This window comes from Alcaligenes sp. Lyrl_28, assembly GCF_051948705.1.
In the GTDB taxonomy this organism is placed as follows: domain Bacteria; phylum Pseudomonadota; class Gammaproteobacteria; order Burkholderiales; family Burkholderiaceae_B; genus Alcaligenes; species Alcaligenes ammonioxydans.
Window position 1 is genome coordinate 1 of record NZ_JAYJLG010000004.1, and the last position, 56,676, is coordinate 56,676.

57 protein-coding genes (1 of these 57 only partly in view) are annotated in these 56,676 nt (G+C 56.8%); 45 read left to right on the forward strand and 12 right to left on the reverse strand.

The annotated features are described in order from the left end of the window. The 26 genes from VF694_RS10615 to dsbD all read left to right on the forward strand — a co-directional run. On the forward strand, positions 1-2,529 hold a 2,529-nt coding region (locus VF694_RS10615), incomplete at its 5' end, for an Ig-like domain-containing protein (RefSeq protein WP_440164335.1). Positions 2,530-2,984: 455 nt separating this feature from the next. Then, positions 2,985-3,617, forward strand: a complete 633-nt coding sequence (locus VF694_RS10620; protein ID WP_003805378.1) for a transglutaminase-like cysteine peptidase — start codon at positions 2,985-2,987, stop codon at positions 3,615-3,617. 105 nt (positions 3,618-3,722) lie between these two features. Then, the gene (locus tag VF694_RS10625) at positions 3,723-5,663 is read left to right on the forward strand and encodes a bifunctional diguanylate cyclase/phosphodiesterase (RefSeq protein ID WP_131071089.1); all 1,941 of its coding nucleotides are present in this window, start codon (positions 3,723-3,725) and stop codon (positions 5,661-5,663) included. A gap of 279 nt (positions 5,664-5,942) precedes the next feature. Then, a complete protein-coding gene (rplN, locus tag VF694_RS10630) occupies positions 5,943-6,311 on the forward strand; it encodes a 50S ribosomal protein L14 (RefSeq protein ID WP_003805375.1) in 369 nt (122 codons plus the stop codon). A gap of 13 nt (positions 6,312-6,324) precedes the next feature. Beyond that, positions 6,325-6,645, forward strand: a complete 321-nt coding sequence (gene rplX / locus VF694_RS10635; protein WP_003805373.1) for a 50S ribosomal protein L24 — start codon at positions 6,325-6,327, stop codon at positions 6,643-6,645. 12 nt (positions 6,646-6,657) lie between these two features. Next, entirely contained in the window at positions 6,658-7,197 is a 540-nt protein-coding gene (rplE, locus tag VF694_RS10640; protein WP_003805372.1) for a 50S ribosomal protein L5, read from the forward strand. Between the two features lie 10 nt (positions 7,198-7,207). Further along, positions 7,208-7,513 (forward strand): 30S ribosomal protein S14, encoded by a 306-nt coding sequence (gene rpsN, locus VF694_RS10645; protein ID WP_003805371.1) that lies wholly within the window; start codon positions 7,208-7,210, stop codon positions 7,511-7,513. Positions 7,514-7,524: 11 nt separating this feature from the next. Further along, positions 7,525-7,920 carry a 30S ribosomal protein S8 gene (rpsH, locus tag VF694_RS10650; protein ID WP_003805370.1) on the forward strand — a complete coding sequence of 132 codons (396 nt, stop codon included), beginning with the start codon at positions 7,525-7,527 and terminating at the stop codon, positions 7,918-7,920. Between the two features lie 12 nt (positions 7,921-7,932). Further along, entirely contained in the window at positions 7,933-8,466 is a 534-nt protein-coding gene (gene rplF, locus VF694_RS10655) for a 50S ribosomal protein L6 (RefSeq protein ID WP_003805369.1), read from the forward strand. Between the two features lie 21 nt (positions 8,467-8,487). Further along, positions 8,488-8,841, forward strand: a complete 354-nt coding sequence (gene rplR, locus VF694_RS10660; protein ID WP_003805368.1) for a 50S ribosomal protein L18 — start codon at positions 8,488-8,490, stop codon at positions 8,839-8,841. Positions 8,842-8,853: 12 nt separating this feature from the next. Next, positions 8,854-9,375, forward strand: a complete 522-nt coding sequence (gene rpsE, locus VF694_RS10665; RefSeq protein ID WP_003805367.1) for a 30S ribosomal protein S5 — start codon at positions 8,854-8,856, stop codon at positions 9,373-9,375. A gap of 3 nt (positions 9,376-9,378) precedes the next feature. After that, a complete protein-coding gene (rpmD, locus tag VF694_RS10670) occupies positions 9,379-9,564 on the forward strand; it encodes a 50S ribosomal protein L30 (protein ID WP_003805366.1) in 186 nt (61 codons plus the stop codon). 11 nt (positions 9,565-9,575) lie between these two features. Further along, a complete protein-coding gene (gene rplO, locus VF694_RS10675; RefSeq protein WP_022983333.1) occupies positions 9,576-10,016 on the forward strand; it encodes a 50S ribosomal protein L15 in 441 nt (146 codons plus the stop codon). 12 nt (positions 10,017-10,028) lie between these two features. Continuing rightward, complete coding sequence (secY, locus tag VF694_RS10680) at positions 10,029-11,354, forward strand: preprotein translocase subunit SecY (RefSeq protein ID WP_003805363.1); 1,326 nt, start codon at positions 10,029-10,031, stop codon at positions 11,352-11,354. A 9-nt stretch (positions 11,355-11,363) separates the two neighbouring features. Continuing rightward, on the forward strand, positions 11,364-11,582 hold the full coding sequence (infA, locus tag VF694_RS10685) for a translation initiation factor IF-1 (RefSeq protein ID WP_003805361.1): 219 nt from the start codon (positions 11,364-11,366) through the stop codon (positions 11,580-11,582). A gap of 32 nt (positions 11,583-11,614) precedes the next feature. Continuing rightward, entirely contained in the window at positions 11,615-11,728 is a 114-nt protein-coding gene (rpmJ, locus tag VF694_RS10690; RefSeq protein ID WP_003805360.1) for a 50S ribosomal protein L36, read from the forward strand. Between the two features lie 36 nt (positions 11,729-11,764). Beyond that, positions 11,765-12,130, forward strand: a complete 366-nt coding sequence (gene rpsM / locus VF694_RS10695) for a 30S ribosomal protein S13 (protein WP_003805346.1) — start codon at positions 11,765-11,767, stop codon at positions 12,128-12,130. A 14-nt stretch (positions 12,131-12,144) separates the two neighbouring features. Beyond that, on the forward strand, positions 12,145-12,543 hold the full coding sequence (gene rpsK, locus VF694_RS10700) for a 30S ribosomal protein S11 (RefSeq protein ID WP_003805343.1): 399 nt from the start codon (positions 12,145-12,147) through the stop codon (positions 12,541-12,543). Between the two features lie 11 nt (positions 12,544-12,554). Continuing rightward, positions 12,555-13,178 (forward strand): 30S ribosomal protein S4, encoded by a 624-nt coding sequence (gene rpsD, locus VF694_RS10705; protein ID WP_003805341.1) that lies wholly within the window; start codon positions 12,555-12,557, stop codon positions 13,176-13,178. Between the two features lie 152 nt (positions 13,179-13,330). Continuing rightward, on the forward strand, positions 13,331-14,314 hold the full coding sequence (locus tag VF694_RS10710; RefSeq protein WP_003805337.1) for a DNA-directed RNA polymerase subunit alpha: 984 nt from the start codon (positions 13,331-13,333) through the stop codon (positions 14,312-14,314). Between the two features lie 204 nt (positions 14,315-14,518). Next, a complete protein-coding gene (gene rplQ / locus VF694_RS10715) occupies positions 14,519-14,905 on the forward strand; it encodes a 50S ribosomal protein L17 (protein WP_003805334.1) in 387 nt (128 codons plus the stop codon). A 508-nt stretch (positions 14,906-15,413) separates the two neighbouring features. Beyond that, a complete protein-coding gene (locus VF694_RS10720; RefSeq protein ID WP_003805331.1) occupies positions 15,414-16,499 on the forward strand; it encodes an LLM class flavin-dependent oxidoreductase in 1,086 nt (361 codons plus the stop codon). A gap of 121 nt (positions 16,500-16,620) precedes the next feature. After that, on the forward strand, positions 16,621-17,166 hold the full coding sequence (locus VF694_RS10725; RefSeq protein WP_003805328.1) for a flavin reductase family protein: 546 nt from the start codon (positions 16,621-16,623) through the stop codon (positions 17,164-17,166). A 123-nt stretch (positions 17,167-17,289) separates the two neighbouring features. Continuing rightward, positions 17,290-18,264, forward strand: a complete 975-nt coding sequence (locus tag VF694_RS10730) for an AraC family transcriptional regulator (RefSeq protein ID WP_003805326.1) — start codon at positions 17,290-17,292, stop codon at positions 18,262-18,264. Between the two features lie 47 nt (positions 18,265-18,311). Beyond that, entirely contained in the window at positions 18,312-18,698 is a 387-nt protein-coding gene (gene cutA / locus VF694_RS10735) for a divalent-cation tolerance protein CutA (protein WP_003805324.1), read from the forward strand. Positions 18,699-18,735: 37 nt separating this feature from the next. Next, positions 18,736-20,661, forward strand: coding sequence for a protein-disulfide reductase DsbD (gene dsbD / locus VF694_RS10740; RefSeq protein ID WP_440164337.1), 1,926 nt, complete (start codon positions 18,736-18,738; stop codon positions 20,659-20,661). A gap of 118 nt (positions 20,662-20,779) precedes the next feature. Here the strand turns inward: dsbD and hemB are convergent, their stop codons facing one another. Together hemB and yihA are read right to left on the reverse strand one after the other, a co-directional pair. Further along, the gene (gene hemB / locus VF694_RS10745) at positions 20,780-21,799 is read right to left on the reverse strand and encodes a porphobilinogen synthase (protein ID WP_003805319.1); all 1,020 of its coding nucleotides are present in this window, start codon (positions 21,797-21,799) and stop codon (positions 20,780-20,782) included. After that, entirely contained in the window at positions 21,796-22,419 is a 624-nt protein-coding gene (gene yihA / locus VF694_RS10750) for a ribosome biogenesis GTP-binding protein YihA/YsxC (RefSeq protein WP_003805318.1), read from the reverse strand. Before yihA ends, hemB begins: the two co-directional genes overlap by 4 nt. Before the next feature lie 157 nt (positions 22,420-22,576). Here yihA and VF694_RS10755 point away from each other — a divergent pair, with 157 nt between their 5' ends. The 3 genes from VF694_RS10755 (at position 22,577) to ccsB (ending at position 26,917) form a co-directional block, all read left to right on the forward strand. Beyond that, a complete protein-coding gene (locus VF694_RS10755) occupies positions 22,577-23,281 on the forward strand; it encodes a c-type cytochrome (RefSeq protein ID WP_051010476.1) in 705 nt (234 codons plus the stop codon). 222 nt (positions 23,282-23,503) lie between these two features. Next, entirely contained in the window at positions 23,504-25,546 is a 2,043-nt protein-coding gene (locus VF694_RS10760; protein WP_240209111.1) for a cytochrome c biogenesis protein ResB, read from the forward strand. 12 nt (positions 25,547-25,558) lie between these two features. Continuing rightward, the gene (gene ccsB / locus VF694_RS10765) at positions 25,559-26,917 is read left to right on the forward strand and encodes a c-type cytochrome biogenesis protein CcsB (RefSeq protein ID WP_039944080.1); all 1,359 of its coding nucleotides are present in this window, start codon (positions 25,559-25,561) and stop codon (positions 26,915-26,917) included. Between the two features lie 564 nt (positions 26,918-27,481). On the opposite strand, the gene VF694_RS10770 is transcribed toward ccsB, so the two are convergent. The 4 genes from VF694_RS10770 to VF694_RS10785 form a co-directional block, all read right to left on the reverse strand. Then, entirely contained in the window at positions 27,482-30,394 is a 2,913-nt protein-coding gene (locus VF694_RS10770; protein WP_003805310.1) for a putative bifunctional diguanylate cyclase/phosphodiesterase, read from the reverse strand. 194 nt (positions 30,395-30,588) lie between these two features. Next, positions 30,589-31,857, reverse strand: coding sequence for a diaminopimelate decarboxylase (gene lysA / locus VF694_RS10775; RefSeq protein WP_003805308.1), 1,269 nt, complete (start codon positions 31,855-31,857; stop codon positions 30,589-30,591). A gap of 41 nt (positions 31,858-31,898) precedes the next feature. Continuing rightward, positions 31,899-32,033, reverse strand: a complete 135-nt coding sequence (gene lptM, locus VF694_RS10780; RefSeq protein WP_003805306.1) for an LPS translocon maturation chaperone LptM — start codon at positions 32,031-32,033, stop codon at positions 31,899-31,901. A gap of 96 nt (positions 32,034-32,129) precedes the next feature. Then, positions 32,130-34,577: a penicillin-binding protein 1A gene (locus VF694_RS10785; protein ID WP_003805303.1), complete on the reverse strand. Its 2,448-nt coding sequence runs from the start codon at positions 34,575-34,577 to the stop codon at positions 32,130-32,132. A 119-nt stretch (positions 34,578-34,696) separates the two neighbouring features. Between VF694_RS10785 and VF694_RS10790 the strand changes: the two genes are divergently transcribed. The 3 genes from VF694_RS10790 to VF694_RS10800 are packed head-to-tail and all read left to right on the forward strand — an operon-like array spanning position 34,697 to position 37,521. Then, positions 34,697-35,302 carry a shikimate kinase gene (locus VF694_RS10790; protein ID WP_003805300.1) on the forward strand — a complete coding sequence of 202 codons (606 nt, stop codon included), beginning with the start codon at positions 34,697-34,699 and terminating at the stop codon, positions 35,300-35,302. After that, complete coding sequence (gene aroB, locus VF694_RS10795) at positions 35,303-36,391, forward strand: 3-dehydroquinate synthase (protein ID WP_440164340.1); 1,089 nt, start codon at positions 35,303-35,305, stop codon at positions 36,389-36,391. Between the two features lie 5 nt (positions 36,392-36,396). Further along, positions 36,397-37,521 carry a deoxyguanosinetriphosphate triphosphohydrolase gene (locus VF694_RS10800; protein WP_059318073.1) on the forward strand — a complete coding sequence of 375 codons (1,125 nt, stop codon included), beginning with the start codon at positions 36,397-36,399 and terminating at the stop codon, positions 37,519-37,521. Between the two features lie 122 nt (positions 37,522-37,643). Here VF694_RS10800 and uvrA read toward each other — a convergent pair whose 3' ends face one another. Next, a complete protein-coding gene (gene uvrA, locus VF694_RS10805) occupies positions 37,644-40,607 on the reverse strand; it encodes an excinuclease ABC subunit UvrA (RefSeq protein ID WP_003805294.1) in 2,964 nt (987 codons plus the stop codon). 111 nt (positions 40,608-40,718) lie between these two features. On the opposite strand from uvrA, the gene VF694_RS10810 reads away from it, so the two are divergent. Beyond that, entirely contained in the window at positions 40,719-41,930 is a 1,212-nt protein-coding gene (locus tag VF694_RS10810; protein ID WP_003805292.1) for an MFS transporter, read from the forward strand. 258 nt (positions 41,931-42,188) lie between these two features. Further along, positions 42,189-42,701, forward strand: a complete 513-nt coding sequence (gene ssb, locus VF694_RS10815; RefSeq protein ID WP_003805289.1) for a single-stranded DNA-binding protein — start codon at positions 42,189-42,191, stop codon at positions 42,699-42,701. Positions 42,702-42,951: 250 nt separating this feature from the next. On the opposite strand, the gene VF694_RS10820 is transcribed toward ssb, so the two are convergent. Both VF694_RS10820 and VF694_RS10825 read right to left on the reverse strand, forming a co-directional pair. Then, the gene (locus tag VF694_RS10820) at positions 42,952-44,175 is read right to left on the reverse strand and encodes an MFS transporter (protein WP_003805288.1); all 1,224 of its coding nucleotides are present in this window, start codon (positions 44,173-44,175) and stop codon (positions 42,952-42,954) included. Beyond that, positions 44,159-44,701 (reverse strand): Chromate resistance protein ChrB, encoded by a 543-nt coding sequence (locus tag VF694_RS10825; protein ID WP_440164342.1) that lies wholly within the window; start codon positions 44,699-44,701, stop codon positions 44,159-44,161. The genes VF694_RS10820 and VF694_RS10825 overlap by 17 nt, the downstream gene beginning before the upstream one ends. Positions 44,702-45,245: 544 nt before the next feature. On the opposite strand from VF694_RS10825, the gene VF694_RS10830 reads away from it, so the two are divergent. Then, the gene (locus tag VF694_RS10830; RefSeq protein ID WP_003805282.1) at positions 45,246-45,794 is read left to right on the forward strand and encodes a ferritin-like domain-containing protein; all 549 of its coding nucleotides are present in this window, start codon (positions 45,246-45,248) and stop codon (positions 45,792-45,794) included. Positions 45,795-46,114: 320 nt separating this feature from the next. Here the strand turns inward: VF694_RS10830 and VF694_RS10835 are convergent, their stop codons facing one another. After that, a complete protein-coding gene (locus VF694_RS10835; protein WP_440164343.1) occupies positions 46,115-46,822 on the reverse strand; it encodes a GntR family transcriptional regulator in 708 nt (235 codons plus the stop codon). Positions 46,823-46,917: 95 nt separating this feature from the next. Beyond that, positions 46,918-47,658, reverse strand: coding sequence for a TSUP family transporter (locus tag VF694_RS10840; RefSeq protein WP_059318078.1), 741 nt, complete (start codon positions 47,656-47,658; stop codon positions 46,918-46,920). 170 nt (positions 47,659-47,828) lie between these two features. On the opposite strand from VF694_RS10840, the gene VF694_RS10845 reads away from it, so the two are divergent. From VF694_RS10845 to VF694_RS10870, 6 genes are all read left to right on the forward strand, one after another. Continuing rightward, positions 47,829-49,346, forward strand: coding sequence for a hypothetical protein (locus VF694_RS10845; RefSeq protein ID WP_003805276.1), 1,518 nt, complete (start codon positions 47,829-47,831; stop codon positions 49,344-49,346). Continuing rightward, positions 49,343-50,824 (forward strand): gamma-glutamyltransferase family protein, encoded by a 1,482-nt coding sequence (locus VF694_RS10850; RefSeq protein WP_440164345.1) that lies wholly within the window; start codon positions 49,343-49,345, stop codon positions 50,822-50,824. The genes VF694_RS10845 and VF694_RS10850 overlap by 4 nt, the downstream gene beginning before the upstream one ends. 124 nt (positions 50,825-50,948) lie before the next feature. Continuing rightward, positions 50,949-51,683 (forward strand): TenA family transcriptional regulator, encoded by a 735-nt coding sequence (locus VF694_RS10855; RefSeq protein WP_003805271.1) that lies wholly within the window; start codon positions 50,949-50,951, stop codon positions 51,681-51,683. 60 nt (positions 51,684-51,743) lie between these two features. Next, entirely contained in the window at positions 51,744-53,204 is a 1,461-nt protein-coding gene (locus VF694_RS10860) for an aldehyde dehydrogenase family protein (protein ID WP_131071082.1), read from the forward strand. Between the two features lie 31 nt (positions 53,205-53,235). Continuing rightward, complete coding sequence (locus VF694_RS10865) at positions 53,236-53,715, forward strand: GlcG/HbpS family heme-binding protein (RefSeq protein ID WP_003805267.1); 480 nt, start codon at positions 53,236-53,238, stop codon at positions 53,713-53,715. 20 nt (positions 53,716-53,735) lie between these two features. Further along, complete coding sequence (locus VF694_RS10870) at positions 53,736-54,770, forward strand: 2Fe-2S iron-sulfur cluster-binding protein (protein ID WP_003805265.1); 1,035 nt, start codon at positions 53,736-53,738, stop codon at positions 54,768-54,770. On the opposite strand, the gene VF694_RS10875 is transcribed toward VF694_RS10870, so the two are convergent. Further along, positions 54,767-54,958 (reverse strand): hypothetical protein, encoded by a 192-nt coding sequence (locus VF694_RS10875; RefSeq protein ID WP_131071081.1) that lies wholly within the window; start codon positions 54,956-54,958, stop codon positions 54,767-54,769. The two genes, VF694_RS10870 and VF694_RS10875, sit on opposite strands and share 4 nt — an antisense overlap. A 200-nt stretch (positions 54,959-55,158) precedes the next feature. Between VF694_RS10875 and VF694_RS10880 the strand changes: the two genes are divergently transcribed. The 4 genes in view from VF694_RS10880 to VF694_RS10895 are tightly spaced (at most 12 nt apart) and all read left to right on the forward strand, a layout consistent with a single transcriptional unit that may run on beyond the window. Then, entirely contained in the window at positions 55,159-55,467 is a 309-nt protein-coding gene (locus tag VF694_RS10880) for a 2Fe-2S iron-sulfur cluster-binding protein (RefSeq protein WP_003805261.1), read from the forward strand. After that, on the forward strand, positions 55,467-55,811 hold the full coding sequence (locus tag VF694_RS10885; protein ID WP_059318082.1) for a hypothetical protein: 345 nt from the start codon (positions 55,467-55,469) through the stop codon (positions 55,809-55,811). The genes VF694_RS10880 and VF694_RS10885 overlap by 1 nt, the downstream gene beginning before the upstream one ends. Before the next feature lie 11 nt (positions 55,812-55,822). After that, complete coding sequence (locus VF694_RS10890) at positions 55,823-56,101, forward strand: 2Fe-2S iron-sulfur cluster-binding protein (RefSeq protein WP_003805258.1); 279 nt, start codon at positions 55,823-55,825, stop codon at positions 56,099-56,101. A gap of 12 nt (positions 56,102-56,113) precedes the next feature. Then, positions 56,114-56,676: the 5' portion of an ornithine cyclodeaminase family protein gene (locus VF694_RS10895; RefSeq protein ID WP_440164348.1), read on the forward strand. The gene runs 382 nt beyond the window's last position; the window shows 563 of its 945 coding nt (coding positions 1-563); the start codon lies at positions 56,114-56,116; the stop codon falls past the right edge of the window.

The following is a 56,676-nucleotide window of genomic DNA, read 5'->3' on the forward strand; positions in this document are numbered from 1 at the left end:
GACGTGACCATTACCGGTACCGTGGGTAAAGACGTCAAGGCTGGTGATACCGTCACGGTGACCGTGAACGGTAAGGACTACACGACCACGGTTAACGCCGATGGCAAGACCTGGAACGTGGATGTTCCTGGCTCCGAGCTGGCTCTGGATGACACCGTCCACGCTAAGGTCGAGACCAAGGACGACGCCGGTAACAGCGCTAGTGCTGAAACTGACCGCGACTACGGTGTGCAGACCACATTGCCTGAAGCCGAGATTACGTTGGATCCGATCGCCGGTGACGGCGTGCTGGATCACAATGAAGCTGGTGACGGCAAGGGTACGATTGATGTGACCGGTACGGTTGGCAAGGATGTACAGCCTGGCGATACCGTGACGCTGACTATCGGTGGCAAGGAATACACCGGTACGGTTGGCAATGATCTGACCTTCAAGATCCCAGTACCTGTACAGGATCTGCTGAAGAACGATACGGTTGATGCCAAGGTAACGACGACAGACTCGGCTGGTAACAGTGCTTCTGCCAACGACTCCGGCCCATACACGCTGGATGTGGATCAGCTGATTGTTGATGGTAACGGTGGTGGCAATCCGAATGGTGGCGTGGGCGACGACGTCATTATTGGCGACCGCGGCGGTGTGCAAGAGAACATCGTTCACGGCCAGAGCTACAACATTGCCATCCTGGTTGACCGTTCCAACAGCATGAAGGAAGCCTCTGGTACGGATAATATGAACCGTATGCAGTTGCTCAAGGCTGCGCTGACGACCTTGGCTGAAAGCTTGGCCAATCATGAAGGCGGCACGGTGAACCTGAGTATTATTGGCTTTGGTACACGGGCTGATACGCCTATGGTCTTCAAGGACCTGACTCATGCCGATTTGATCAATCTGCTCAATTCGATTGATACCTTGAACGGCTACAACTCCGGTTGGAACTCCAATGTGGGTGGTACCAACTACGAAGCAGCCTTCAAGGCCGCTGAAGCATGGTTCAAGACTGGCGATGCACCTGCAGTCGACAAGTACGGCAACGCTTATGAAAACGTTACGTACTTCTTGACTGACGGTAATCCAACCCAGTACGGTACTGGCCAAGGTGCAGGTAGCGGTTACGACTCCACGGCTGATTCGCGTGGTAAGGCAGCCTACGACAGCCTGGTTACCTCTTCGGGTAGCAAGGTTTACGCCGTGGGTATCGGTAACGACGTCAGCGTGGATGTCCTGCGCAAATACGACAACACGGGTACTGAGGTTATTGACGTTGTCCGTGGCACCAAGGACGTGACTGACTTTGAAAACGGCCGTCATGACGGTTGGAACAAGGTCGGTGGTAACGGCACAGTCGGAGTCAAGAACCAGGGTAGCACTTGGTATCCTGATAACCGATTGGAAATTACGGATACCTACAGCCGTAATGGCGATACCGCGACTACCGTTCGTGGTCCAGGTATGAGCGTTGCTGCCGGCAGCTACGGCAAGTTGAGCTTCCACTATGCTGAAAGCGGCCGTAACAGTGCCGACGTCTTCAAGTGGCAACTGCAGAAGTACAACGAGAAGACAGGTAACTGGGAAGTTGTGCAGGAAGGCGGTCGTCCAGGTAGCTCCGGCACCATCACGACCAAGCCCGTGGGCGAAGGCCAATACCGCTTCGAGTTCCTGGTGGACGATCGTTCCAGCAGCAGTAACTACAAAGTCTATATTGATGACGTGACGCTATTGTCCTCCGGCAATCCTCAGGATTGGACAGAGGTTAACAAGGTCGACATCGTCAATACCAAGGAAGACCTGGATGCTGCCCTGAAGGGTGGTTCGGTAACGAACGATCCAGCACCAGTCGGCAATGACACCATTCTGGGCGGTGATGGTAATGACATCATCTTCGGTGACACGATTAACACCGATGGTTCCGTCTTGCCATGGGATGAAGTGGGTGGTCGTCCGGATAATCTGCCAGAAGGTTCCGGCCTGAAGGCACTGGAAGTGTTCCTGCAGATGAAAAACGGCGGTACACCCGCAACCGGCGTTGAGTTGTACGAGTACATCAAGCAGAATCACACCGCCTTTAATGTGGCAGGTGACCAGCGTGGCGGCGACGATACGCTGGATGGCGGTAAAGGCAATGACATCCTGTACGGCCAAGGTGGCACCGACACCCTGATCGGCGGTGCGGGTGACGACATCCTGTTCGGCGGCGAGGGCAATGACACCTTCGTGTGGAACATGGGGGATGAAGGCACTGTCAGCAAGCCGGCTGTGGATTACGTGATGGACTTCGGTGACTCCGGCACCGATACGCTGGATATCACCGATCTGTTGTCGGGCCATAACCTCAATAATGGTGATTTGAGCCAGTACTTGACGGTAGGCCGTTCGGATAGCGGCAAGATGGAGATCGGTATCAGCTCTCAAGGCAACGGTCAGATTGATCAGAAGATCATTCTGGACAATATCGCCTTTGACGCAGAGAAGGCAGCCCAAATTGCCAACTCGCTGAAAGACGGTACTTTGAAGTCATCCGATTTCTAAATCGTTAGCTGACACGGCGCTATCTCATCGATAGCGCTACGCCCCACAAATCCGCATGGGTTTGTGGGGTTTTTTGTCTGTGGCTTGTCGTCAGCGCCAATAGCAGATGTCTGACTTTTCTGCCTATGATCCTGGAGTATCGAGCGAATCAGCCAGTGAAATCAGACGGGATGAAGCCCCTGGTCGCTTCAGATCCTTTTGTATGCCTGTCTGTGCGTGGTCGTCCGACCGGTTTGCCGACTTGCTTCCTGATTCGATAGTATGACGGGGCAGGTAGACTGATTTTGCGTCCGAAATACGCTGCCGATGCGGTATTCAGGTGTTATGGCAATTGCCAGGCTCTCGCTAAATAGGCAAGCTGTAAGGCCGTTATAAGGGTTTGCTTATTTGGGACTGACGTGTTCTTGTCTTTTGCCTGGCTACGCCTTTTTCTTCGATCTAGGGTTGCGCTGCTTGTGCTGGTCACACTGCTGGTTGGAGTGTGGCTGCCTTTGTCAGTGCCAGCCTTGCAGTTCGAGGCCAGCAAGATTCGACAGACGGCGGTCGCCCGCTTTGGTGCCCGGGCCGGAACAGCGATTGACCGGTGGATGGCTAATCTGGAGTCTGCGCGGGGCTTAAGCGAGCGCCGCCAGCTCGATGTCGTCAATGATTTCTGGAACATGACGGCAATGGCAGGTGAGGACATCCATATTTGGGGACAACTCGATTATTGGGCAACCCCCGTCGAGACTCTGGGAAAAGGGGCCGCTGATTGTGAAGACTTTGTGATTGGCAAATATTTTTCCTTGTTGCATCTGGGTGTGCCCAATGAAAAACTCCGATTGATTTATGTCAGGGCGCAAGTGGGTGGCCAAAGCATTGCCCATATGGTGTTGGGCTATTACCCTACGCCGCAGTCCGAGCCTTTGCTGCTGGACAACTTAAGCGGCTCGATCCGTCCCGCCAGCCAGCGTCCCGATTTAACGCCTGTGTTCAGTTTTAACTCGCAAGGCGTGTATGTCGGTAATGCCCAAAAGGGCTCGGTAGACAGCATCAGTCGTTGGCGTGGCTTGCTGGACAAAATGCGTAAGGAAGGCTTTGTGCCATGATGATGAGCCCCAGGCTGTGCGGGTCGGGGCGCCGATCAGAAACAACGACCAGGGTGGCCTTTCAAGGCGGACTAGACAAGAATTTATGGAATATACGGAAGCGCTATGTCTTTACTTAAACAGCTACTGCTAAGTGTCTCGTGCGCGATTCTTGCTATTTTGGTCGGCACGCTGTGGTTTAGCGTCGATTCGGCACGTCAATACCTGAGCAGCCAGTTGCAGGCCCAGGCAGAGTCGGCGGCGACTTCGCTGGCCTTGACCTTGTCGCAGCCCAGCAACCAGGACCCGGTCACCCAAGAGCTGTTGATTGCTGCTTTGTACGACACCGGGCAGTTTGAGCGTATCCGCTTCTCTGATACCGCCAACGCCGTATTGGTTGAGCGCAGCACGCAGCAGGAAACGCAGGTCAGCACGTCCTCACCGGCATGGTTTGCCAACTCCTTGCCCATTGAGGTGCCTGTGGCGCTAGCGCATGTCAGTAATGGCTGGAACCAGATTGGTACGGTTGAGGTCAAGCCTGCCGATGAGTATGCCCGCGCCAGTTTATGGAAAAGCTTTGTGCGCGTGACCTTGCTGGTGCTGGGCGCCGGGATTGCGTGGGGCGTGTTTGTATTGATGGTCATGGCCTGGTTGCGTCGGGCCTTGCGTGACCATGTGCAGTTCGAATTGCAGCAGATGGATCAAAGTGACTCTGCGCCCGGTCGCAAGAAAGTACGCCTCATTCCTGAGTTGGAAGAGGTCGCCCATACTTTAAGTACCGTGCAAAAGCGGATACGGGTCAGCAGTCAGGAACAAAATGCCCGGATCGAACAGTTGCAGCTGGAGCTCAATTGCGACCCCGTCACTGGTCTGGCTAACCGTAAGTACTTTGTCAATCTGTTCCGGCAAGTGCTGCAGCAAGAGCAGGGTGGTCATGTCTTGCTGTTTCGACAGCGAGATTTGTTGCCATTGAATACCTCCTTGTCGCGCGATGCAGTGGATGCCTGGTTGAAATTGGTGACCCAGCGTTGCGCTGAGCTGTTGCGGGAAAATGGTATGGACGTGGGTGATCTGGCGCGCTTGAATGGCTCTGACTTTATTGTGCTGCTCAAGGGGCAGACGGGCCCTCAGGTGATGGGTTTTGCCCAGGAGCTACGCACGGCCTTGCAGGAATTGCGCCAACCCTTGCCGGACGGCAGCCTGTGTCGCTGGTCCATGGCGATGACGAACTATGAGGCTCACGATTCGCTCAGCGCTGTGATGACACGCCTGGATAATGCGCTGATGCGCGCTGAAGGGGCGGGGCACCAGGAGGTGGAGTACCGACCTTCGGAAGGGGGGCATCACGAGGCGGGTTCTTCAATCGGCGAGCAGGAGTGGCATTCACGCATTGAACGCGGCCTGGAGCAGGGGCGTATTGAGCTGAGCGTGAAACCGGGTGTCGAAGTCTGGGGTCAGGCAGGCCAGATTTACGATGCCACCCTGAACTTGCTGCCCGAGCAGCCAGGGCAGGCCAGTTTGCCCGCTTATCTCTTCATTCCCGTGGCGGTGCGCCTGGGTCTTTCGGCGCAATGTGATTTGCGCACCATGCAATTGGCCAGCGACTGGCTGGCCACGCATGAAGGCAGTCTGAGCGTGCGAGTGTCATGGGCCTCCGTGGTCAAGCCGGACTTTGCGCAGCAGGTGGCCGATGTGCTGTCCAAGACAGGTGACAAGGCCCAGCGTCTGATCATTGAACTGGATGCCTACTGTCTCAGCGAACACGATGCGGAAACGGTCGCGTTTGTGGATAAATTGCGTCCTTTGGGCGTGCAGTTTGGCTTGCGTCGCGTTCTGGAGCAGCCCGAATCCATTTTGTGGTTGCACATGATGGCCCTCAAGTACATCGTTCTGGATGACGAACGGGCGCAGACCTTGCAGGCTGAGGTCGGAGGACGTCATTTGCTGATGGCGTTTCTGCAAAGCTTGCAGGAACTGGGTATTGGCTTGCGTCGGGTTACACGTGCCAGCAATAGCGCCCAACTGGACGAGTTGTTGCGCGAAAACGCCGTGCTGCCAAGGCCTTAGCAAATAAATCCTTGTTTTTCTGGGGCTTATTTGCTAGTATATGTGGCTTACCTCTTTATTTTGACCGGAGAGGCTTTAGTCGCCTATCCGGATTGAAGTTGGTAATACAACGTTTTGTCTCTCGCAAGATTTCAACCTAGGGTTCGGCTTGCCGGACCAGATCGAGATCGGGTTTACGGTATCGAACTGGCTGGATCCGAATCTGACGGGACCAAAACTGGTTGTGTGACCCAGTCATTTTGGCTGGATCGTTGCAATTAAGTTGGAACAGGAAAAATCATGATTCAAATGCAGACCACGCTGGACGTGGCCGACAACACAGGTGCGCGTTCCGTAATGTGCATCAAGGTGCTGGGCGGCTCGAAGCGCCGTTATGCCGCAATTGGTGACATCATCAAAGTTACCGTTAAAGAAGCGGCCCCGCGCGGACGCGTCAAAAAAGGCGAAATCTACAACGCTGTAGTGGTTCGTACCGCTAAGGGCGTGCGCCGTAAAGACGGTTCGCTGATTCGTTTCGGTGGCAATGCTGCCGTATTGCTCAATGCCAAGCTGGAACCCATCGGCACCCGTATCTTCGGACCCGTTACGCGTGAACTGCGTACCGAGAAGTTCATGAAGATCGTGTCCTTGGCTCCCGAAGTGCTGTAAGGAGCGCGAAAAAATGCAAAAAATTCGTAAAGGCGACGAAGTTATTGTGCTGACCGGCCGTGATAAAAAACGCCGTGGCACAGTACTGCAACGCGTCGATGCAGACCACGTTATCGTGGAAGGCATCAACGTAGTCAAAAAACACGTTAAAGCCAATCCTATGGCTGGCACGCAGGGTGGTATCGTCGACAAGACCATGCCTATCCACATCTCGAACGTTGCACTGTTCAACCCAGAAACCGGCAAGGGCGACCGCGTTGGTATCCAGGTGATCGACGGTCAGAAAACGCGTGTTTATCGTTCCAGCGGCAAGGCCGTTGGCGCCAAGGCTTAAGGGGCGGATAACATGGCACGTTTACAAGATTTCTACCGCGAAAAAGTGGTTGCCGACCTGCAAAAGCAGTTCGAGTACAAGAGCATCATGGAAGTACCGCGCATCACCAAGATCACTCTGAACATGGGTGTCTCGGAAGCGGTTGCTGACAAGAAGATTATCGAGAACGCGGTATCGGACATGACCAAAATTGCTGGTCAAAAACCCGTTATCACGAAAACCCGCAAAGCTATTGCCGGTTTTAAGATTCGCGAAGATTACCCGATCGGTTGTATGGTGACCCTGCGCGGTCAACGCATGTACGAATTCCTGGATCGTCTGGTCGCTGTGGCTCTGCCACGCGTACGTGACTTCCGTGGTGTGTCGGGTCGTGCGTTTGACGGCCGTGGCAACTACAACATGGGGGTTAAAGAGCAAATCATTTTCCCCGAAATCGAGTACGACAAAATCGACGCAGTGCGTGGTCTGAACATCAGCATCACTACAACTGCCAAGACGGACGAAGAGGCCAAGGCGCTGCTTAGCGCGTTCAGCTTCCCGTTCCGCAACTAAGGGGCGCAACGTGGCTAAACTTTCCCTCATCAATCGCGACATCAAGCGCGCCAAGCTGGCTGAGAAATTCGCCGCCAAGCGTGCAGCACTGAAAGCGATCATTGACGACCAGTCCAAGTCTGACGAAGAGCGCTACGAGGCTCGTTTGCAGTTGCAACAATTGCCACGCAACGCGAACCCGACCCGTCAACGCAACCGTTGCGTTATCACCGGTCGCCCCCGTGGTGTTTTCAAGAAATTCGGTTTGACTCGCCATAAAGTGCGCGAAATGGCAATGCGCGGCGAGATCCCCGGTATGACCAAGGCCAGCTGGTAGGAGAAATACACATGAGCATGAGCGATCCAATCGCCGATATGTTGACCCGCGTGCGTAACGCGCAAATGGTCAACAAGACATCGGTTAGCATGCCCTCCTCGAAGCTGAAAGCAGCTATTGCTGCTGTGCTGAAAGACGAAGGCTACATCGAAGATTTCCGTATCGTTGGCGAAAAAGCCAAGCCAGAACTGGAAGTCACCCTGAAATACTATGCCGGCCAGCCAGTCATCGAGCGCATCGACCGCGTTTCGCGTCCTGGACTGCGCATCTACAAAAGCAGCACAAGCATCCCTCAAGTCATGAACGGCTTGGGTGTTGCCATCGTGTCCACGTCTCGCGGCGTGATGACCGATCGCAAAGCACGTGCAGCTGGCGTCGGTGGCGAAGTGCTGTGCTACGTGGCATAAGGAGAACATCATATGTCACGTATCGCTAAGTATCCCGTTTCCTTGCCCAAGGGCGTAGAAACGACTATTGCCGCTGATCAGATCACGGTCAAAGGCCCTCTGGGCACTTTGGTTCAATCTCTGACTGGCGACGTCACCATCGAACTTCAAGACGGTCAGCTGTCTTTTGCCGCTGCGAACGAAACTCGTCACGCAAACGCAATGTCCGGCACCGTGCGCCAACTGGTCAACAACATGGTTGTTGGCGTGAGCGCCGGTTTCGAACGCAAGCTGAGTCTGGTTGGCGTGGGTTTCCGTGCCTCCGTCCAGGGTAATGCCTTGAAGTTGCAACTGGGTTTCTCGCACGACATCGTGCACGACCTACCTGAAGGCATCAAAGCCGAGTGTCCTACTCCGACCGAAATCGTGATCAAGGGCTCGAACAAGCAGGTGGTTGGTCAGGTTGCCGCTGAAATTCGTGGCTATCGTCCACCAGAGCCTTACAAAGGCAAGGGTGTACGTTACGTCGGCGAACGCGTCATCCTCAAGGAAACCAAGAAGAAATAAGCCCGCAGGCAAGGACGAATCATGGACAAGAAACAATCCCGTATGCGTCGTGCAGTGGCTACTCGCCGCAAGATCGCCGAACTGCGCGTACACCGCCTGTCGGTGCATCGCACGAATACGCATATTTACGCGAGCATCATCTCGCCCGAAGGCGACCGCGTTCTGGTCAGTGCTTCCACTGTCGAGAGCGAAGTTCGCAAAGAATTGGCCGTTGGCAGCAACGTAGCGGCAGCCAGCCTGGTTGGCAAGCGCGTCGCCGAAAAGGCGAAGGCTGCGGGCATCGAGACGGTTGCTTTCGACCGCTCGGGCTTCCGTTACCATGGCCGCGTGAAAGCGCTGGCCGAGGCCGCGCGTGAAGCCGGCTTGAAATTCTAAAGGAATTATCAAATGGCTAAAGCACAAGGCAGACAGGCTCCAGAGCAAGAGCGCGATGATGGCCTGAAAGAAAAAATGATTGCGGTCAACCGCGTCAGCAAAGTGGTTAAGGGTGGTCGCACCATGAGCTTTGCTTCGCTGGCCGTGGTCGGTGACGGCGATGGTCGTATCGGCATGGGTAAGGGCAAAGCCCGCGAAGTACCCGTTGCTGTTCAGAAGGCAATGGAACAGGCCCGTCGCGGCCTGATCAAAGTGCCTCTGAAAAACGGCACCTTGCATCACACCGTAGTTGGTAAGCACGGTGCAGCCACCGTTCTGATCTCTCCCGCAGCTGAAGGTACTGGTGTTATCGCCGGTGGCCCAATGCGCGCTATCTTCGAAGTGATGGGCGTGCGCAACGTCGTAGCCAAGAGCCTGGGTTCCAGCAACCCATACAACATGGTTCGCGCTACATTGAACGGTTTGCGTGCTTGCTCGACACCTGCTGACATTGCTGCCAAGCGCGGCAAGACAGTTGAAGAAATTCTGGGGTAAGTCATGGCACAGAAACAAATCAAAGTTACGTTGGTGCGTTCGGTCATCGGCACAAAGCAAAGCCACCGCGACACCGTTCGCGGCCTGGGTCTGCGCCGAGTCAACACCAGCCGTGTATTGGTTGATACTCCTGAGGTTCGTGGGATGATCCGCAAGGTGGATTATCTGGTTACGGTCTCGGAAGCCTGAAAGGAATCGGGATGTCTGAATTGCAATTGAACAATCTCAAGCCCGCCGCTGGCGCCAAACACGCAGCACGCCGTGTTGGTCGCGGTGTCGGTTCCGGCTTGGGTAAAACCGGCGGACGTGGTCATAAAGGCCAGAAATCGCGCTCGGGTGGTTTTCATAAAGTCGGTTTCGAAGGCGGTCAAATGCCTTTGCAACGTCGTTTGCCCAAGCGTGGTTTCACCACCCTGGACGACCACCTGTACGCAGAAGTACGTCTGTCCGAACTGCAAAAAATGGATGCCGAAGTTATCGACGTCCAGGCACTGAAGCAGGCTGGCGTGGTTGGCCAAATGGTGCGTTACGCTAAAGTCATCAAGTCCGGTGAACTTTCCCGTAAAGTTGCGCTGAAAGGCATTAATGCAACGGCCGGCGCTCGCGCCGCGATCGAAGCAGCCGGCGGCTCGCTGGAATAAAAAGGGGTCACGGTGGCAAAAGCTCAGGCACAGAGTAAGTCGGGTCCGCGCTACGGCGATTTAAAACGTCGTCTCGTTTTCCTGTTGCTCGCCCTGATTGTCTACCGCTTGGGTACGCACATTCCGGTACCAGGCATCAATCCTGATGCCTTGTCCGAACTGTTTACTCAAAACCAGAGTGGTATTCTGGGTTTGTTTAATATGTTCTCCGGTGGTGCTTTAGAGCGATTCTCAGTGTTCGCACTGGGAATCATGCCCTACATCTCTGCGTCCATCATCATGCAATTGATGACCGCTGTGGTGCCCACGCTGGAAGCAATCAAGAAAGAGGGTGAGTCGGGTCGTCGCAAGATCACGCAATACACCCGTTACGGAACGGTCTTTTTGGCTTTGTTCCAGGGAGTTGGGATTTCCATCGCTCTAGAATCGCAGCCCGGTCTGGTTATCGACCCAGGGATGCTGTTTCGCTTCACGACAGTGGTAACACTGGTCACTGGCACCATGTTCGTCATGTGGCTCGGTGAGCAGATTACTGAACGTGGATTGGGCAATGGTATTTCCATACTGATCTTCGCCGGTATCGTAGCGGGTCTGCCTAATGCTTTGGGCGGTATGCTTGATCTGGTGCGTACGGATTCCATGTCGATTCTATCGGCACTGTTTATCCTCGTTTTAGTAGCCGCCGTCACGTACTTCGTCGTCTTTGTCGAGCGTGGTCAGCGTCGTATCACGGTGAACTACGCCAAACGGCAAGTAGGCAACCGTATCTATGGTGGTCAAAGCTCGCATTTGCCGCTGAAACTGAACATGGCTGGCGTGATCCCTCCGATCTTCGCTTCGTCCATCATTCTGTTGCCAGCGACAATTGCTAATTGGTTCTCCAGCACGCCCGGTTTGGGTTGGTTGCGTGAAATCGAGGCTGCTTTGTCGCCGCGTCAGCCGCTTTACATTACTTTGTTCTCCGCGCTGATCATCTTGTTCTGCTTTTTCTACACGGCCCTGGTGTTTAACAGCCGCGAAACTGCAGACAACCTGAAAAAGAGTGGAGCTTTCGTACCAGGTATTCGTCCCGGTGACCAAACAGCGCGTTATATCGACAAGATCTTGATGCGTTTGACCTTGGCCGGTGCGATCTACATTACCTTGGTGTGTCTGGTACCAGAGTTCTTGCAAATGCGCTGGAATGTACCGTTCTATTTTGGCGGCACATCCTTGCTGATTATTGTTGTAGTAACCATGGACTTCATGGCGCAGGCCCAGGCCTATGTCATGTCACAACAATACGACTCGCTGCTCAAGAAGGCTAACTTCAAAGGCTCGAGCTTGCCGATGCGGTAATTCACGAAAATGGCAAAGGACGACGTCATTCAAATGCAGGGACAGGTTCTTGAGAACCTTCCCAACGCAACTTTTCGCGTCAAGCTGGAAAATGGTCACGTAGTGCTCGGATACATTTCAGGCAAAATGCGTATGCACTATATCCGGATTCTGCCGGGCGATAAGGTCACTGTGGAGCTCACGCCCTATGATCTATCCCGAGCACGAATTGTGTTCCGCTCCAAATAAGCGGCCGGTTACAGGAAACTAGGAGTCAAACCATGAAGGTAATGGCATCAGTAAAGCGGATCTGCCGCAACTGCAAAATCATTAAACGTCATGGCGTGGTGCGTGTCATCTGCACCGATCCACGCCATAAGCAGCGTCAAGGCTAAGTTGCCGAAACGCAACCGATTTAACAAGGAATAACCATGGCCCGTATTGCCGGCATTAACATCCCGCCGCATCAACACGCCGAAATCGGTCTTACCGCGATTTTCGGCATCGGTCGCACCCGCGCTCGCAAGATTTGCGAAGCATCGGGTATTGAATACTCCAAGAAGGTCAAAGATCTGACCGACGCGGAACTCGAGCGCATTCGCGAACAGATCGGCTTGTTCACCGTTGAAGGTGACCTGCGTCGTGAAGTTCAGCTCTCGATCAAGCGTTTGGCTGACTTGGGAACTTACCGTGGCATGCGTCATCGTCGCGGTCTGCCAGTGCGCGGCCAACGTACACGCACTAACGCTCGCACCCGTAAAGGTCCGCGTCGCGCCGCCGCGTCCCTGAAGAAATAATCGAGGAATAGAAGATGGCCAAAGCTTCTAGCAGCGCTTCACGCGCACGCAAGAAAGTCAAAAAAAGCGTGTCGGACGGGATTGCTCACGTCCACGCTTCTTTTAACAACACGATCATCACCATTACTGACCGTCAGGGCAACGCATTGTCCTGGGCTACGTCGGGTGGCGCTGGCTTTAAAGGCTCGCGTAAATCCACGCCGTTTGCCGCGCAGGTTGCCGCTGAAACAGCCGGCCGTACTGCCATGGAATACGGTATTAAAAATCTTGAAGTTCGCATCAAGGGCCCCGGTCCAGGCCGTGAATCGTCTGTGCGTGCTCTGAATGCTCTGGGTATCAAGATCACCAGCATTGCAGACATCACACCGGTTCCGCATAACGGCTGCCGTCCGCCCAAGCGTCGTCGCATCTAAGGGGAAGCGAAGTGGCTCGTTATATTGGACCAAAATGCAAGCTCTCGCGTCGCGAGGGTACCGATCTGTTTTTGAAGAGCGCTCGTCGTTCGCTGGATTCCAAGTGCAAACTGGAATCGCGTCCTGGTCAGCACGGCCGCACCTCGGGTGCCCGTACGTCTGACTTCGGTCTGCAGCTGCGCGAAAAGCAAAAGCTCAAGCGCATGTACGGCGTGCTGGAAAAGCAATTCCGCAAATACTACGTTGAAGCTGACCGCCGCCGTGGCAACACCGGTGAAACGCTGATTCAATTGCTGGAATCGCGTCTGGACAACGTGGTGTACCGCATGGGTTTCGGCTCCACACGTGCCGAAGCTCGCCAGCTGGTTAACCACCGTGCTATCGAAGTCAACGGTCACACCGCTGACATCGCTTCCATGCTGATCAAAGCCGGTGACGTGGTTGCCGTGCGTGAGAAAGCCAAATCCCAAAGCCGTATCAAGGAATCCTTGGAACTGGCGACCGGTATTGGCCTGCCTCAGTGGGTGGAAGTGGACGCTGCCAAGCTGTCCGGCGTGTTCAAGCAAGTTCCTGACCGCGCTGACGTCGCTCAAGACGTTAACGAATCGCTGGTTGTTGAGTTGTACTCGCGTTAATTTTTTACGCGAAGACCACTTATACAATGCAGTAAAGCAGGCCCACTTCCCGTTTTTCGGCAAGTGGGCTTTGCGATACTTTCTGCTGGCTTAGGCCAGTTTCCGTCAGCCTTATCGGTGTAACGAGCCGAGGGTATTGAAAAGGAAATCGAATGTCTCAAGGTTTTTTGAAACCCCGTTCCATCGAAGTTGAACCGATCAGCAAAAATCACGCCAAGGTGATCATGGAGCCTTTCGAGCGCGGCTACGGCCACACTCTGGGCAACGCACTGCGTCGTATCTTGCTGTCCTCCATGACCGGCTATGCACCGACTGAAGTGCAGATTACCGGTGTGGTGCACGAGTACTCCACGCTGCCAGGCGTGGGCGAGGACGTGGTTGATATCTTGATGAACCTGAAGGGCGTGGTCTTCAAGCTGCACAGCCGTGAAGAAGTTACGCTGATCCTGCGCAAAGAAGGCGCGGGTCAAGTTCTGGCCAGCGACATTGAATTGCCGCACGACGTTGAAATCATCAACCCCAATCATGTGATTGCCACCTTGACCGACGACGGCAAGCTGGAAATGCAAATCAAGGTTGAGCAAGGCCGTGGCTACGTTCCTGGTAACGTGCGCGCCCTGGCCGATGATCGTACCCACACGATCGGTCGTATCGTGCTGGACGCATCTTACAGCCCGGTGCGTCGTGTGAGCTACGCGGTCGAAAACGCCCGTGTGGAACAGCGTACTGACCTGGACAAGCTGGTTCTGGACATCGAAACCAACGGCGTGATCTCGCCCGAGGAAGCCGTGCGCCAGTCTGCTCGTATCTTGATGGATCAGATCTCTGTGTTTGCTGCTCTGGAAGGTGTGGGCGATGCCTACGAAGCTCCAGTGCGTGGCGCTCCACAGATCGATCCCGTGTTGCTGCGTCCTGTCGACGATCTGGAACTGACGGTTCGTTCCGCCAACTGCCTGAAAGCCGAAAATATTTACTACATCGGCGATCTGATCCAGCGTACCGAAAACGAACTGTTGAAGACACCAAACCTGGGCCGCAAGTCCTTGAACGAAATCAAGGAAGTGTTGGCCGCACGTGGTCTGACTTTGGGCATGAAGCTCGAAAACTGGCCGCCACTGGGTCTTGAGCGTCCATAAGTAGTAAGCAAGACAGTCATTTCTTAGACGCTGCTTACACTTTTTCTGGTGTGGTACACCTGCAAAAAGTGTAGGTGGCGGCTAAAAATGTGCTATTGTTTTGCGCTGTCCATCTGGTCCGCAGCTTAGCTGATAGAAGAACCGGATTTACGCATGTCGCATACGCGGCGTGCCAACTAAGATTCATTATTTAGGAAAATCATCATGCGTCACCGTCACGGTCTACGTAAACTGAATCGTACCAGCAGCCACCGTTTGGCCATGTTCCGCAACATGTCCGTGTCCCTGCTGACCCACGAAGCCATCAAAACCACCCTGCCTAAAGCTAAAGAGCTGCGCCGCGTGGTTGAGCCCCTGATCACTTTGGCTAAAAACCCAACCTTGGCAAACCGTCGTCTGGCTTTCGCCCGTCTGCGCGACCGCGATGCAGTGACCAAGCTGTTTGAAGTTTTCGGCCCACGTTACCAAGAGCGTAACGGTGGCTACACCCGCATCCTGAAAATGGGTTTCCGTCAGGGTGACAACGCTCCTATGGCATTCATGGAGCTGGTGGATCGTCCAGAAGTTCAGGAAGAAGCCGCTGCTGAATAAGCATCGCTTGTTTCTCTCGTAGTATTGAAAACGGACTCTCAGGAGTCCGTTTTTTTATTCCCACGGTCTTTCTTGCACCCTGAGAAGAAGGCTCTGGATGTTCCAGACGCGGGCATGGGGTTCCGGCCTCACCCGTATTTGTTTTTAGTCTGCCCGCGCAGCAGCTCCCCTTTAGACCAGGAAGTTTGAGGCCCCGCCTGCCTTCGCATGCTTGCCGAGACTGTTTTCAAATTCCCGCACCCATTGATCCCACGTTCAGCGTAAAGGCCCGCTTACTGGTTTCGTGATCAGGAAAACGCTGCCTGTATTGACAGCAAGACGCTGTTATATAAGGGTTTTTACTGATATGGGTGCTGTGTATCGCTTTATGGTTCAAATAATTGCAGGCAATTGATAAAACCCGCAGTGATTCGATAGTAGGGCTGACGGCCGCTCCCTAAAATCTGCGCTATATCAGCTTTGCCATGGTGGCGGGCTGCAAAGAACGACGATTTTCAGGAGACTGGCGATGGCACAGAATACATTGCTGACACACGATAAGTTTCTGCTGGGTACGTTTGCCACCAATTGTGGCGGCGGCATGACGGTATCGACCTTGCCGGATCGCTGGCAGGCTACTTGGGAAAACAATCTGAAGCTGGGCAAGCTGCTGGATGAGGCTGGCATCGACTTCATGCTGCCCATTGCCCGTTGGATCGGTTACGGCGGCGAAACCGATTTTCATGGCTATGTGCTGGAAACCGTGACCTGGGCGACGGCCTTGCTGGCTAACACTCGCAATATCAGCGTGTTTGCCACTGTGCATACCGTTGCCAACCATCCCGTGGTGATTGCCAAGCAGATCGCCACCATGGCGCAGATGAGTGGCAATCGGGTTGGTCTAAATATTGTGGCGGGCTGGAACAAGCCTGAATACGACGCCTTGGGAGTCACGTTGCCGGACGATCATGAAACCCGGTATGGCTATGCTCAGGAATGGTTCGACCTGATCAAGAAGATCTGGCACCACGACGGCCGTTTCGATTGGGACGGCAAGTATTTCCAGGCCAAGGGAGTATATGGCAATCCTCGCCCTGAGTTTGATCCGCCTATCTTTAATGCTGCCGGTTCCGGTCAGGGGCGTGAGTTCGCCAGTCGTAATGCCAATTTCCTGTTCACCCCGGCCATGGAGCTGGACCGTTCCGCCAAGGAAGTGGCTGAACTGAAGGCGTTGGGCGAGTCGCAAGGTCGCAAGGTCGATGTGATGACCTTTTCGCATGTGGTGTGCCGTCCCACCGAAGCTGAAGCCAAGGCTGAGTGGGAGCGCATCATGGGCAACATCGACAATGGCGCGGTCGACAATCTGATGCGCCTGCAGTTTGCCCATGCGCACTCCTTCCCGCATGAACTGCTGGAACAGATTCGCGAACGTATGGCAGCCGGTCATGGCGGCTTCCCGCTGGTGGGTACGCCCGAGCAAGTGGCTGATGGTTTGTGTGCACTGCACGCGGCCGGTTTCCGGGGAACAACCTTGTCCTTTGTGGACTATGTTCAGGAATTCCCGTATTTCCGTGATACTGTGCTGCCTTTGTTGCAGCAGCGCGGCATTCGCTAAGAGCGATCGGCTGGCTATCGGGCAGGGGCTGACTTGCCGGGGGAATAGCCAGTACATGTGCGCCCTGCAGGCGGCGCTGTTCGGATGACAGCGCTGCCCCTACGATTAGAAAAGGTGAATCATGCCTGTGGAATTGGCTTTCTTACCGACAGAACAAGCGCTTGAGGCGCCGGGAGTTTCTGCCGATCAGTTCAAACGTGCTATGCGCCATCTGGGCGGCACAGCCAGTGTGATTACGGTTGAACATCAAGGTCAGCGCAGTGGTCTGACGGCGACCTCGGTGACCTCGGTAGCGGCGGATCCTGCAGAGGTGCTGGTTTGCGTCAATCAAAGCTCCTCGTCCTGGCCTTTGATGCGCGACAGCGGTTTGTTTGGTGTAAATATGCTGGGTGCCCAACAGGCTGACCTGGCTCTGCAGTTTGCCGGTTTCAAAGGCGAGCAAGGTGATGCACGTTATGCCGGGCACGATTGGCTGTGTACCGAGCATGGTATTTGGCTGGCTCGACAGGCCCCTGCCGCTTTGGCTTGCCAGATTGTGGAGGTCATCGAGCGTCACAGCCACGCCTTGGTGCTGGGCCGTGTGCTGCAGGTGCATCATGCCGAGCAAGAGCAGGATTCGCCCCTGCTGTATTGGCAGGGGCGGTTTGGACGGTTTCAGGGGCAGTAGCTCGTCGACGTAGCGACCTTTGGCCGGCCCTGTGAGCCCGGCCTAGGGATTGTCTCGATGTTGCAGTGCGGGAGGCTGTGTCACACTAGGGCACAGCTTTTTTTATCGCTTGTTGCGACGCTCATGACCACCATACTGAATCGCTATGCCCAGCTGCATTCGCAGGATGTGGACTGCGTTCAGCACTATATCTCCCAGGTTTTCTGTCCGCACAGCCTGACCCTGGCGGATACGCGTCAGCGCCTGAACGCCCGTCTGTATTTACGCCAAGGCCAGGATGTGGCCTATGGTCGTTTGCGCTATGGGGCGCAGGTGCAGATTGAGCCTCAGCCGCTGGATGACTTCTATCTCTTGCAGATTCCCCTGTCGGGGCAAGAGCAGATCCATACGGAACATGGACGCTTTGCCTCCACATCACGTCTGGCTTCCATCATCAGCCCGACGCAAGCTTTCAGCATGGAACACAGCCTGGAAGCCGACAAGTTGTTCGTCCGTATAGGTCGCCAAGGGCTGGAGCGTCATTATCAGGACTATTTTGCGCAGCCCGTGCGTGGCCCATTGGAGTTTCAGCCCTCCATTCCTTTTGATGCGCCCGGTGGTGCCAGCCTGCGTCGCCTGCTGGACTGGCAGTTTGCCGAAGTGTCCGATGGCACCTTGTTCGACCAGCCCCGTCAGGTGCGCCAGTTTGAGCAGACCCTGATTTATGCCTTGTTCGAACTGCATCAGCACAATCAGCCTGCGCACAAGACGCCGGCCGCTTTGCCCCATGTTTTGCGGCGTGCCCTGGACTTCATGGAAAGCCAGGCCGGTCAGCCTATCACCATTGGCGATATTGCCCAGGCGGCCGGTGTGAGCGTGCGCAGTCTGTACGCAGGGTTCCGGGAGCATCTGGGCGTAGCCCCCATGGCACGTTTGAAACAAATGCGTTTGGAGGCAGCCCGGCGTTACTTGCAACAAGGCGGGATGTCGGTCACCGAGGTTGCCTTGGCTTGCGGTTTTACGCATTTGGGGCAGTTTTCCGCGGATTACCGGCATAGCTTTGGCGAGCGCCCGTCTGAAACATTGAGCGGCTTGAGTCGTCCCCGGGCTGGCAGCTAAGCATTGCCATCCGGCGCTACACTAAGGGCTCTGACTAGGAGCCCCGCATGTCCGCTGATACTCCCCCTAATTCCAAAACGCCCTTAGCCTTGACCTTGCCCGATCTGGACGCGCAGCAGCTGGTGCTGGCGCAAACCACGGTGCCGGATATGATGCTGGCCAAATATCTGGCTCATCATCTGGTTGAGGACGGAATTGCCGCTTGTGCGAACCTTGCGCCCAGCAGCTTGTCCATGTACATGTGGCAAGGGGAGTTGCAAGGCGATGAGGAAATCACGCTGACTTTCAAAACCACAGTGGCCCGGCTACCGGAATTGGCAGATCGCTTGCGTGAGCAGCATCCTTACGAGCTGCCTGAATTGATTGTGCTTCCGGTTGTTGGTGGTTTCACCGCTTATCTGGATTGGGTTCGTACCCAGACACGCCCTGCGTGAGTGCAGATAGCCCAGCCTAATAAATCGGAATAGATTTGTGCCTTTGTCTTTAAAGCGTTCTCCATTTTCCGCCCACGGCCCTGGGGCCTGGTTTGCTGTTTTTTTTGCCCTGATGCTGGCCTGGCTGGCAACGCCCTTGGCGGCGCAGGCAGAAGAAGAGTTTCTGGACCCTGAGCAGGCGTTTGTGTTGACGGCGGCCATGAGTCAGCCCGATCAACTGGATATCCACTTTCAGATTGCGCCTGAATACTATATGTATCGCAAGCGTTTCGCCGTCTCGACCGAGAAGGCGGAGCAGGTAGGCAAGCTTCAACTGCCCGAAGGAGAGCGGGTTTACGATCCTACCTTTGACGAGGTCATGGAGGTCTACCGCCATTCGGTTACGTTGCGCGTACCGGTCCTGGCAGACAGCTCCATAGGACACGATCTGACGGTCGATGTGGTCAGTCAGGGTTGTGCCGACGCAGGTCTATGCTATTCCCCGTCGACTCAAACGCTGACCTTGATCCCCACCGGGCAGGGCTGGGAAGTGGCGGGGCCTTTTGGCGTGGTGTCGGTGCCGGCCCCAGGAGAGGGGGCAAGCCAGAATCCGGCCCAGGCGAACCCCGATTCCACGGTAGCCCCTTCCCGTAGTGCGGGGGTGGCCTCGGCATTGAGCCTGAGTGATGTGGGCCTGGCCGACTACCTCAAGCAGGCTGGGTGGGGTCAGATCGTGCTGCTGAGCTTTGTGTTTGGCTTGCTGCTGTCCTTTACGCCCTGCGTCCTGCCGATGGTGCCGATTTTGCTGTCCATCATTGCTGGACGGAATCAGCCTGCGCCATCGCGCTGGCACGGCCTGAAGATGGCGTTCGCCTTTGTGCTGGGTCTGTCCCTGGTCTACACCTTGCTGGGTGTGGCCGCCGGCTTGCTGGGAGCCGGTTTGGCGAGCTGGTTGCAGAACCCGTGGGTATTGGGTCTGTTCGCCTTGATCCTGGTGGTGCTGGCCTTGTCCATGCTGGATGTCTTCACGGTACAGGCTCCGGCGGCGCTGCAAAATCGTTTGAATAAAACCATGAACCGTTTGCCGGGCGGGCAGATGGGTGGCGTGTTCCTGATGGGCATGCTGTCTGCGCTGATTGTCGGTCCTTGCGTGGCAGCGCCTCTGGCGGGCGTGCTGCTGTTTATCTCGCAGACGGGGGATGTGGTCCTGGGGGGGTTGGCCCTGTTTGCCTTGGCCTGGGGTTCAGGCGTCTTGCTGCTGATTGTGGGTGCGGGTTCGGGCAGTGTCTTGCCCAAGGCCGGCGCCTGGATGGAAAGCGTCAAGACCGCTTTTGGAGTCTTGTTGCTGGCTACCGCCTGGTGGATGGTCTCGCCCCTGATGTCTGGCACGATGGCTGTCTTTGGCTGGGTTGTCCTGGCTTTGTGGGCGGCTGCCTTGCTGGGCGCGTTTGGGCGCGGCACGGCTGCACGTACGCCGTGGTCGGGCTTGCGACAGGGTGTGGGCATGATGCTGGCGGTCTGGGCCATCATGATGATGATCAGCATTGCCCTGGGTCGCCCCAGCGTGATTCGTCCTTTGGAAGGGCTGAAATCCTCGGGTACGGTGACGGCAGCCCAAAGCCAGGTTGAGTTCCAGCGCGTACTGACCCTGCAGGAGCTGGAAGGGCGTCTGGCCAAGACCATTCGCCCCGTAATGCTGGATTTCTACGCAGACTGGTGTGTGTCCTGCATTGAAATGGAGAATTTCACGTTTAGCGATCCCGCCGTTGCGCAACGCATGGCGCAGTTTGAGTTGCTGCAGGTGGATGTGACGGCCAACACCCCTGAGGATCGGGCATTGCTGAAACATTTCCGCTTGTTTGGACCTCCCGGCATCCTGTTTTTTGATTCCAAAGGGAAACAGCTGGAGCAATTGCGCGTGATTGGTTTTCAGGATGCCAGCCGCTTTTCCAAAGTGTTGGATGAGGCTCTGGCCGGTGCTTGAAGACGTTGATTTTTTCGAAACCGGGCTTATCGGTGCCTAACAGTCGGTAGATCGTCGCGTACAAGCAACAAAAAACGCAGCTCATGGGCTGCGTTTTTTGCGTTCTGATTGATGTGAATCAGCAGTTCTGTTCGCGCATCAGCTTGGCCGCTTCGATGGCGAAATAGGTCAGAATGCCATCCCCACCGGCACGCTTGAATGCCAGCAGCGATTCCATCATGACCTTGTCGTGATCCAGCCAGCCGTTCTGGGCAGCGGCCTTGATCATCGCGTATTCGCCACTGACTTGGTAAGCGTAGGTCGGCATGCCAAACGCGTCTTTGACGTCGCGCAGAATGTCCAGATAAGGCAGGCCGGGCTTGACCATGACCATATCGGCACCTTCGCGGATGTCGGCCGCCACTTCGCGCAGCGCTTCATTACGGTTGGCCGGGTCCATCTGGTAGGTGTTCTTGTTGGAGCGGCCCAGATTGGCCGCTGAACCCACCGCCTCGCGGAACGGGCCGTAGAAGGCACTGGCGTACTTGGCCGAGTAGGCCATGATGCGGGTGTGGATGAACTGGTCCTTGTCCAAGGCGGCGCGGATGGAGCCGATACGGCCATCCATCATGTCGCTGGGAGCCACAATGTCTACGCCTGCCTGAGCCTGCGTGTGAGCCTGACGGATCAGCATGGCCACCGTCTCGTCATTCAGGATGTGGCCAGCATCGTCCAAAATGCCGTCCTGGCCGTGGCTGGTATAGGGGTCCAGAGCGACATCAGTCAGCACGCCCAGCTCGGGAAACTGCTGCTTGAGCATGCCCACCACCCGGGGGATCAGGCCATTCGGGTTGGCGGCCTCGCTGCCATCGGGCGTTTTCAGCGACGGGTCGATGGAAGGGAACAGGGACAGCACGGGGATGCCCAGTTCCAGACACTGTTCGGCCACGCGCATCAGTTCGTCAGGCGAGTAGCGCATGACGCCCGGCATGGAGCCGACCTGCTCCTGCACTTTCTCGCCTTCACGCACAAAGACCGGATAGATCAGGTCGTCAGTGGACAGGCGGTTTTCGCGCACCAGACGGCGGGAAAACTCGTCGCGGCGGTTACGGCGCAGGCGAGTATTAGGAAAGTCGGCAGGAGGAATAAAACGAGTCATGGAACAACCTTCGGAGAAATCCAGTTTTCGATGCATTCGGTCGCTTCGGGCAAGCCGATACGATCAGTGGAGGAGAAGGGCAGCGCGTGAAGGGCGCCAATTTCCCGGAGCTGGCGACGTACTTCGGCTACCGCCTTGATACGTTGACCATAAGGCAGTTTGTCGGCCTTGGTCAAAAGCACCAGTACGGGCTTGCCAGTCGGTGCAATCCAATCGACCAGGCGCAAGTCCAGGTCGGTCACGCCGCGCCGGATGTCGATCAGCAACACAATGCCGGCAATCGAGGGACGGGTGGCCAGGTAGTCGCCCAGAATCTCGGCCCAGTCCTGCTTTTCGTGGCGGGCCACGGCGGCGTAGCCATAGCCGGGCAAGTCCACCAGGTGGCCCAGATAGTCGCCCGGCGAGAGCGGATCGGGGATGCCGAACATGTTGATCAGACGTGTTCGCCCTGGCGTTTTACTGGAAAAAGCCAGTTTTCGTTGGTTGGCCAACACATTGATGGCGGAGGATTTGCCCGCATTGGAGCGCCCCACAAAACAGACCTCTGGCGGTCCGGGAGGAGGCAGCTGATCGATCTGAGCAGCTGAAATCGTGAAGTGAGCGCGGTGCAGTATCGACATGGTTGCAGCGTAATTCCATATTGGTTCAGCGCCTATTGTATAATCTCTCGATTTGAAACAGTAATGTCGTAGTCCACTGGGTACTGACCAGCGGCTTACGGTGGCTTTTGCGGGGCGCATGCGGCACCCCGATTGATTCGCGATTATCGAGGTCCAAATGAAGCGTGCGCTTTCCCGAGTCGTTATCGCAAGCAGCCTGACGATGGCTTGCTCTGTGGTTTTTACCGCTAACGTGGCCAATGCAGCTGGTCTGCCCGAGCCAGATGCCGCCAAAGGCGAGCAGCTCTACCTGCAAGGTGAGATGTCGCGTGGCGTGCTGGCCTGTGTGACCTGTCACGGGGATGGCGGCAACAGTATTATTCCGGTCAACCCGTCGCTGGCTCACCAGCCGTACGAGTACCTGGTCAAGCAGCTGCACGACTTCCGTGCCAAGGACGAGAAGTCCGTTCCTGCCCGCCGTGGTCCTGATGGCGCGAACAGCCTGATGACTGCCATTGCTGCCGGTATGACTGAAGACGATATCAAGAACGTGGCGTTTTACCTGTCTCAGCAAGCGGTGAACTGGGACCAGGCCGCTAACGCGACCAAGGAAGACACCATGGTACGTGGCCAGAAGATCTGGCGGGGTGGTTTGCCCGAGCGCGGTGTTCCTGCCTGTGCGGCTTGCCATTCGCCCGATGGCGCCGGCATGCCCGGCCAGTACCCCCGTCTGGCCGGTCAGCACCCCGCCTATATTGCGGATCAGCTCAAGTTGTTCCGTAGTGGCGACCGTGCCAACAGCCCGATGATGTATGACATCGCAGACCGTTTGTCGGATGCCGACATTGCGGCCGTATCCGATTTCGCAGCTGGCCTGCGTTAATCCGTCAAAGGGGGCCAATGGCCCCCTGACTGTCTGAAACCTGTATTCGCTGCGGCTTCGAGTCCTGACGGCCGCAGTTTTCGGGTGCCGTAACAACGGGCAGTGCCGCTTCAGGCCAGGTCTCGTGTTGGTGTTTTGTCCAGTAATCGAACTTTGGGCGTGTTCTGCGTTCCAAGTCTGGATGTTTCCGGTGAACCCCCCACACCTCCTAAGCTAGCCCTTGTGAAAAAAGTATCTCCCGTGCGTCGCTTTGCGGCCGATTTCCTGGAATTGCTCGGTTCGATGCGCTTTGCCATCAGCTTGCTGATGTTCATTTGCGTAGCCAGTCTGATCGGCACCGTTCTGGCACAAAATCAGCCTGCCAATACCTATATTGATCAATTTGGACCTTACTGGTTTGAGTTGTTCGATCATTTCTCGATCTGGTCTGTCTACAACAGTGGATGGTTCATGGTCATTATGGCGTTTCTGGTGGTATCGACCACGCTGTGCGTCATCCGCAATGCGCCCAAGATGATCCGTGAAATGCGCACGTTCAAGGAGCACGTGCGCGGTGGCAGCCTGAAAGCCTTCCCTCACCGCGTCGAGCTGGAGAGCGCAGGTGGCCCTGAGCATAATCGTGAACAGGTTCAGGGCTGGCTGCAGTCGCAAGGCTATGCGGTGCGTGTGCGTCATGATAATGACGGCAGCATGATGATGGCGGCCAAAAAAGGGAGCGCCAACAAGCTGGGATACATTTTTGCGCACCTGGCCATCGTGGTGATTTGTGTCGGCGGTTTGCTTGACAGCGAATTGCCCGTGCGTTTGCAGGTGTGGTTGGGTGGCAAACAACCGATTACCGAAAATATGCTGATTTCCCAGGTGCCCGAGTCGGGACGACTGGGTCTGGGCAATCCCAGTTTCCGTGCCAACATGCTGGTGCCAGAAGGGGCGCGCACGGCGACAGCAGTAGTCAATTCCGGTGAAGGGGTGCTGATTCAGCCGTTGCCGTTCGCCTTGGAGTTGAAGCGTTTTCTGGTGGAGTACTACTCCACGGGGATGCCCAGCAGTTTCAAGAGCGAAGTGGAAGTAACCGATCCCGTGACGGGCGATACCTTCGAGCGCACGATCGAGGTCAACGAACCGTTGCGCTACAAGGGTGTGACGGTTTACCAGTCCGGTTTTGACGATGGCGGCAGTATGTTGAGTCTGAAGGGCTATCCGCTGGTGGGTCCGAGTGCCGCACCCTTTGAGTTGAATGGGAAAGTGGGTGAGAGCATGGGCATTACTGCCCAGCAAAGTCCCAGCGAGCATGCTCTGACTGTTCAGTTGACTGAACTGCGTCCCATTAATGTGGAAAACCTGTCCGAGGGCGACCCCCAGCCCAAGGCCATGATTGAGCACGTGGCGGCGGTCACCGGTAGCGCTGCCAACAAGAAAGACCAGAATTTGAAGAACGTCGGCCCCAGTGTGAACTATCGTTTGATTGACGACCAGGGGCAGTCTCGCGAGTTTGTGAATTACATGCTGCCGGTGGAACTGGATGACACCCTGGTGTTTCTGGCCGGGATGCGTTTTTCGCCCGCCGAGCCGTTTCGTTATGTGCGTCTGCCGGCTGACGACAAGGGTTCTTTAAAAGAATTCATGGATTTGCGGGCGGCTACGCAGAATGAAGCCTTGGTCAGCCAGGCGGCTGAACGCTTTGCCGAGCGCAACTCCTCGTCACCCGAGCAAAAAGAGTTGATGTTGTCGGCGTCCAAAACGGCATTGCAAACCTTTGTACGTGCTGGTTTTGATGGTTTGATCAGCCGTGTCCCCGAAGCTGAACGGGAACGTATCCTGGGTTTTGCTATCCCCATGATTCAGTTCACCTTGTCGGAATTGCGTGATTTGGTCAGGCAGCAACAAGGCTTGCCAGAACTGGATTACAGCCAGGAAAATAATGAGGCCAACCGTTGGATTCAATCTGCCGTGCTGGCGTTTGCCAATCTGCCGGATTACCCGGCACCGGTGATGTTGACCCTGGACAGTTTTGAACAGGTTCAGGCCAGTGTATTCCAGGTGGCACGCAGCCCAGGCATGTACATTGTGTACTTGGGTTGTCTGTTTTTGATTATTGGCGTGTTCTCGATGTTCTATATCCGGGATCGCCGCGTGTGGGTTTGGATTCGCCCTCACAACCAAGGCAGTCGCGTAATGGCTGCCATGACTTCTCAACGTCGCAACTTGGACTTTAACCTCGAGTTTGAACGCCTGAAAGCGGCGTTCAATCGGCTATCTGTCTGACAAGGTGTAGCTATGGCGCAGACCCTTTCTTCGGCCACTCCAACGATGTGGCAAGACAATATCGCTTCCAGCGGTGACCGGCGAGGCATTCGTGGTCGTCCTGACTGGACGGATGTGTTGTATCTGGTGGTACTGGCCTTGGGCGCGGCTTATGCGCTTAACGTCTACAGCACCAGCATGGATTACTACGAGAAGATCATTCTGGTCGCTTTCGTGCCTTTTGTGGCCTGGTTGGGGTGGCTGTGGCGTCCGCTGCGTACCTTGACGCTGGCATGTGGCGTGACAGCCTTGCTGGCGATCTGGCTCTACAGCACCGGTAATGGCCTTGGCACCGGCGACATTGAAAAAGCCGATTCGGTTTTCCTGCTGAAATATCTGTTTTCGTCCCAGTCTGCCATCTTGTGGATGTGTGCGCTGTTTATTCTGGCCACCGTCATGTATTGGGCGGGCTTTTTCAGTAATACAGCAGCCTGGATGGCTTCTGGGCTGACGTGGGCGGCCGTGTATGCAGGTACGACGGGGTTGCTGGTGCGCTGGCGTGAAGGCCATTTGCTGGGCCCGGATATCGGCCATATTCCAGTCAGTAATTTGTACGAAGTGTTCGTGTTGCTGGCGCTGGTTACTGCCTTGTTCTATCTGTACTACGAACGTCGTTACAACACCCGTGCCTTGGGTGGCTTTGTGCTGCTGGCAATCAGTTCGCTGGTGATCTTTTTGCTGTGGTACTCCTTTACGCGTGATGCCCATCAGATTCAACCGCTGGTGCCAGCACTCAAAAGCTGGTGGATGAAGTTGCACGTGCCTGCCAACTTTATTGGTTACGGTACGTTCTCCTTGGCAGCCATGGTCGGGTTTGCGTATCTGGTCAAGGAAAATGGCGAAACCCGTTCGCGTGCCAAGCTGATTCCGGTGTTTTTGCTGGGTGCCATTCTGTGTGCCGAACCCATGATTTTTGGTTCTCGGGAGCTCTCGCCGACCTGGATGCTGTATTTCGGTATCGGTAGCGTGATCGTGGGCACGATTCTGTATTTCCGGGGTCCGATTTCACGCAAGCTGCCGTCGCTGGAAGTGCTCGATGACATCATGTACCGCGCGATTGCGGTGGGTTTTGCCTTCTTTACGGTAGCAACCGTGCTGGGCGCTTTGTGGGCTGCTGACGCCTGGGGTACGTATTGGCAGTGGGACCCGAAAGAGACCTGGGCCCTGATCGTGTGGCTGAATTATGCGGCCTGGTTGCACTTGCGTTTGCTCAAAGGTCTGCGTGGCACGATGGCAGCGTACTGGGCTCTGGCGGGTTTGCTCATTACCAGCTTTGCCTTCCTGGGCGTGAATATGTTCCTGTCGGGGCTGCACTCCTACGGGGAACTATAAGTTTTTCTTGTTCTGAGGCTGGGGGATCGGTCTCAGAATGCGAGCTTGAGAATGGGAAACCCGAGTTTGGCTGGATGCCGGACTCGGGTTTTTTTGTGACCAGTCTGTTGGGTGAAGCGTCCTTTGCAGGGAAGTAGTCTCTGGGGGGAGCCGCTGGTGCTCTGGGCCAGGTGCTGATCGGAAGCTTGTTGTGTCGAGATGGTTCGATTGAGCCATAGCCAGACTCAGGTCAGGACTTAGATCCCAGACCCAGACCATCAAAGCCAAAGCTAGCGGGATGCCTGTATCGACCTTCAGGTCTATCCGTTCTATTTACTGTTTCTGCCTTAGATACGCGCCTGTACGTGGAGCAGTATCCGCTCCGAAGTGCAAATTTTAGAGTTGGGTATCACGCCGTAATAAGGAGTGCGATAGGGCTTGGCTAGGTGTGTGCGTGACGGCGATGGTGTCAGGAAAGCACTCATAGCTTCCCCATGGCATTTGAGACGAGTGCGCGTCCACAGGTGGTGGCAGGCCCTGTCATTTGCCACCCAGGCTCTCTGCGGGCCTTGGGTGGCTATTGGTTTACATGGTTGGCGGGAATTTTTCCTGGGAGTCCAGTAGAAACTGTCGGGCGGCGGCGTCATGGACCAGGTCCGGCATGGATTTGGCTTTGAGCAGCTCTGCCGGAGTGCAGGCTTTGGAAATGATGAAGCCTTGTACGTAATCTACGCCTAATTCCTGTAGGGCTCTGAGCGTCGGGACGTCTTCTACCCATTCGGCAATACTGATCATGCCCAGGTTGTTGGCAAGCTCGACGATGGTGCGTACGATCGCGACGTTGGTTTCTTTCTTTAGCATGTCGCAAATCAGCGCACCATCGATCTTGATGGCGTCGGCGGGTAATTCGCGCAGGTAAGAAAAAGACGTGTAGCCCGCTCCAAAGTCGTCCAGCGCGATGCGCACACCCATTTTTTGCAGTCGCCGCATGAAGTTGCGGGTATGCTCCAGGTCGTCCAGTGCTACGCCCTCAGTGATTTCCACGCACAGGCGGCGGGCCAGATGTTCAAAACGCGCCAGGATGTCAAAGAACCATTGAATGAAAGTGTCGTCATTCAGGGACACACCGCTCAGGTTGATGGTGACCCACTGGGTTTTGCTTAACTGGGCCTCATGCTTGGCCATCCACTCCAGCGTGGCCGAGAACACCCATTTGTCGATGATGGTGATGGTGCCGCTTTCTTCGGCGGCGGCAATAATGCGGCCAGTGGGAATCAATTGACCGGAGGAGTCCCGCACGCGTAGCAGAGCCTCGAAGTTCAGGCTGTCCATGGGGCGGCGCAAGGCCGCAATCGGTTGCATTTCCAGGTACAGGGCGCGCGAGGAGCCCCCTTCCAGCTCTTCAAACAGGCGCAGTTCTTCAGCGTGTTCCTGCAGGGCATTGGAGTCCTGCCCGTAGATAATCATGTCCTGATGCAGGCGGCGGGCATCGCGGGCTGCACGGCTGGCAGCGGAGATGGCTTCCTGAGGCGCCATGCCGGGAGCGACTTCGACCAGACCCAGTGTACTGCGCAGGTTAAAGCTGCGGTTTCCGGCCAGCAGGGGGCTTTTGTTCAGTGATTCGAGTACGCCATTGGCCAGCACGCGCGCCTGCTCTGGCTCGCAGTCTTCAAAGATAATTACGAATTCGTCGCTGCCGATGCGGCCTATTTTGTCTTTACTGCGCAGAACCGATTCCAGCTGTTCGCATACTTTCAGCAGCAGCGCATCCCCTGACGAGTGTCCGAAGGTGCCGTTTACGTACTTGATGTGGTTCAGGTCCAGATAGGCCAGCAGACAGGGCTTGTCGTTCTGGCTACGATTGAGCAGACCTTCCAGTGCCTTTTCGATACCGCGCTGGTTCAGCACATTGGTGACCGGATCGTTGTCAGCCATCAGGCGCAGTTGACGGTACGTCTCGGCCCGGGCGGTGATATCTTGCAAGGATCCTTCAATACATTGATTGACAATCGCTACACGCAAGGCGAACTGACATGGTTGAGCGTCTGCGTCGTAATAAGTGATGGTCACATCCTGACCGTTCTGGGTGCTTTGTGCGACCGCTTTCCAGTCTTGCTCGGGAAAAAAGTTGGTCCAGTGGATGGGGCTCTCGCTCGGATCGGCATCGATGTTCAACATGCGGGCCAGAATGGGGCTGATGCGCAAGAACATCCCCGCTTCATTGAGGGTGAACATGCCAACGGGGGTAAGCAGATAATGCGCCATCAATTCATTGCGGGCGCGCAGGGATTCACTACGGTCTTCACGCAGGCGCTCGCCTACCGCCAGGGCCACCATCAGATTGGACAACAGGAAAGCGATGACGCCGTTGAAATTCTCGACAAAGCTGGAGCGGCCAAACGCCACCAGAAAAATGGCTGAAATCAGCATGCACAGCGCCATGCTCAGCAGCACCAGTTGCCAGAGCAAGATGCGCGAGCGGGTGTGCAGGAGAATGGACAGCAGCACGGCGGATACGCAGCACAGTGCGTAGATAGTGCTGATCCACATGAGGGGCTGGAATATCGAGGCCGGCGCCAGCAGGGAGACCGGCAGCAGGATCAGACCCAGGATGCCGACGGTGGGGAGCAGGCGCTGCAGGCGGGCAGTAGTGATGGAGTTGCCCAGCAGGACGGTAAACAGGGAATAGCTCAGAATGAAGTAGCAGGCAATCGTGAGCTGGCGCAGTACGGGCATGTACTGGGCGGGCAGGATCTGCCCTAGCCACTGCGTATCCCAACCCATGGCCATCGCGCCCAGGCGCAGGTTGCCAATCAGCCAGACCGATAGCAGCAGATAGATCCAGGCACGGTTGGTGGCTGCCAGAACCAGCATGAACATGGCCATGGTCAGTAAGCCGCCCTCCAGTAGCCCGATGCCCCGGCTGAGTCGAATCGAGGAATGGCTGATGTCAGCACTGGCCCAAAGCTGGGCTTGCAAGAGGGCAGGTCGCGAAGTCTCGACGCGGCATAGCACGCTGTCAGGGTGGTCGACCTGACCCAGCTCCAGGGTATAGCTTTTGACCGGCGCTGGTGATAGAGGCGTCGGCGGGTCCAGCTCGCTGTTGCGCAGGGGCCGTCCACTGCGAGCATCCACGCAGTGCAGCGAGGAAATGGGAGAGGCAGGAAAGTGCAGGACCTGCTCCTGCTGGGGGAAGGGAGCAGGCAAGGTCAACAGGAGCCAATGGGGCTCGCTCAGGTGAAGCCGCTGCCGGGACGGAGCGTTCTCCAATTGCGTCAGTAACTCTGCGTCCGCCTGCTCTTGCTGGCTGGCCAGTGCCTGAATGCTCAAACTTTGACCGGGCACGGAAGGGTAGCGATTCGGCAGGAACAGTAATGCCCATACCGTGAGCATGATCAGAAACAAAGGGATGACGTAAAGACTTAAGCCGCGAATCAGGCGTTCGCTGGCCGAAGTAACCGGCTCGAAGCCGTGTGTCGGTATCCCGGGGGTGGTCATGATGGTGGTACAGTCTCCAGCGCTTACCATCGAACTGTCTGGCCACTGACAGCGAAATCTGTGCTTTCCCGGCAAGGATGCAACAGGCCGGGACTGCTGCGCCTGATAAGGGCAGTACAGTCCCGGCCTGTTTTACGGTCAGATTCGAGAGTTCTTTAAGGCTGAATGGTTATGATCTGCCATCCAGACCCGACTTAGGGAAGTAAACGTTCGGTGGCAAACAAACTGTCCACGGTCTCACGGGGGCGGATCAGGTGAACCTGATCGCCATCGACCAGAATCTCAGCCGCGCGGGGGCGGGTGTTGTACTGGCTGGCCATCGTAAAGGCATAGGCGCCAGCGGACATGATGGCAATTAAATCGCCCTGTTTCAGTTCCAGCTGGCGGTCGCGGGCCAGCCAGTCGCCGCTTTCGCAGATAGGGCCAACCAGATCATAGCGGGGAGTGGTCTCGGTCACTGGGCGAGGCTCTACCGCTTCCACGCTGTGCCAGGCATCGTACAGCGTGGGGCGAATCAGGTCGTTCATGGCGGCATCAATAATGGCGAAATTTTTAGTCTCGCCATGCTTGAGATATTCCACGCGGCTTAGCAGCACCCCTGCATTACCCACCATGGAGCGGCCGGGTTCCAGCACGATCTCCAGATGGCCCAGGCCATTGGTGTCCAGGGCGGAAAAGACTTCGGTCAGCAGTTGGGTGGGGGTCACCAGTGTCTCGTCGGTATAGCGAATCCCCAGACCACCGCCCAAATCCAGATGAGTCAGGTTCACCCCTTGTTCCTTCAGGGCCAAGATCAGCTTGATCAGTTTGTCCAGCGCATCCAGATAGGGGCTGACTTCGGTAATCTGCGAGCCGATATGACAGTCCACACCCACAATGTTCAGGCTAGGCAGCGCTTGGGCGCGTGCGTAGATGCGGGGAGCCTGGTCAATGGGCACGCCGAACTTGTTGTCTTTCAGGCCCGTGGAGATGTAAGGGTGGGTGCGTGCGTCCACGTCTGGATTGACGCGCAAGGAAACAGGCGCTTTCACATTCATGCGTTCCGCAACCTGTGCTACACGTTCCAGCTCCGCTTCGGACTCGACGTTAAAACACTTCACGCCTGCTTTCAGAGCCGCTTCGATTTCCCAAACCTGTTTGCCCACACCTGAGAACACCACTTTGCCAGGGTCGCCGCCGGCAGCGATGACACGGGCCAGCTCGCCGCCCGAGACGATATCAAAACCGGTACCCAAGCGGGCAAATTCTTGCAAAATGGCCAGATTGGAGTTGGCCTTCATGCCATAGCACACCAACAACTTGCGGTCCTGGCCAGCCACTCGGTAGGACTCCCAAGCATCGCGCAAGGCTTGGCGGGAATACACATACAGAGGGGTGCCGAATTCTTCAGCCAGCTTGCTCAGGGGAATTTGCTCGGCGTGTAGCGTGTTGTTCTGAAATTGAAAGTGAGGTGCAACGGTCATGGTGTCGACAAATAACAGAGGTTAGGCGAGCAGGGCGGGAATCAGCGCGGCGCTGTCTGGGCGTCCGCTGATTCCTGCGCTGGGGGATGGTACAAGGGGCCTTTGTAACCGCAGGCGCCCAGCAAGGCGCTCAGTGCCAACAAGGCCAGCAAACGGGAGGAACGTAGTTTGTTCATGTAGGTATGAAACCAGTGCGGACAATGCAGAGCATTATGCCATTGTGAAGGACAAAGCAAAAAAACGCCGGCTAGGCCGGCGTTTGGGTAGGTGATTTAAAAGGGAACAAAGGGTTGCGCGGCAGCGCCCGAGGGGCTGGCATCAGAATCCAGCTGCCGCAGCAGGTCACCAATTCCATCGTTCTGATCCCCGCCGCCCTGTTGCAAGGCGCCGTCACCGGGAGCAGGTAAACCAACGCGAGCAATGGCCTGACCGGGTGGGAACTCGTCAAAGTAAAAGTCCCCATTGATGCGTGACAGGCCAGAGGGCACAGGGCCAGGAGGCACCACAGGCTTGTCTTTGAGGGCAGTGCGCATGTAATTGATCCAGATGGGCATGGAGGCACCGCCGCCGGTTTCCCCGGAGCCCAGACTGCGCGGTTTGTCAAAGCCCATCCAGGCGATGCCGACCAGCTCGGGGGTGTAGCCAGCAAACCAGGCATCCTGAGAATCGTTGGTAGTGCCTGTTTTACCGCCAATATCGGTACGCTTCAATTCGCGTGACGCGCGCGCACCCGTCCCGGAGGTCGCCACGCCACGCAGCAGATCGTTCATGACGTAAGCCGTACGGGCATCAATAGCCCGGGCGGCGGCATCGCCGGCCACCACTGGCTTGGCACGCATGATGACCTTGTTGCTGCTGTCAGTGACGTAGTCGATCAGGTAAGGCTCGACACGGTAACCACCATTGGCAAAGACCGAGTAGGCACCCGCCATTTGCAAGGGCGTTACGCTGCCCGCGCCCAGAGCCAAAGGTAGAACGGCGGGTTGGCGTGCCTTGTCGAAACCAAAGCGGGTCACATACTCCTGTACATACTTGGGCCCGACGGCCTGCATGATGCGGATAGACACCATGTTTTTGGATTTGTACAAACCTTGACGCATGGTCAACATGGGCTCGTACGTGCGCCCGTAGTTCTTGGGCGTCCAGGGCTTGGAGCCGGTCTGGGCCGCGGTCAGCACAAAAGGTTCATCTGAAATCTGGGTGGCGGGGGTCAGGCCGCGCTCCAGCGAGGACGCGTAGATGAAGGGCTTGAAGGCCGAGCCAGGCTGACGCCAGGCTTGGGTGACGCGGTTGAACTTCCCATCGGAGAAGTGAAAGCCGCCCACCATGGCCTGAATCGCGCCGTCTTGCGGGCGGACCGACACAAAAGCCGCTTGTACCGCCGGCATATTGATTACTTCCCAGTAATCGCCATTGCGGAACAGATAGACTACCGAGCCGCGCTGAATGCGCACGTCTGCCTTGGCATTGTTCACCAGGCCCCGCGCAACGATCTTCAAGGCACGTTTGTCGTTGACATCAATAATTTGCTGGGCGGTCCGGGCAACCCGGATCAGATTGGGGTTGGCATCGAGCACCACACCGGTCAACAGATCGCCGGTATCGGGGTACTTGTCCTGCAAGTCGTCCAAAATGGCATCCAACTGGGCATGGTCGTTTTCAATGCCTGCAGGCAGATCCACCTGACCTTGCGGGCCTGTGTAGGGGGCGCGACGGGTGTAATCCAAAATACCGTTGCGCACAGCCAGGTAGGCAGCTTCCTGGTCGGTGGAGTTGATGGTGGTGTAGATGTTGAAGCCGCGCGAATACACATTGTCCTGATAGACACCGTACAGCAGTTGGCGGGCCAGTTCAGCCGCGTATTCGCCATGAATGGCGTAACCGCCAGCAGGGGTGCCCAAGGCTGACTTCACCACGATTTCCTGTGCCATCGCATCCTGGTATTCCTGCTCCGTGATGTAGCCCAGTGAGCGCATGCGGCCCAGCACGTAGGCCTGGCGAGTTTTGGCGCGTTCAAAGTTGGCGATCGGGTTAAAGCGCGAAGGCGCTTTGGGAATGCCGGCTAGCATGGCGGCTTCAGCGGTGGTGATCTCACCCAGGGGCTTGCCCAGATAGGTTCGTGACGCCGCCGCAAATCCGTAGGCACGATGACCCAGATAAATCTGGTTCATGTACAGATCCAGAATCTGGTCTTTAGTCAGCGTCGCTTCAATCTTGAAGGTCAGCAGCAGTTCATAGAACTTGCGGGTATAGGTTTTTTCCGAAGACAGGTAGAAGTTGCGGGCCACCTGCATGGTGATCGTACTGGCCCCTTGTGTCTTGGACATATGGGTCATGTTGGCCAGGGCCGCGCGACCGACCCCCATCCAGTCAATACCACCGTGCTGGTAGAAACGGTCGTCCTCGGCCGCCAGAATGGCCGATTTCATGACATCGGGGATTTCGTCAAAACGCAGCACATTGCGGCGTTCTTCGCCAAATTCACCGATCAAGACCTTGTCCGCCGTATAAATGCGCAGCGGCACTCGGGGGCGGTAGTCGATCATGGCGCTAAGATCGGGCAGGTTGGGCCAAGCCAGAGCTAGCGCAAGTGACCCGAGCAGGGCGGCACACAGACCAAGCCCCACAAAAAAGACCGAGGTCTTGATGATGAGGCGGGCAAGCCAGGAACCGGAGCTTTGCTCGGGCTTAGAATTGGGGGAGCGGGAAGAAGAACTCATTAGGGCTGATTTTAAAGTCCAAACGCAGCAGGACTGGGCCTCATACCAAGTATCAATGTAACAAAATAATACTAAGCAAGCGGACTGTGCTTAGGGAAGGCTAATGGGATAATACACAAATGAACCACTCTTTACCCGCCGAGCTGATGCCTGTAGAACATCCTGATCCCTTAACAGACGCCGAGCTGCTCCATTTACAACAAACTGGCCCTCGACCCATTATTTTGGTGGGCATGATGGGGGCCGGTAAAACGACCATTGGCCGTCAATTGGCGCGGGAACTCAAACGCGAGTTTATGGACCTGGACCACGAGCTGGAAGCCCGAAGCGGGGTGCGAGTGTCCACTATCTTTGAGTTCGAAGGTGAGCAAGGGTTCCGCAAACGTGAATCTGCAGTGCTCGATATTTGTTCGCGCCAGAGCGGAATTGTGCTGGCAACGGGTGGTGGGGCTATTTTGTCCGAGGCCAATCGCCAGATCATCAAAGATCGCGGTATCGTAGTGTACTTGTGCGCCACGGTAGATGAACTGTACCGTCGCGTGGCCCGAGATCGTAACCGGCCACTGCTGCAAACGGCGGACCCTCGGGCTCGCATTCAGGAGTTGCTGCAGGCGCGCGAACCCCTCTATGAAGAAGTGGCCGACATCCGCTTTGAGACCGGCTCGGCGCCGGTGCATCATGCGGTGCGCCATTTATTGTCTCTGTTGAAAGAACGAGGTTGCTAAATGTCCGTAGTGCATGTTGACGCCCAGGGTGGCGCTTATCCCATCCATATCGCTGCCGGACGTCTGGCGCAGCTTGCAGACACCGTGCCCGCTGATACCTCCGCCATTGCAATTGTCACCAATCCTACCGTAGCGGCCTTGTATCTGGCGCCGGTCAAGGAAGCTCTGGTCACCACTGGCAAACCGGTTCACGTGATTGAACTGCCCGATGGCGAAGCTTACAAGACCTGGGAGTCCCTGAACCTGATTTTTGACGCACTGCTGGGCAGTCATCTGGATCGCAAAGCTCTGATCGTGGCATTGGGTGGCGGGGTTATTGGTGATATGGCCGGTTTTGCCGCAGCTTGCTTTATGCGGGGCGTGCGCTTTGTGCAGGTCCCCACGACCTTGCTGGCGCAGGTGGATTCTTCAGTCGGTGGCAAGACAGCCATCAACCATCCGCTGGGCAAGAATATGGTGGGCGCCTTCTACCAGCCCATCGCGGTGGAAATAGACACCGATGTACTCAGGACGCTACCCGCTCGCGAAATTTCCGCCGGTCTGGCTGAAGTCATCAAGTACGGCATGATTTACGATCTGGATTTCTTCAACTGGTGTGAGGAGCAGATCGCCGCCATGCGCCGTCTGGATCAGGAGCAGATTGCTCATGCGATCCGCCGCTCCTGCGAAGTGAAGGCCGAGGTGGTCTCGCAGGACGAACGCGAGTCTGGTCTGCGCGCTATCTTGAACTTTGGCCACACTTTTGGTCACGCAATTGAGTCCGGTATGGGCTATGGTCAATGGCTGCATGGTGAAGCCGTCGGCTGCGGCATGATCATGGCCGCTGAACTGTCCCATTTAGTTTGTGGCCTGCCGGCTCAGGATGTGGCCCGTATCAAGGCCCTGGTTCAAGCCAGCGGATGTCCGGTCACGCCACCACAATGGCCTGCGGACCGTTGGCTGGAGCTGATGCAGGTGGACAAGAAAAATGAAGGTGGCCAGTTGCGCTTTGTGCTGCTGGATAAATTAGCTCATGCCAAGGTTCAGGCGGTAGCGCCTGATGTGGTGCGCCAGGCCTTGGCCCGCTTTACAACGGTGGAACAGGAGTAAAACCCATGCAAATGCTTGCCGCTTATGCCTGTCACCCTGAACAGTCCCGCGGTCGGCGTTATGCAGAGGCAGCGCCCCAAGGCCGGAATGCCTTTCAGCGGGACCGCGACCGGATTATTCACTGCAATGCGTTTCGTTTGCTGGAATACAAGACCCAGGTTTTCATTAACCACGAAGGTGATTTGTTTCGGACACGTTTGACGCATAGTCTGGAAGTGGCCCAGCTGGCGCGGGCCATCGCCCGCAATCTGGGCTTGCACGAAGACCTGATTGAAGCGATCTCCCTCGCTCATGATCTGGGCCATACCCCTTTTGGCCATGCGGGTCAGGATACCTTGAATAGTTGCATGCAAAGCCTGCGGCCCGAGGCCGGGGGCTTTGAGCACAATCTGCAAAGCCTGCGGGTAGTGGACGAGCTCGAAGAGCGCTATGCCGCCTTCAATGGTCTGAACCTGTGCTTTGAAACCCGCGAAGGGATTTTGAAGCACTGCTCACTAAAACATGCGCGGGAATTGGGCGAGGTCGGCCAGCGCTTCATTGATCGCACCCAACCGTCGTTGGAAGCGCAAATGGCCAATCTGGCTGATGAAATTGCTTACAACAATCATGATATTGATGACGGTTTGCGCTCCGGCCTGATTCGTCTGGAGCAATTGCTGGAGCTGCGTCTGTTTCGTGATCATTACGAGCATGTGCAGACTCAGTACCCGGGCTTGAGTGGTCAGCGTCTGGTAGCTGAAATTATCCGTGGCATGATCAATACCCTGGTGGTCGATTTAACCGAAACCACGCGTGCCAGGCTGGAGGAGCACCGTCCTGATAGTGTGGAGGCGATTCGTCAGTTACCGCGCCTGGCTGGGTTCTCGCCGGAACTACGCGCTCAGGCTGATGAGCTCAAGCGGTTTTTGCATGCCAACTTATACCGTCATTACAAAGTGGTGCGCATGATGAGCAAGGCACAGAATATTGTGCGCGAACTGTTTCACGCTTTTTTGGATGATCCGCGCCTGCTGGCGGCCGAGCATCGTCGTGAAGACCCTATTGCCCAGGCCCGGGCCATCGCCGACTACATTGCGGGGATGACGGACCGCCATGCCATTCGCGAACATGACGCGATATTCAAGATGTAGGCCTGATAGATCGACCTCACCAGGAGGCACGGCCGTAGAAACCGCTTTAATGGCCCAGGATGCGGCGAATGAGCGGTCTTTAAGCCTGGATCTCTGGTGGTAGCGTCCTGCGAAGCAGGACCTTAGCGCTGCAACAAAGGCTTCAGATAGCGCCCGGTATGGCTTTGTTCACAGGCGGCAACCGTTTCCGGGGTGCCTTGCACCACAATCTGTCCACCGCCCTGGCCGCCTTCCGGCCCCATGTCCACAAGCCAGTCAGCGGTCTTGATGACATCCAGGTTGTGTTCAATGACAACCACGCTATTGCCAGACTCGACCAGCTTGTCCAACACGTCCAACAAGACGGCAATATCCTGAAAGTGCAGGCCGGTGGTCGGCTCGTCCAGCACGTACAAGGTTTGGCCGGTACTGCGTTTGGACAGCTCCAGTGACAATTTCACTCGTTGAGCCTCACCCCCGGACAGAGTGGTCGCGCTTTGACCCAGACGTATATAGGACAGCCCTACATCGATCAGAGTGCTTAGTTTGCGGGCCACTGCGGGGACCGCATCAAAATACTCCAGCGCCTGCTCAACGGTCAGATCCAGCACTTCGCTGATATTGCGACCCCGGTAGCGGATATCCAGGGTTTCGCGGTTGTAGCGACGGCCCTGGCAGACATCACAAGGCACGTAGACGTCGGGCAGAAAGTGCATCTCGACCTTGACCACGCCATCGCCCTGGCAAGCCTCGCAGCGACCGCCCTTGACGTTAAAAGAGAAGCGACCCGGGTCGTAGCCGCGCAGGCGAGCCTCGGGCACACTGGCAAACAGCTCGCGAATAGCGGTGAACATGCCGGTGTACGTGGCTGGGTTACTGCGCGGAGTACGGCCAATCGGTGTTTGGTCCACCGTGATGATCTTGTCGAAATGTTCCAGCCCTTCCATGCGGTCATAGGGGGCAGGTTCGGCGTGGGCGCGATGCAGCAGATGCGAGAAAGCCGTGGCCAGGGTGTCGTTGATGAGGGTGGATTTGCCGGAGCCGGATACCCCGGTAATGCAAACCAGCCGGCCTGCAGGAATCGCCAGATCCACCGATTTCAGATTATTGCCGCTGGCGCCGTACAAGCGCAGCCAGTTCAGGCTGTCATCCACTGGACGGCGTTTGGGAATGGCAATTTTCCGTTGCCCGGACAGGTACTGCCCGGTCATCGAGGCCGGGTTGCTGGCCAGCTCTGTGGGAGAGCCCTGAGCGGTGATCTGTCCGCCGTGTTCGCCTGCGCCCGGGCCCATATCAATGACGTAGTCGGCGCTGCGGATCATGTCCTCGTCGTGTTCGACCACAATCACGCTATTGCCCAGGTCCCGCAGGTGTTGCAGGGTCTGGATCAGCTTGTCGTTATCGCGCTGATGCAGGCCAATCGAGGGCTCATCCAAAACGTACATTACCCCGGTCAGGCCGGAGCCGATCTGGCTGGCCAGACGAATACGCTGCGCCTCGCCACCCGAGATGGTGTCGGCACTGCGGTCCAGAGACAGGTAGTTCAGACCCACATTGTTCAGAAACTCCAGCCGCAGGCGGATTTCACGCACGATACGGTCGGCAATCTCTTTTTTTGCCCCTGTTAACGAAAGGTGCTCGAACCAGGCCAGGCAGTCAGACAAAGCCAGGGCTTCGACTTCATAGATGGCCAGACCCTTGGCCTGTCCTTGAGTTGTGGCGCTTGCCTGTGCGCACTGCGCAGTATTTTCAGGCAATTTGTCGACGTTGCGGGCTGCTGGGCTGGCAGGCGCGGCGCCTGCCTGATGCTTGCATTCTGTGGGATGGTGAACCGGGTCGTCCCCAATACGGACGTGACGCGCTTCCAGACGCAGGCGTGCACCATGGCAGGCTGGGCAGGTCTGGGTGCGACGCAGCTTGTTCAGTTCCTCGCGCACAGCGCTGGAATCGGTTTCCGCCCAGCGACGTTGCAGATTGGGAATCACACCTTCAAAGGGGTGAGTTTTCACCGTGGTGCGACCTTTCTCGTTCAAATAGAGAAAAGGAATTTCCTCAGCGCCGGAGCCATACAGCACGGTGTGGCGCAGTTCGTCGGGCAGGGACTCGAAGGGTGCGTCGATATCAAAGTGATAATGGGCTGCCAGGCTGGTCAGCAGGGTATAGGTAAAGGCATTGCGTCTATCCCAGCCCGCTATCGCACCGCCGGCCAGGCTCAGTTCCGGGAAAGCGACAACGCGTTCCGGGTCGAACACATCGACTTGACCCAAACCGTTGCATTCCGGGCAGGCGCCGGCCGGATTGTTGAAGCTGAACAGGCGCGGTTCCAGCTCGGGCAGGGAGTAATCACAGACCGGGCAGGCGTAGTGGCTGGAATAGGGCTGTTCCCGACCGGTGTCCAGATTGACCACCAGGCAGCGCCCATTGCTGGTGGACAGGGCGGTTTCCAGGCTTTCTGCCAGACGTTGCTGGCTGTCGGGCCGGATACGCAGCCGGTCTATCACCAGGTCCAGATCATGAGCCTGCTCAGCATCGAGCGCCGGCAGATCTTCAATGCTGGAGATTTCCCCATCGACCCGTACCCGCACAAAGCCTTGGGCCTGCAAGCCACGCAGTTCCAGTTGCAAATCGCCTACCCGGGCGCGGTGCAGGGGAGCCAGCACAGCGATACGGGTTTCTGGTTCCCATTGCAGAATCTGGTCTACCATCTGGCTCACGCTATGGGCCTGCAGTGCCAGATGGTGGTCCGGGCAGTAAGGTGTGCCGACGCGCGCGTACAATAGGCGCAAATAATCGTGGATCTCGGTTGTGGTACCGACTGTCGAGCGCGGGTTATGGCCCGCCGCCTTTTGTTCGATGGCAATGGCCGGCGATAAGCCTTCGATCAGGTCGACATCGGGTTTGTCCATCAGTTGCAGAAACTGGCGTGCATAAGCGGACAGGCTTTCCACATAGCGCCGCTGGCCCTCGGCATACAAAGTGTCGAAGGCAAGAGAGGATTTCCCAGAACCGGACAGCCCCGTCAGCACGACCAACTGGTGGCGTGGCAGGTCTACGGAGACATTTTTCAGGTTGTGGGTACGGGCACCACGAATGCGGATGGCTTCCATCGCTTTATTTAGGCTTGTCAAAAGGCAACTTGCTACTATAGCGCGTTGCGTCAGAATTTATGTGAACGGGTAACGGGGCTCCTTGGCAGCCCAGTTGTGACAGAGTATTAAATGAGTACACATCAAACCATGAATACGGCCGGCTCGCGCCCAGCACGCCTGAGTCTGACCCGGCAGGAACGCAAGGCCAGCATCCTGCTTGCTTTGTTGTTTGCCTCTCGGATGCTGGGCCTGTTTTTGCTTACCCCCGTGTTCGCTGTTGCCGCGCACGCGTTGCCAGGCGGCAATGATGCCGCCCGCGTCGGCCTTGCTCTGGGGGCCTATGGCCTGACACAGGCCGTGTTGCAGATTCCCTTGGGCATGGCTTCGGACCGCTTTGGCCGTCGTCCGGTGATTGTCATTGGCATGGCGCTGTTTGTGATTGGCGGGGTGATCTCGGCCCTGGCGCAACATATCGACTGGGTGACAGTCGGGCGGTGTATCCAGGGTTTGGGGGCGGTTTCGGCCGCTATTTCCGCTTGGGTGGCTGACTCCACGCGCCCTGAGGTACGGACGCGTGCAATGGCCATGGTGGGCGGCTCGATTGGTCTGTCTTTTGCCGTATCGCTGGTTCTTTCCCCAGTTCTGGTGGGACAATTCGGACTGTCAGGCTTGTTCTGGGCGATCAGTTTGCTGGGTTTTGTCTGTCTGTTGATCGCGGCTTTTGCTGTGCCCAGCGCCCCTAAAGCGCCCGCTTCGATTGTGCGGGTCACGGCTGGGCAGGTCTTGCGTCATATGGATTTGTTACGCCTGAATTTTGGGGTGTTCTGTCTGCACTTTATCCTGATGTCTTTGTTCATCGTGGTGCCGGGTATTCTGGCTACCTTGGGCGGTTATGGAACGCAGGATTTATGGAAGGTGTACCTGCCCGTCATCCTGGTGTCCTTTGTACTGATGGTGCCGGCGGTGTTCTGGACCGAGACTCGCAAGCGCCATAAGCAAGCGTTGGAACTGGCTGTGTTGCTGTTGATCGTGGTACTGGCTGTCATGCCGTGGGCACGCGATGCGTTGGTGCCCATGGTGGCTGCATTGACCTTGTTTTTCATTGGTTTTAACGTGCTGGAAGCCTTGCAGCCGTCTTTGGTCTCGCGTGTGGCACCGCCCGAATATAAGGGCTTGGCGCTGGGTTTTTACAACACCTCTCAGTCCCTGGGCGTATTTGCAGGTGGGCTGGTTGGGGGCGTCCTGGCGGGTCGTGGGCAAATCCAATGGGTGTTGTGGACGGGTGCCGCCCTGGCCGTGCTCTGGCTACTGACGGCGCGTGGGTTCAAAGACAAATACTGAAAGGCGGTGTTGGTTACGCCTGTGCAATAAGCTGGCGGGCAGGCGCCTGTAAGGTGACCGGATGGGCCCAGGTAGCAAGAGCTGGGCATGGCTGCGACAGGGTTGGGCTGCAGAGCCTGACAGGCCTTTCAAGGTGTCGTACGGGGATGGTCGGCATGGGCAAAACAGTCTCGCCGGCAGCCGCGTGGGAGTGTTAATTAAGGCACGAATCCACGATAATACGGCTTGATATTGAAATTTTGACTACAGGATTTTTTCATGGCATCGGTAAATAAAGTCATTCTGGTGGGCAATCTTGGCCGTGACCCAGAAGTACGCTACAGCGCGGAAGGTTCGGCCATCTGCAATATTTCCATTGCCACGACTTCGCAGTGGAAAGACCGTACCTCCGGCGAACGCCGCGAGGAAACGGAATGGCACCGCGTGGTGTTCTACAACCGCCTGGCTGAAATTGCCGGTGAGTACCTTCGCAAAGGCCGTCCCGTCTACGTGGAAGGTCGTCTGCGTACCCGTAAATGGACGGGTCAGGACGGACAGGAACGCTTCACGACTGAAATCATTGCCGAGCAAATGCAAATGCTGGGTGGTCGTGATAGTGGCGGCGAGATGGGTGGTGGCAGCATGGGCGGTGGCGAATATGGCGGTGGTGCGCCGGCTCCTCAGCGCGCTCAGCGTCCTGCTCCTGCGCAGCAGGCACCGCAACAGGCCCCCCGCAACCCCGCACCCATGTCGGATAATCTGGCCGATATGGATGACGACATTCCGTTCTAATTCTCAGCAGCCTTCAGGCTCAGAAACCCTGGTTAGCAGCGTGCGGGCCAGGGTTTTTTTGTGGGTCGTCGTCGACGAGGTCGACGGTTCGCAATGAGGCAGGGCCCCGTTTGACGCCCTGGCTGCGCAGTCCCGACTCGCGTGGCGAAAACCAGTGAGCCGTTGAGGGTAGGTAGCTAGCTCCAACCCGTTGGGCGGCACGGTGGGCAGAACCCGAGTCTGCGTTTGCTGCATCGTCTCAGGCGGCGTTTTAAAAGTGTCCTTGGGCAGAGCGCCGTAGGGCGATCAGACCAGCTCCCGTCAAGACGGCAAAGAGTGCGCCAGCGGCAAATGTCCCCTGAAAGCCGATGGAGTCCCACAGCAGGCCCGCAATCACACTGGCCAGCAGCAGTGCAATGCCGGTTAGCAGGTGGAACAGGCCAAAGGCAGTGCCGCGTAGTTCGGCGGGGGCGCTGTCAGCGATCAGTACATTGAACAGGCCCTGAGTAAATCCCATGTGCAGCCCCCACAGCGCTACCCCTAAACCGAGGCCAAACAGGCCGGGGACGAAGGCTAGAATCAGGTCTGCTGCAATCAGCAAGGCCACGCCGATCAGGAGCAGATCGGTTTTACGCATGCGGTCGGACAGGACACCGGCAGGGTAGGCAGACAGCGAGAAGGCCACACTCATCAGGACCAGCACGGCTGGGGCCCACATGGGTGGCAGTCCGCTGGATTCGCCGCGCAGAATCAGGAAGGCTTCGCTAAAACGGGCCAGGGTAAAGGCCAGACCAATCACGATTACCCACCAGTAACGGGAGCCCAGGCGGCCTAACTCTTGCCGGTTCAGCGGCAGTGTGCGGGGGCGGTTTGTGGCGGGTAGTTTGGGTTCGCGTACAAAGAACACCAAAATAGCAAGGGCCGTAAAGGCGGGCAGGACTGCGACCCAGAAGATTAGCTGGTAGTTATTGGCCGTCCACCACATCAGTCCGATTGCCAGTAAAGGGCCGATAAATGCGCCAATGGTATCGAGCGTTTGCCGTAGGCCATAGGCTGCGCCGCGCAGTTCGGGTGGAGTGACATCGGCAACCAGAGCGTCGCGGGGGGCGCCGCGTATGCCTTTGCCAATGCGATCGACAAAACGGGCGCCGACCAGCCAGTCCAAGGAGTTCGCCAGGGGGAAAATCGGTTTGGTCAGGGCAGCCAGGCCATAGCCAATGACGGCCAGCAGCTTGCGCTTGCCAAAACGGTCGCTGAGGGCGCCGGAAAACACTTTCATGATGGAGGCTGTGGCTTCGGCAATACCTTCGATCAGGCCCACTGCCAGTACCGAGGTGCCAAGGACCGTAACCATGTAGATAGGCAGCAGGGCATGGATCAGCTCGGAGGAAATGTCCATGAACATGGACACGAAACCCAGCGCCCAGACGCTACGGTGAATGTTGGCTCGGGAGGCGAGGGCCTGGGCAGGCATGGGATCAGCGGTTTTCTTCATGGGCGTCGTAGACCATTTGGGCATAGGCTCCCAGTCGGGCCCTGCACGCTTGCAGACGCTCTTGAGCAATCTGTGCCAGGGGAGCGCCATAAAAATCCAGTTTCTGGATTTTTTCGTACCAGCTCTCCAGTTTCTTCAGGTCGGTTTCCTCTTCGTCGAGCTCGGCATAGGTGAATTTCTGAATCGATATTTCCTTGTCGATCTCGGCTTCGAAGTCCCGGCAGCGACCCAGCAGTTCCTGGTATTGATCGTTGCGCTCGTGCGTGAAGCGGGCGATCACTTTATCCTCCTGGGCTTTGTCCAGGGCAACCGTCTCTAGCAGGACACACTCGCCTTGCATGGTCGCGATGTCATTTTCCAGCACTTTCAGGCGACGCACATGCTCATCCGTTTTGGGCAGGACGCACACACCGTTTTGCAGATAAACCGCCCCCAGGCTTTTCAAGCGTCGCCACAGTGCCAGACGTTTGGCACTGGGTTCCGCAGGGACTTTGTAAGTCAGTAGTATCCAGCTTCTTGAAGTCATTGTCCGCAATAAAAGTAACGGTCGATTCATATTAATAGAATCCATTGATTCTTAAAATAGGCATCGGCCTTATCTGGCCTACGAGGCCAAGGGACGCTTCCACCCTGAAAACAGCGTGCGCCTGTATCCAAGTGTTTGGTCTTGTATCTCGGCTTGAACACAATGAGGGCGTGTTCCGGCCTCTTGTGCCGGCACCCCATGTCCTGGCTAAGCCGCATGGCTCGTCAGTTTTCCGTGTTTTAGGGGTGAGTGCTTGCCAGCCCTGCTGCGTAAATCTGCCTGTGTGTCGGCTGACGCCTGCCGCCGTTTTCAGCTTTTCAAGCGCGAGAGCAGTCGCTACTATGAAACAGCCTATCCACTTTGTTCAGTTTCTTGCACGACCGGTCTCAACCACAAGCAGCGTGCAGACTTCAAACCCAGGCTTAGGTAACGTGCTTGTTCTTAACGCAAGCTCTGGTTGGTTCTGAAGTCCGTGTGTTCGTTTCCGGTTGTTGCGTGATACGGCGCCGCGCGTTCGCGGTGGGAATCAATACGGAGGAATGCAATGAGTAAGCATAAAGTTGTGACACCAAACCACGGTCCCTTTGATGTTGCCGCTATTCGCGCGGCTGCCAAGAAGTTTGTGGACGATGGGGCGGTGGCGTCCGGCTATAAGGGCAATCGCGAAGAAATCATTCAGATGCTCAATGAAGCTCTGGCCACCGAGCTAGTCTGTGTGATGCGCTACAAGCGCCACTATTTCACCGCCACCGGTTTGAACAATGAACCTATCAAAGCCGAGTTTCTGGAGCATGCCCAGCAAGAAGCCGAGCATGCCGACCGTATTGCCGAGCGGATCGTACAACTGAACGGCGAGCCAGACTTCAATCCTCAGAATCTGGTTGAACGCAGCCACGCGGAATATGACGACAGCAGTGATATTAAATCCATGATCCGTGCCAATCTGATTGCCGAGCGTATTGCCATTGAGTCCTACCGGCAGATGATTGAACGTATCGGCGACACCGACCCCACGACCCGCCAGATGCTGATTGAGATTATGGCTGTTGAGGAAGAACACGCAGATGATATGGGAGATCTGCTGGACATTTAACTGAGCTGATCATAGCCCAGCCAACCCCGGTCATTGCCGGGGTTTTTATTGTCTGATTCTGAAAAAGCAGGGCAGCGATGGGGCGAGTGGCGAGCCATGGCCGGGGAGGTGGGCACCGTCGTGACGAAGCCCCTGTGCAAGGCCAGCCTGGCACCCCGTGTGACTCAAGAGTAGGGCGTGCAGGCTGCCCACGGCACGCGCGCTGCGACTTTCAACAGTCAAATCAATGCGGACGCTGGGGCACGCGTCTTTCAGGGTCGACGAACCCTGTGCACGGGCTCAGGTCCAGCGCTGGAGGTGGAGCACGCCGACTTGATCGATCAGGGTTTCTCGCCGCTTTGGGCGTCCTGATACGCTTTGGCCGCATTATGGACATGCTGGGTGGCCAGCAGGTTGGCCAGATCACTATTGCCGGCTACGACGGCATTCAGAATCTGAGCGTGATCTTCCCAGTTTTGGCGGATGCGTTGCAAATTGCTGGGCGCAAAGAGCAATGCGGTGCGATCACGCAAGGAGCGCATCAGTTCGGTTAGCACGATATTGCCCGACATGGTGGCCAGGGTTTCATGAAATTGCCGGTTCAGGGATTTGAGCAAGTCCAGATTGCCAGCGTCCATCGCGTCGTGGCCTTGGGTCAGAATAGCTTGCAGCTTCTCGATATTGGCGGGATCGCGACGCTGGGCAGCCAGCTTTGCGTTGAGGCCTTCCAAGGTGGCGCGTACTTCAGCCATGTTGTAGGCGATCTCTGCCGACAGCACGGCCACCGAGGCACCACGGCGTGGCTCAATAGTGACCAGCCCTTCTGAGGCCAGCTCACGCAGGGCTTCTCGTACCGGTATGCGCGAGACGCCCAGCTCGGTAGCCAGCTTGCCCTCCACCAGTCGGTCACCGGGGTGAAATTCGCCACTCAGAATGCGTTCGCGTAATTGATCACGGATGACGGCAAACAATGACGCATGCTGATCACCCAGACGACGGTTGTCTGAGCCGGTCAAGGAATGAGGAAGGCTGAAGCTGGGGATATTCATGGTACGACCTGTGCAATCGGGCAAAAGGGCCAGGCATGATTATACGGCGTGAGCGTGCTTTTCTGAATATGGTATACAGTTTGGCCCCTAAGCAATCAATTCCATAAAGTCCGTGCAATCAACGCGAGTGCGCTGAGCGAGCAGATGCCCAACAGCAGCCTGCGCATCAAGCTCAGGCTGACTTTATGGCGTAGCTGTCCTGACAACGCAAAGCCCAGCAGCATGAACGGATACAGCACGATGCTGAGCATGGCCTGCTGCAGGGTGAACAGGCCTGCCAGAATAAGCAGTAGCAGTGACAGGCTGGCGCCTAAAAATAAAATCAGACCCAGAGAAGCGCGTAGCTGTGCAGGAGCCAGATTTTGCATGGCCATGGCCAGGGCAGGGGCGCCCACCGAGGTCAGTGTGCCCATGATGCCCGATGCAATGCCGGCCAGAATCATGTTGCGCAGGGAGGGCAGGATGCGCAGGCCCCAGGCGCTCAGTGCGACGGCGGCCAGGATAGCGACCGCAAAACCCAGGTTAACGGCTTCCAGAGGCAGCTGTGTCATGCCCAGTACTGCGATGACCGAACCCACAGCACGTCCCCCTAGCGCGCAGGTCACGACATGCGGCACGATATAGGTGCGCTCTCGCAGCGCGGCCAGCAAGGAGACACTGCCACCCAGAGCCAGTAAGGGGCCAGGAACCAGTTGCGGGAAGATCAGTGCTGCAATGGGGGCCACCAGCATGGCAAAGCCAATCCCGCCTACTCCTTGCAGAAAAGCGGCCAGAACCACCAGACACGCCATCAGCAACCAGGATAGCGGGTCCACAAGATCGATTAAAGCCGCCATGCCCATCCTTTTATTTGTATAAGGTATTCAATCCGGAAGTTTTACTCTTCAAACTCTCAGAGTTTTCCCCAATTTCCGGTAGATTTTTCTGATATGAAATAAAGATTGAAGATAGTATACCGTTTCAGGTGTGCTCGATAGTCAGAAAAAAGAGAAGGAAAGGGGGATACATGCAAAGCGACGTGGTGCTCAGTGCGGCGCACTGGGCTTATTTGATCAGCGTTCTGGTGATCATCATTACGATGATCTTCCGGGCCAACGTGGTGGTGCCATCCGTGATTGGCACCTTGGCCGTTGTTACCGCCATAACAGGCAGCCCGATTCAGGGCTTCATCAGCATTTTTTCAGCCAGTTTTGTGGCGGCCCAGGAACTGTTCAATATTTTCCTGGTAATTACCTTCATGACGGCGCTGCTCAATTCCTTGAAGCGCCTGGAAGCCGATGTAAAGATGGTGGCCCCCTTTCGTAAGGTCATGGTCAATAGTGGATCGTCGTTTTTGATGATTGCGGCGGCTACCTATTTCATTTCCTTGTTTTTCTGGCCTACACCTGCGGTGCCACTGGTCTCGGCCATCCTGCTTCCCGCTGCCATCGCCGCAGGCCTGCCGCCCCTGGTAGGGGCCATGGCCATTGCCATTTGCGGGCAGGGTATGGCCTTGTCGTCAGATTACATTATCGGCGTGGCTCCCGGTATCAGCGCCAAGGCGGCCGGTGTCGGTGCGGATGTGGCTGTCCTGGCAGATCGTGCGCTGGTCTTGTCCTGGATTACGGGTGGGGTCGCCCTGAGTCTGGCGTTTTTGCTGATGCGGCGTCATTTCAAACCGGCAGACAGCCGTTTGCTGGATGCCTGGATGCGACAGGCCCCGGACAGTACCTTGGATGAGGTCGAGTCCCAAGGAACGTATGACAAGGCAGAGATTGCCCGTGGCACCGCCGGGAATGAGCATACGGTGCATGTGGGGCTGACAGCCAAGGAAGAGCGTTATTCGCGCATCCTCGCCTGGGCCACGCCGCTGGCCTTTCTGGGTGTCATTGGCATCATGCTTTTGCCGCGCTTTATTCCATCCCTGCCGGTGCTGCGGGGCGGGGATGCTGCCGGTCTGGTGGGTGGCGTGGCCTTTGTGCTGATGATGATTGCCACCTGTATGGCCGAAGGCCCGCGACGTATGCTGGATACCTGCCCGGATCATATGACCGATGGTTTTGTGTTCGCGTTTCGCGCCATGGGTTCGGTCTTGCCCATTGCCGGCTTCTTCTTTCTGGGGGCTAGTGAAGCAACGTCCGCTATTTTGGGTACGCCGCTGGATCAGACGCCCAGCTTGCTGTTCGAGCTGATTTCAGCCGGTCAGCACCTGATTCCGGACAATCATTTCCTGGTGGCTTTTGGTGTGCTGCTGGTCGGTATGATCTCGGGCATTGATGGTTCGGGCTTTTCGGGCTTGCCTTTGACCGGCACCCTGGCCTCGGCTTTGAGCCCGGTCTCCGGCCTGGAAGTGGAAACCTTGGCTGCAGTAGGACAGATCGGCGCTATCTGGACGGGAGGAGGCACTCTGATTGCCTGGTCGTCATTGATTGCCGTGGCGGGTTTCGCCCGTGTACACATTCTGGATCTGGTGCGCGCGTTGACGATACCCGTGCTAAGTGGGATGGCGCTCTCGACGATCTGCGCAGTGCTGATATTTGGATGAGCGATATGGAGACGACAGCCTATCGTGCGGGCGAAAAGCAAGGACTGGGACAGCAGTGGGCGGTGGCGGCGGGTCATCCTCTGGCTGTACGGGCAGCGCAGCGCATGCTGGAGCTCAAGGGCACTGCGGTCGATGCCGCGATTGCTGCCGATGCCGTGATGGGGGTGGTCGAACCCATGGCCACGGGTATAGGGGGCGATCTGTTGGCCATGATTGCGCCGCCAGACAGTACGCCTGTGGCCTATAACGGCAGCGGAGCAGCCCCTTTGCTGCTGACGGCTCAGCAGGTTCAGGCCTTGCCAGGAGAACGTATTCCCGAGCGCCATGTCTTGTCGATCACCACGCCGGGACTGGTGCGGGGTTGGTGGGATATGCATCAGCGTTATGGGCGCCTGGCTTGGGCAAGCCTGTTCCAGCCGGCTATCGAGGCTGCGCGGGAGGGTTTTGCCGTGGCGCCCGTGGCAGCCCGGGAATGGCACATCTTTGACTTTGTTCTACACCGTGATCCGGCCTGTGCCGCCTTATATCGTGCTGGCAATCCCCCCAAGGCGGGTGAGCGCTATGTGAATCCCGAGTTGGCGCTTGTGCTCCAAGAGATTGCCGAGCAGGGGCCAGATGCTTTTTATCTGGGGCGTCCCGCCCAGCAGGCGGAACGGGCCATGAAGCAGGTACAGGGCTTATTGCGTGCCCAGGACTTTCAGCGGCATCAGGGCTTTTTCTGTGAACCGGTGAGCACGGCTCTTGGTGACTTCAGCCTTTTTGAGTGTCCTCCCAATACACATGGCGTCGCCGTGCTGGAGGCGGTTCAGGCTGCCTGGCATCGGCCGGCCGACGAGGCGGCTGCTGAACTGGCGCTGGTTCAAGCCACTGAAGCGGCCATGGCTCAGGCTTCCCGGGTGGTGTGCGATCCGGCAGGCAACACCGTCTGCACGGTAGTGGTGGATGGACAGGGTCTGGCGGTCACGTTCATGTCCAGTATTTTCAAACGGTTTGGCTCGGGCTATGCGGTGCCCGGTTGTGGATTTGTGTTGCAAAACCGGGGGTTCGGGTTTTCCGGGCCGGGGCATGTCAATGGGCCAGGGCCAGGAAAACGGCCTTATCACACCGTCGTGCCTTCCGTAGCTTTGCGCTCCGGCCGCTTTCATATGGGCTTGGGTGTGGTGGGCGGTTTGATGCAGCCGCAGGGCCAGATCCAGATCTGGACACGTGTGCTGCGCGACGGCTGGCCGCTAGAGCGCGCTTTGTTTGCCCCACGCTGGCGTCTGGAGGCAGCGGGCAGACTGGCTTTGGAAGAGGGGTTTGATGCACATTGCGCCGCTTTCTTGCGTGGTTCGGCGTATGGACCGCCTGATAAGGGAGTCGGCGAGCTGGCAGGTCGCAGCGATTTCGGTGGCGCCCAGGCGGTCGAACGTTTGGCGGACGGCCGTTTGAAGGCCGTTTCCGATCCGCGCAAAGATGGTTGTGTCGCGCTGGGCTGAGAGCCAGGCAGGGTTATTCCCTACTTTCTAAAATAGTAGACGGTATACAATATACTTAAATAGTCCAAACCTCATCTTTCGTCGACTGCAGCAAAGGGCGACGTCTTTCAACAAGGAAACAGTCATGGAAAAACTGCTGAATCGCGATGAATTTCGCACCGCACTGGAAACCGCCATCAAGGGCAAAAGTGCCAACACCTCTCCTTTCAGCATTGCCTGGGCAACTGGCAAATTAAGCCGTGAGCATCTGGCTCGCTGGGCTGAAAACCACTATCACTATGTGGGCCCTTTTGCCGATTACCTGGGTTATCTGTATGCCCGCACTCCCGCCGAATACGTGGAAGCCAAAGACTTCTTGCTGGCCAATATGTACGAAGAGGAAATTGGTGGTGACCGCCACACCGATCTGCTGATCCGCTTTGGCGAGGCTTGCGGCACGACACGGGCCCGTATTGAAAACCCTGACAATATGAATGCCACCACGCGTGCGCTGCAGGCCTGGTGCTACGCCATTGCCATGCGTGAAGATCCGGTGGTGGCGGTTGCTGGTCTGGTGGTGGGCCTGGAGTCCCAGGTGCCTTCGATTTATCGCAAGCAAACGCCCACATTGCGCGAAAAGTACGGCTTTACCGACGAAGAGGTGGAGTTTTTCGACCTGCATATCGTGTCCGACGAGATTCATGGCGAACGCGGCTACCAGATCGTGCTGGAGCACGCCAACACCGTGGAACTGCAGCAGCGCTGCCTGCGTATCTGTGAAATTGGCGCCGAAATGCGTCTACTGTATACAACTTCCTTGTACAACGACTACGTCAAAGACGAGATCAGCCTGCAGGAATTGCAACTGGAAGCGGCCTGAGCCGGAAAGTCGGGCGGGCAGATGGGCTGCCCGCCAATCTAGAGACAAGGAAGTACAGCGGTGGAAAATCTCAAGGACGTCGTTTTCGACAATTTTATTGATGGGCAATGGCAACCCAGCCAGAGCGGACGTACGCAGCCCAATCTGAATCCGGCTGATCGGGACGATGTAGTGGGCATTTTCCCGCTATCCACAGCGCAGGATGCGCAGGCCGCCGTGGCTGCTGCCCAGGCTGCCTTTGCCGGATGGCGGGCCACGCCGATCACCACTCGGGCACGTATCTTGAATGCAGCGGCCACGTGGCTCGATGCCAATGTGGAGCGCATTGCGCAAGGCTTGACGCGGGAAGAAGGCAAGACGCTGGCGCAAAGCAAGATGGAAGTCGGGCGCTCGGCCCAGACCCTGCGCTTTTATGCGGTTGAAGGCCAGACCTACACCGGCGAGACATTTCCCCAGGATGATGCGCAGCAACTGGTCTATACCCAGCGCGAGCCATTGGGTGTGGTGTCAGTGATTGCGCCCTGGAATTTCCCCATCTCCATCCCGGCACGCAAGATTGCCCCCGCTCTGATCACCGGGAATACCGTTGTGTTCAAGCCGTCGTCTGATACGCCCTTGACCGGCTACTACCTGTGTGAAGCCTTTGCACAAGCGGGGATTCCGGCTGGTGTGCTGAATCTGGTGCATGGCAGGGCCAGTGAAGTAGGGCCCACGCTGGTGCAATCCCCTCAGGTACGCGCTATTTCGTTTACTGGCTCGACCCAGGCGGGTGAAGACATTTGTCGTCAGGCACGTATGAGCACCCGGACCCAAATGGAGCTGGGTGGCAAGAACCCCTTGATTGTCATGGAGGACGCCGACCTGGATCTGGCCGTCAAGCTGGTGGTGCAGGGTGGCTTTTCTCTGAGTGGGCAAGCCTGCACAGGGACCAGCCGTGTGCTGGTGCATCGTCAGGTCAAAGCAGAATTCACGCGGCGCTTGGTAGAGAAAGTCAGCGCCTTGACCGTGGGTAATGGTTTGAATGGCAATCCCGATCTGGGGCCTATTGCCACCGAAAGCCAGTTGGAAAGCATTCTGGAATATGTGGCCATTGGCAAGCAGGAAGCCACCCATTTACTGGGCGGCGAACGTTTGACCGAAGGCGACTACGCACGCGGCCTGTTCATGCGCCCGGCTTTGTTTACGGACGTGACCCAGCAGATGCGTATTGCCCGTGAAGAAATTTTTGGACCCGTGATTGCCTTGCTGGAAATCGATTCCTATGAGCAGGCGTTGGCCATGGCCAACGATACCGAATACGGCTTGTCGGCTGCCATCGTGACACGCAGTGCCGAGTATGCGCATCGCTTTGCCAATGATATCGAGGCCGGGACCGTCAAGATTAACCGCACGACGACCGGCAATCTGATCAATGCTCCGTTTGGCGGGCTGAAACAGTCCAGCACGTCTACCTTCCGTGAATCCGGTCGTGCGGGTCTGGAGTTCTACACCCAGATCAAGACCGTGTATCGCGGCATCTGAATTTTATTAACCCGATTTACCGAGAAGCATTATGAAAAAGATCCTACGTCTGGAACAGCGCGAAGCGCGCTTGATGGTGGACGCGGCGATTGCCAAATCCAAAGAGATTGGTGTGCTGGAGACAGTGTGTGTGGTCGATGAGGGCGGCTATCCCATTGTGATGGAACGCATGGACGGCGCGCGTATCACGGGTGCCCAGATTGCCTGGAACAAGGCATTTACAGCGGCGGGCCATAAGCGCTCGACCCATTTGTTCACTACCGCGCCCAATGGTCCGGCCTTGCCCGGCAATGAGGCTTTCGGTATTCAGCTGAGCTTTGAGGGGCGTTTTGCCGCCTTTGTGGGTGGCTACCCCATTGTGGTCAATGGCGAAGTGATTGGTGGCATAGGCCTGAGTGGTGGTAATGGCGAGCAGGACACGGCAGCCGGGGTTGCTGGCTTGCAGGCGCTGGCCGAGGCCTTGAAGGATGAGGGTCTGGATGTATTGGTTCAGGCCGATATCAAGAAATAGTGGCATCAGGAGGACGGGTCATGGCCCATCGTGTCGATATCAAGGAAACGGGCGAGCAGTTTTGGGTAGAACCGCAGGAGACCCTCTTGCAGGCCGCCCAGCGCCAAGGCGTACGTATTTACAGCGACTGCGAGTTCGGTGGCTGTGGCACATGCCGCATTCAGGTCACTCGCGGAAAGGTGTGTTACGAGGATGACAGCCTGCCCATGAGCATTACTGATGAAGAACACGAGCAGGGCCATGCCGCCGCCTGCCAGGCTCGACTGGATGCCGATATTGAAATCAGTCTGGCTGCCCATCGTGATGAGCTGCCTGAAGTGCAGCAAGTCAGGGCGCAGGTTCATCGCGTGGAGCGGGCGTGCCAGGGAATCTGGCGCTTGACCTTGCAGTTGCCCCAGGACGTGCAAGTGCAGTTTCGTCCGGGTCAGTATCTGAACATCCTGCTCGAGGACGGGCGTGCGCGCAGTTTTTCCATGGCCAATGCCGATGCGGCACAGGGTCGGATTGAACTGCATGTGCGGGAAGTGGAAGGCGGTCGTTTTACCCAGGTGCATCTGCCAGCCTTGAAGGCTGGAGACGAACTGCGACTGGAACTGCCCTTGGGCGTGTTCTATTGGCGTGAGCGAGATTGGAGGCCCATGGTCATGGTGGCCACCGGTACGGGTATTGCACCGATCAAGGCAATTCTGGAGTCCTTGCTGGACAAGGAAGATTGCCCGCCCGTGAGCCTGTACTGGGGGATGAACCGACCCGAGGATTTGTATCTGGCCCAGGAAATCGAGTCTTGGGCGGACCGCTTGTGCGAGTTCCGTTTTGTCCCGGTGCTCTCCCATGCTGACGAGAGCTGGCAAGGCGCTCGGGGCTATGTGCAACAACAGGTATGCCGGGATGAACCCGACCTGTCAGAGCATGCCATCTACTTGTGCGGCTCGCCCGTGATGATTGAGCAGGCACGTGGCCTGTTCAAGGAACATGGTGCCAATGAGCAGTTCATGTATGCCGATGCCTTCAACTTTCAGTCCGATACCCGTGCGGCAGAGCCTTCTCTTGCCTAGGCGTTGTGCGGGAGCTGATCGTGGGCCGCTTTGGGGTCGCGCTTCTTTCGGCTACCAAACAGCTCAGTGAGCGAGGGCAGATTGATGAGTGGAATACGACGGCGCAGATGCTTGCGCTGAGCCAAATGAGGCAGCAACTGCTCGCCGACGGGACGCTGCAAATAGCGACGTTCGACGGGGGTTTTCATGACAGTCTCGTTTAAGGTTTTAATTGAATTAAGTATACCGCAATAGGGGTTTCTACTCAAATTGACAGAAATTTGTGTTTAAAACTAAGGAAATCTGTTGCGGAGAAAGCGCATTTTTTGACTTGGTATACCGTTCTTGGTTTTTCAGGCGGTCAGGGCTCGCAATCCGGTCGCATCATTGGCAGCAAGCAGGAGGTCTTATGCCAACCATTACTTTTCATAAAAACGGCCAGACTCATGTGGGCGAAGTGCAGGAGAACACGAATTTGGTGGTCAGGGCGGGCATCAAGCAATTCCCCTTTCCTCATTTGACCTACGGTTGCGGCATGGGCAAGTGCGCCAAATGCGCGTGTCGTGTGCTGGACGGGGCCGAGCATCTGCCTGCCGCCAACTGGAAAGAGAAAAAGCAATTGGGTGAACGCCTGGATCAGGGCTGGCGGCTGGCCTGCCAGTTGTGGATTACGCAGGACATTGTTCTGGAGCAGGCTGAAATGCAGGAGGTGCAGTGATGTATGTGGTACTGACCAGCAAGCCGGGGGAATATCGCACGGAGCCGGGTGTGGGTGTGGAGACGGTGGCAGCGTATGAATACCATTTTCAGGGACGTTTCAAAGCGGTGTTTGCCATCGCGCGCATTCAGGAAGGGTCGCGCGTGCGTATTGTGGAAGAGACGCCCAACGGCACGATCAATGACATTCCTACCCGGCAAATGGAAAAGTTTGCAACCGCCGAGCAGGCTTATGAAGAGCTGGCCGGGCTGACGCAGTTTGGCAGCATCCAGGCCGAGTTGCGTCAGTGTCAGGCCGTCGGTCACCAGGCTGGGGACCAGACCCCGGCACAGCAGCAATCCTGAGGTAGCAGAATATGGTTCAGATTACATTTGCATCGAACAATGACTTAGTGGTGTCCGCCGCAGAAAACAGCAACTTGCTGCGGGTCTCAATCCGGGAGCGGGGCGGTATACCGTTCAAGTGCGGAGGAGGCATTTGCGGGACTTGCAAATGCCGTATTACCGAAGGACTGGACAATACGGATGAGGTCAAGGCCAAAGAACACAAGCATTTGTCGGAGCAGGACCTGGCAGAGGGCTTTCGCATGGCGTGCCAGACCTTTGTTCGTGGCGATGTCACGGTGAGCTGGTAAGAGGAGTCGCCCATGCTGCATTTGACCGATCAGCAACTCCATGAACTGCTTGACGCTGCCGCCGTGCAGGGTGTGCTGGAGCAGGCCTTTCTGGAGTTTGGACAGGGGCGCGCGGCCCAGCAGCGTCGTGTGCGCACGCAGGTGGGGGAGACGCGTCTGTCCACCCTGGGGGCGGTCATACCAAGCCAACAGGTAGCAGGGGCCAAGATCTACACGACGGTGCGGGGCGCGTTCAACTTTGTCATCGTGTTGTTTGATGCACTCAGTGGTCAGGCCTTGGCCACGCTGGAGGCCGGTGCGATTACGCAATGGCGCACAGCAGCCTGTTCGCTGTTGGCGGCGCGTCGGGGTGCCAACCCTCAAGCCCAAACCCTGGGCGTGCTGGGTCTGGGCGCTCAAGGGATCGCGCATGCCATGCAGTTTTGTCAGGCTTTTGACGTGCGTCGGATTCTGGTCTGGAGCCCGAATGTGAACGAGGAGCGTTGTCGCAAGCTGGAGCTGGAATGCGGTGTACCGGTGCGTGCCATGCGTCCTGAGGAGATCGCCGTACAGGCGGACATTCTGGTGACGGCCAG

Excerpts from the sequence above, each read along its gene's own strand:
- VF694_RS10625 (WP_131071089.1), top strand. The coding sequence starts at position 3,723 with ATGTCTTTACTTAAACAGCTACTGCTAAGTGTCTCGTGCGCGATTCTT.
- rplN (WP_003805375.1), top strand. The coding sequence starts at position 5,943 with ATGATTCAAATGCAGACCACGCTGGACGTGGCCGACAACACAGGTGCG.
- rplX (WP_003805373.1), top strand. The coding sequence starts at position 6,325 with ATGCAAAAAATTCGTAAAGGCGACGAAGTTATTGTGCTGACCGGCCGT.
- rplE (WP_003805372.1), top strand. The coding sequence starts at position 6,658 with ATGGCACGTTTACAAGATTTCTACCGCGAAAAAGTGGTTGCCGACCTG.
- rpsH (WP_003805370.1), top strand. The coding sequence starts at position 7,525 with ATGAGCATGAGCGATCCAATCGCCGATATGTTGACCCGCGTGCGTAAC.
- rplF (WP_003805369.1), top strand. The coding sequence starts at position 7,933 with ATGTCACGTATCGCTAAGTATCCCGTTTCCTTGCCCAAGGGCGTAGAA.
- rplR (WP_003805368.1), top strand. The coding sequence starts at position 8,488 with ATGGACAAGAAACAATCCCGTATGCGTCGTGCAGTGGCTACTCGCCGC.
- rpsE (WP_003805367.1), top strand. The coding sequence starts at position 8,854 with ATGGCTAAAGCACAAGGCAGACAGGCTCCAGAGCAAGAGCGCGATGAT.
- rpmD (WP_003805366.1), top strand. The coding sequence starts at position 9,379 with ATGGCACAGAAACAAATCAAAGTTACGTTGGTGCGTTCGGTCATCGGC.
- rplO (WP_022983333.1), top strand. The coding sequence starts at position 9,576 with ATGTCTGAATTGCAATTGAACAATCTCAAGCCCGCCGCTGGCGCCAAA.
- infA (WP_003805361.1), top strand. The coding sequence starts at position 11,364 with ATGGCAAAGGACGACGTCATTCAAATGCAGGGACAGGTTCTTGAGAAC.
- rpmJ (WP_003805360.1), top strand. The coding sequence starts at position 11,615 with ATGAAGGTAATGGCATCAGTAAAGCGGATCTGCCGCAACTGCAAAATC.
- rpsM (WP_003805346.1), top strand. The coding sequence starts at position 11,765 with ATGGCCCGTATTGCCGGCATTAACATCCCGCCGCATCAACACGCCGAA.
- rpsK (WP_003805343.1), top strand. The coding sequence starts at position 12,145 with ATGGCCAAAGCTTCTAGCAGCGCTTCACGCGCACGCAAGAAAGTCAAA.
- VF694_RS10710 (WP_003805337.1), top strand. The coding sequence starts at position 13,331 with ATGTCTCAAGGTTTTTTGAAACCCCGTTCCATCGAAGTTGAACCGATC.
- rplQ (WP_003805334.1), top strand. The coding sequence starts at position 14,519 with ATGCGTCACCGTCACGGTCTACGTAAACTGAATCGTACCAGCAGCCAC.
- VF694_RS10720 (WP_003805331.1), top strand. The coding sequence starts at position 15,414 with ATGGCACAGAATACATTGCTGACACACGATAAGTTTCTGCTGGGTACG.
- VF694_RS10725 (WP_003805328.1), top strand. The coding sequence starts at position 16,621 with ATGCCTGTGGAATTGGCTTTCTTACCGACAGAACAAGCGCTTGAGGCG.
- VF694_RS10730 (WP_003805326.1), top strand. The coding sequence starts at position 17,290 with ATGACCACCATACTGAATCGCTATGCCCAGCTGCATTCGCAGGATGTG.
- cutA (WP_003805324.1), top strand. The coding sequence starts at position 18,312 with ATGTCCGCTGATACTCCCCCTAATTCCAAAACGCCCTTAGCCTTGACC.
- hemB (WP_003805319.1), bottom strand. The coding sequence starts at position 21,799 with ATGACTCGTTTTATTCCTCCTGCCGACTTTCCTAATACTCGCCTGCGC.
- yihA (WP_003805318.1), bottom strand. The coding sequence starts at position 22,419 with ATGTCGATACTGCACCGCGCTCACTTCACGATTTCAGCTGCTCAGATC.
- VF694_RS10755 (WP_051010476.1), top strand. The coding sequence starts at position 22,577 with ATGAAGCGTGCGCTTTCCCGAGTCGTTATCGCAAGCAGCCTGACGATG.
- ccsB (WP_039944080.1), top strand. The coding sequence starts at position 25,559 with ATGGCGCAGACCCTTTCTTCGGCCACTCCAACGATGTGGCAAGACAAT.
- VF694_RS10770 (WP_003805310.1), bottom strand. The coding sequence starts at position 30,394 with ATGACCACCCCCGGGATACCGACACACGGCTTCGAGCCGGTTACTTCG.
- lysA (WP_003805308.1), bottom strand. The coding sequence starts at position 31,857 with ATGACCGTTGCACCTCACTTTCAATTTCAGAACAACACGCTACACGCC.
- lptM (WP_003805306.1), bottom strand. The coding sequence starts at position 32,033 with ATGAACAAACTACGTTCCTCCCGTTTGCTGGCCTTGTTGGCACTGAGC.
- VF694_RS10785 (WP_003805303.1), bottom strand. The coding sequence starts at position 34,577 with ATGAGTTCTTCTTCCCGCTCCCCCAATTCTAAGCCCGAGCAAAGCTCC.
- VF694_RS10790 (WP_003805300.1), top strand. The coding sequence starts at position 34,697 with ATGAACCACTCTTTACCCGCCGAGCTGATGCCTGTAGAACATCCTGAT.
- aroB (WP_440164340.1), top strand. The coding sequence starts at position 35,303 with ATGTCCGTAGTGCATGTTGACGCCCAGGGTGGCGCTTATCCCATCCAT.
- VF694_RS10800 (WP_059318073.1), top strand. The coding sequence starts at position 36,397 with ATGCAAATGCTTGCCGCTTATGCCTGTCACCCTGAACAGTCCCGCGGT.
- uvrA (WP_003805294.1), bottom strand. The coding sequence starts at position 40,607 with ATGGAAGCCATCCGCATTCGTGGTGCCCGTACCCACAACCTGAAAAAT.
- VF694_RS10810 (WP_003805292.1), top strand. The coding sequence starts at position 40,719 with ATGAGTACACATCAAACCATGAATACGGCCGGCTCGCGCCCAGCACGC.
- ssb (WP_003805289.1), top strand. The coding sequence starts at position 42,189 with ATGGCATCGGTAAATAAAGTCATTCTGGTGGGCAATCTTGGCCGTGAC.
- VF694_RS10820 (WP_003805288.1), bottom strand. The coding sequence starts at position 44,175 with ATGAAGAAAACCGCTGATCCCATGCCTGCCCAGGCCCTCGCCTCCCGA.
- VF694_RS10825 (WP_440164342.1), bottom strand. The coding sequence starts at position 44,701 with ATGACTTCAAGAAGCTGGATACTACTGACTTACAAAGTCCCTGCGGAA.
- VF694_RS10830 (WP_003805282.1), top strand. The coding sequence starts at position 45,246 with ATGAGTAAGCATAAAGTTGTGACACCAAACCACGGTCCCTTTGATGTT.
- VF694_RS10835 (WP_440164343.1), bottom strand. The coding sequence starts at position 46,822 with ATGAATATCCCCAGCTTCAGCCTTCCTCATTCCTTGACCGGCTCAGAC.
- VF694_RS10840 (WP_059318078.1), bottom strand. The coding sequence starts at position 47,658 with ATGGCGGCTTTAATCGATCTTGTGGACCCGCTATCCTGGTTGCTGATG.
- VF694_RS10845 (WP_003805276.1), top strand. The coding sequence starts at position 47,829 with ATGCAAAGCGACGTGGTGCTCAGTGCGGCGCACTGGGCTTATTTGATC.
- VF694_RS10850 (WP_440164345.1), top strand. The coding sequence starts at position 49,343 with ATGAGCGATATGGAGACGACAGCCTATCGTGCGGGCGAAAAGCAAGGA.
- VF694_RS10855 (WP_003805271.1), top strand. The coding sequence starts at position 50,949 with ATGGAAAAACTGCTGAATCGCGATGAATTTCGCACCGCACTGGAAACC.
- VF694_RS10865 (WP_003805267.1), top strand. The coding sequence starts at position 53,236 with ATGAAAAAGATCCTACGTCTGGAACAGCGCGAAGCGCGCTTGATGGTG.
- VF694_RS10870 (WP_003805265.1), top strand. The coding sequence starts at position 53,736 with ATGGCCCATCGTGTCGATATCAAGGAAACGGGCGAGCAGTTTTGGGTA.
- VF694_RS10875 (WP_131071081.1), bottom strand. The coding sequence starts at position 54,958 with ATGAAAACCCCCGTCGAACGTCGCTATTTGCAGCGTCCCGTCGGCGAG.
- VF694_RS10880 (WP_003805261.1), top strand. The coding sequence starts at position 55,159 with ATGCCAACCATTACTTTTCATAAAAACGGCCAGACTCATGTGGGCGAA.
- VF694_RS10885 (WP_059318082.1), top strand. The coding sequence starts at position 55,467 with ATGTATGTGGTACTGACCAGCAAGCCGGGGGAATATCGCACGGAGCCG.
- VF694_RS10890 (WP_003805258.1), top strand. The coding sequence starts at position 55,823 with ATGGTTCAGATTACATTTGCATCGAACAATGACTTAGTGGTGTCCGCC.